The 57,408-nt window shown below is 54.2% G+C and carries 56 protein-coding genes, 1 tRNA gene and 1 other RNA gene (1 of these 58 running past the window's edge); 23 read left to right on the top strand and 35 right to left on the bottom strand.

What is annotated here, in order from left to right; genetic code table 11:
• From paaN to paaA, 6 genes are all read right to left on the bottom strand, one after another.
• Positions 1-1,183: the 5' portion of a phenylacetic acid degradation protein PaaN gene (paaN, locus tag EKL30_RS15095; RefSeq protein WP_126708077.1), read on the bottom strand. Its footprint begins 482 nt before the window's first position; only the first 1,183 of its 1,665 coding nucleotides appear in the window; it begins with the start codon at positions 1,181-1,183; its stop codon lies beyond the left edge, outside the window.
• A gap of 93 nt (positions 1,184-1,276) precedes the next feature.
• On the bottom strand, positions 1,277-2,359 hold the full coding sequence (paaE, locus tag EKL30_RS15090) for a 1,2-phenylacetyl-CoA epoxidase subunit PaaE (protein WP_126708076.1): 1,083 nt from the start codon (positions 2,357-2,359) through the stop codon (positions 1,277-1,279).
• Positions 2,359-2,829, bottom strand: a complete 471-nt coding sequence (gene paaD / locus EKL30_RS15085) for a 1,2-phenylacetyl-CoA epoxidase subunit PaaD (protein WP_126708213.1) — start codon at positions 2,827-2,829, stop codon at positions 2,359-2,361. The genes paaE and paaD overlap by 1 nt, the downstream gene beginning before the upstream one ends.
• 35 nt (positions 2,830-2,864) lie before the next feature.
• The gene (gene paaC, locus EKL30_RS15080; protein WP_126708075.1) at positions 2,865-3,629 is read right to left on the bottom strand and encodes a 1,2-phenylacetyl-CoA epoxidase subunit PaaC; all 765 of its coding nucleotides are present in this window, start codon (positions 3,627-3,629) and stop codon (positions 2,865-2,867) included.
• Positions 3,630-3,637: 8 nt separating this feature from the next.
• Positions 3,638-3,925 (bottom strand): 1,2-phenylacetyl-CoA epoxidase subunit PaaB, encoded by a 288-nt coding sequence (gene paaB, locus EKL30_RS15075; protein ID WP_126708074.1) that lies wholly within the window; start codon positions 3,923-3,925, stop codon positions 3,638-3,640.
• Positions 3,926-3,974: 49 nt separating this feature from the next.
• On the bottom strand, positions 3,975-4,967 hold the full coding sequence (gene paaA / locus EKL30_RS15070) for a 1,2-phenylacetyl-CoA epoxidase subunit PaaA (protein WP_126708073.1): 993 nt from the start codon (positions 4,965-4,967) through the stop codon (positions 3,975-3,977).
• A gap of 137 nt (positions 4,968-5,104) precedes the next feature.
• Between paaA and paaX the strand changes: the two genes are divergently transcribed.
• Positions 5,105-6,061, top strand: a complete 957-nt coding sequence (gene paaX, locus EKL30_RS15065; RefSeq protein WP_126708072.1) for a phenylacetic acid degradation operon negative regulatory protein PaaX — start codon at positions 5,105-5,107, stop codon at positions 6,059-6,061.
• A gap of 46 nt (positions 6,062-6,107) precedes the next feature.
• Here the strand turns inward: paaX and orn are convergent, their stop codons facing one another.
• Positions 6,108-6,653, bottom strand: a complete 546-nt coding sequence (gene orn, locus EKL30_RS15060; RefSeq protein WP_126708071.1) for an oligoribonuclease — start codon at positions 6,651-6,653, stop codon at positions 6,108-6,110.
• 45 nt (positions 6,654-6,698) lie between these two features.
• Here orn and EKL30_RS15055 point away from each other — a divergent pair, with 45 nt between their 5' ends.
• Positions 6,699-7,943, top strand: coding sequence for a M48 family metallopeptidase (locus tag EKL30_RS15055; RefSeq protein ID WP_126708070.1), 1,245 nt, complete (start codon positions 6,699-6,701; stop codon positions 7,941-7,943).
• Positions 7,936-8,841: a ribosome small subunit-dependent GTPase A gene (rsgA, locus tag EKL30_RS15050; protein WP_126708069.1), complete on the top strand. Its 906-nt coding sequence runs from the start codon at positions 7,936-7,938 to the stop codon at positions 8,839-8,841. The genes EKL30_RS15055 and rsgA overlap by 8 nt, the downstream gene beginning before the upstream one ends.
• Before the next feature lie 46 nt (positions 8,842-8,887).
• Here rsgA and EKL30_RS15045 read toward each other — a convergent pair whose 3' ends face one another.
• The 8 genes from EKL30_RS15045 to EKL30_RS15015 all read right to left on the bottom strand — a co-directional run bounded on the left by EKL30_RS15045 (position 8,888) and on the right by EKL30_RS15015 (position 16,090).
• Positions 8,888-9,628 (bottom strand): CoA pyrophosphatase, encoded by a 741-nt coding sequence (locus tag EKL30_RS15045; protein ID WP_126708068.1) that lies wholly within the window; start codon positions 9,626-9,628, stop codon positions 8,888-8,890.
• Positions 9,629-9,691: 63 nt separating this feature from the next.
• A complete protein-coding gene (gene rplS, locus EKL30_RS15040; protein ID WP_126708067.1) occupies positions 9,692-10,078 on the bottom strand; it encodes a 50S ribosomal protein L19 in 387 nt (128 codons plus the stop codon).
• Positions 10,079-10,219: 141 nt separating this feature from the next.
• On the bottom strand, positions 10,220-10,396 hold the full coding sequence (locus tag EKL30_RS18860; protein WP_158618429.1) for a hypothetical protein: 177 nt from the start codon (positions 10,394-10,396) through the stop codon (positions 10,220-10,222).
• 273 nt (positions 10,397-10,669) lie between these two features.
• On the bottom strand, positions 10,670-11,311 hold the full coding sequence (locus EKL30_RS15035; RefSeq protein ID WP_126708066.1) for a peroxiredoxin: 642 nt from the start codon (positions 11,309-11,311) through the stop codon (positions 10,670-10,672).
• A 93-nt stretch (positions 11,312-11,404) separates the two neighbouring features.
• Complete coding sequence (locus tag EKL30_RS15030) at positions 11,405-13,228, bottom strand: acyl-CoA dehydrogenase (RefSeq protein WP_126708065.1); 1,824 nt, start codon at positions 13,226-13,228, stop codon at positions 11,405-11,407.
• A gap of 135 nt (positions 13,229-13,363) precedes the next feature.
• Positions 13,364-14,293: an electron transfer flavoprotein subunit alpha/FixB family protein gene (locus EKL30_RS15025; protein ID WP_126708064.1), complete on the bottom strand. Its 930-nt coding sequence runs from the start codon at positions 14,291-14,293 to the stop codon at positions 13,364-13,366.
• Positions 14,294-15,043, bottom strand: coding sequence for an electron transfer flavoprotein subunit beta/FixA family protein (locus EKL30_RS15020; protein ID WP_126708063.1), 750 nt, complete (start codon positions 15,041-15,043; stop codon positions 14,294-14,296).
• A gap of 123 nt (positions 15,044-15,166) precedes the next feature.
• Positions 15,167-16,090 (bottom strand): histone deacetylase family protein, encoded by a 924-nt coding sequence (locus tag EKL30_RS15015; RefSeq protein WP_126708062.1) that lies wholly within the window; start codon positions 16,088-16,090, stop codon positions 15,167-15,169.
• Positions 16,091-16,100: 10 nt separating this feature from the next.
• Here EKL30_RS15015 and mltB point away from each other — a divergent pair, with 10 nt between their 5' ends.
• On the top strand, positions 16,101-17,339 hold the full coding sequence (gene mltB, locus EKL30_RS15010) for a lytic murein transglycosylase B (RefSeq protein ID WP_126708061.1): 1,239 nt from the start codon (positions 16,101-16,103) through the stop codon (positions 17,337-17,339).
• A gap of 32 nt (positions 17,340-17,371) precedes the next feature.
• Here mltB and cysM read toward each other — a convergent pair whose 3' ends face one another.
• From cysM to gyrA, 14 genes are all read right to left on the bottom strand, one after another.
• Positions 17,372-18,277, bottom strand: a complete 906-nt coding sequence (gene cysM, locus EKL30_RS15005) for a cysteine synthase CysM (protein ID WP_126708060.1) — start codon at positions 18,275-18,277, stop codon at positions 17,372-17,374.
• 94 nt (positions 18,278-18,371) lie between these two features.
• Positions 18,372-18,992: a DUF655 domain-containing protein gene (locus tag EKL30_RS15000; RefSeq protein ID WP_126708059.1), complete on the bottom strand. Its 621-nt coding sequence runs from the start codon at positions 18,990-18,992 to the stop codon at positions 18,372-18,374.
• Positions 18,993-19,184: 192 nt separating this feature from the next.
• On the bottom strand, positions 19,185-20,180 hold the full coding sequence (gene rfaD / locus EKL30_RS14995; protein WP_126708058.1) for an ADP-glyceromanno-heptose 6-epimerase: 996 nt from the start codon (positions 20,178-20,180) through the stop codon (positions 19,185-19,187).
• On the bottom strand, positions 20,177-21,106 hold the full coding sequence (gene rfaE1, locus EKL30_RS14990; RefSeq protein ID WP_126708057.1) for a D-glycero-beta-D-manno-heptose-7-phosphate kinase: 930 nt from the start codon (positions 21,104-21,106) through the stop codon (positions 20,177-20,179). Before rfaE1 ends, rfaD begins: the two co-directional genes overlap by 4 nt.
• Positions 21,103-22,371, bottom strand: a complete 1,269-nt coding sequence (lapB, locus tag EKL30_RS14985; RefSeq protein WP_126708056.1) for a lipopolysaccharide assembly protein LapB — start codon at positions 22,369-22,371, stop codon at positions 21,103-21,105. The genes rfaE1 and lapB overlap by 4 nt, the downstream gene beginning before the upstream one ends.
• 21 nt (positions 22,372-22,392) lie before the next feature.
• Positions 22,393-22,716 (bottom strand): lipopolysaccharide assembly LapA domain-containing protein, encoded by a 324-nt coding sequence (locus EKL30_RS14980; RefSeq protein WP_126708055.1) that lies wholly within the window; start codon positions 22,714-22,716, stop codon positions 22,393-22,395.
• Positions 22,717-22,884: 168 nt separating this feature from the next.
• Positions 22,885-23,244, bottom strand: a complete 360-nt coding sequence (locus EKL30_RS14975; RefSeq protein WP_126708054.1) for an integration host factor subunit beta — start codon at positions 23,242-23,244, stop codon at positions 22,885-22,887.
• A gap of 5 nt (positions 23,245-23,249) precedes the next feature.
• A complete protein-coding gene (gene rpsA, locus EKL30_RS14970) occupies positions 23,250-24,965 on the bottom strand; it encodes a 30S ribosomal protein S1 (protein WP_126708053.1) in 1,716 nt (571 codons plus the stop codon).
• A gap of 106 nt (positions 24,966-25,071) precedes the next feature.
• Positions 25,072-25,758, bottom strand: coding sequence for a (d)CMP kinase (gene cmk, locus EKL30_RS14965; RefSeq protein ID WP_126708052.1), 687 nt, complete (start codon positions 25,756-25,758; stop codon positions 25,072-25,074).
• Positions 25,755-27,077: a 3-phosphoshikimate 1-carboxyvinyltransferase gene (gene aroA / locus EKL30_RS14960; protein WP_126708051.1), complete on the bottom strand. Its 1,323-nt coding sequence runs from the start codon at positions 27,075-27,077 to the stop codon at positions 25,755-25,757. The genes cmk and aroA overlap by 4 nt, the downstream gene beginning before the upstream one ends.
• The gene (locus EKL30_RS14955; RefSeq protein WP_126708050.1) at positions 27,074-27,982 is read right to left on the bottom strand and encodes a prephenate dehydrogenase/arogenate dehydrogenase family protein; all 909 of its coding nucleotides are present in this window, start codon (positions 27,980-27,982) and stop codon (positions 27,074-27,076) included. The genes aroA and EKL30_RS14955 overlap by 4 nt, the downstream gene beginning before the upstream one ends.
• 82 nt (positions 27,983-28,064) lie before the next feature.
• Positions 28,065-29,153, bottom strand: a complete 1,089-nt coding sequence (gene pheA / locus EKL30_RS14950; RefSeq protein WP_126708049.1) for a prephenate dehydratase — start codon at positions 29,151-29,153, stop codon at positions 28,065-28,067.
• Entirely contained in the window at positions 29,146-30,273 is a 1,128-nt protein-coding gene (gene serC, locus EKL30_RS14945) for a 3-phosphoserine/phosphohydroxythreonine transaminase (RefSeq protein WP_126708048.1), read from the bottom strand. The genes pheA and serC overlap by 8 nt, the downstream gene beginning before the upstream one ends.
• On the bottom strand, positions 30,273-33,020 hold the full coding sequence (gene gyrA / locus EKL30_RS14940) for a DNA gyrase subunit A (protein ID WP_233583159.1): 2,748 nt from the start codon (positions 33,018-33,020) through the stop codon (positions 30,273-30,275). The genes serC and gyrA overlap by 1 nt, the downstream gene beginning before the upstream one ends.
• Before the next feature lie 415 nt (positions 33,021-33,435).
• Between gyrA and ompA the strand changes: the two genes are divergently transcribed.
• The 3 genes from ompA (at position 33,436) to gph (ending at position 35,556) form a co-directional block, all read left to right on the top strand.
• Entirely contained in the window at positions 33,436-34,020 is a 585-nt protein-coding gene (gene ompA / locus EKL30_RS14935) for an outer membrane protein OmpA (protein WP_126708047.1), read from the top strand.
• A gap of 124 nt (positions 34,021-34,144) precedes the next feature.
• Entirely contained in the window at positions 34,145-34,879 is a 735-nt protein-coding gene (ubiG, locus tag EKL30_RS14930) for a bifunctional 2-polyprenyl-6-hydroxyphenol methylase/3-demethylubiquinol 3-O-methyltransferase UbiG (RefSeq protein ID WP_126708046.1), read from the top strand.
• Between the two features lie 11 nt (positions 34,880-34,890).
• A complete protein-coding gene (gph, locus tag EKL30_RS14925) occupies positions 34,891-35,556 on the top strand; it encodes a phosphoglycolate phosphatase (RefSeq protein WP_126708045.1) in 666 nt (221 codons plus the stop codon).
• A 48-nt stretch (positions 35,557-35,604) separates the two neighbouring features.
• Here gph and EKL30_RS14920 read toward each other — a convergent pair whose 3' ends face one another.
• Positions 35,605-36,108: a cation:dicarboxylate symporter family transporter gene (locus EKL30_RS14920; protein WP_126708044.1), complete on the bottom strand. Its 504-nt coding sequence runs from the start codon at positions 36,106-36,108 to the stop codon at positions 35,605-35,607.
• Positions 36,109-36,329: 221 nt separating this feature from the next.
• Here EKL30_RS14920 and ssrA point away from each other — a divergent pair.
• The 3 genes from ssrA to EKL30_RS14905 all read left to right on the top strand — a co-directional run bounded on the left by ssrA (position 36,330) and on the right by EKL30_RS14905 (position 37,815).
• Positions 36,330-36,695, top strand: a transfer-messenger RNA (tmRNA) gene (gene ssrA, locus EKL30_RS14915).
• Positions 36,696-36,925: 230 nt separating this feature from the next.
• Positions 36,926-37,324 carry a cupin domain-containing protein gene (locus EKL30_RS14910; protein WP_126708043.1) on the top strand — a complete coding sequence of 133 codons (399 nt, stop codon included), beginning with the start codon at positions 36,926-36,928 and terminating at the stop codon, positions 37,322-37,324.
• A 20-nt stretch (positions 37,325-37,344) separates the two neighbouring features.
• On the top strand, positions 37,345-37,815 hold the full coding sequence (locus EKL30_RS14905) for a cupin domain-containing protein (protein ID WP_126708042.1): 471 nt from the start codon (positions 37,345-37,347) through the stop codon (positions 37,813-37,815).
• A gap of 589 nt (positions 37,816-38,404) precedes the next feature.
• Here the strand turns inward: EKL30_RS14905 and EKL30_RS14900 are convergent.
• On the bottom strand, positions 38,405-38,647 hold the full coding sequence (locus EKL30_RS14900) for a hypothetical protein (protein WP_126708041.1): 243 nt from the start codon (positions 38,645-38,647) through the stop codon (positions 38,405-38,407).
• Between the two features lie 1,109 nt (positions 38,648-39,756).
• Between EKL30_RS14900 and EKL30_RS14890 the strand changes: the two genes are divergently transcribed.
• The 7 genes from EKL30_RS14890 to EKL30_RS14860 all read left to right on the top strand — a co-directional run bounded on the left by EKL30_RS14890 (position 39,757) and on the right by EKL30_RS14860 (position 45,500).
• Positions 39,757-41,133, top strand: a complete 1,377-nt coding sequence (locus tag EKL30_RS14890) for an NAD(P)-binding domain-containing protein (protein ID WP_126708039.1) — start codon at positions 39,757-39,759, stop codon at positions 41,131-41,133.
• Positions 41,134-41,468: 335 nt separating this feature from the next.
• A tRNA-Met gene (locus tag EKL30_RS14885) sits at positions 41,469-41,545 on the top strand.
• Positions 41,546-41,941: 396 nt separating this feature from the next.
• Entirely contained in the window at positions 41,942-42,922 is a 981-nt protein-coding gene (locus tag EKL30_RS14880) for an SMP-30/gluconolactonase/LRE family protein (protein WP_126708038.1), read from the top strand.
• A 257-nt stretch (positions 42,923-43,179) separates the two neighbouring features.
• On the top strand, positions 43,180-43,608 hold the full coding sequence (locus tag EKL30_RS14875) for a DUF2231 domain-containing protein (protein ID WP_126708037.1): 429 nt from the start codon (positions 43,180-43,182) through the stop codon (positions 43,606-43,608).
• Complete coding sequence (locus EKL30_RS14870) at positions 43,605-44,894, top strand: sorbosone dehydrogenase family protein (RefSeq protein ID WP_126708036.1); 1,290 nt, start codon at positions 43,605-43,607, stop codon at positions 44,892-44,894. The genes EKL30_RS14875 and EKL30_RS14870 overlap by 4 nt, the downstream gene beginning before the upstream one ends.
• Before the next feature lie 133 nt (positions 44,895-45,027).
• Positions 45,028-45,261: a hypothetical protein gene (locus EKL30_RS14865; protein WP_126708035.1), complete on the top strand. Its 234-nt coding sequence runs from the start codon at positions 45,028-45,030 to the stop codon at positions 45,259-45,261.
• Between the two features lie 56 nt (positions 45,262-45,317).
• Complete coding sequence (locus EKL30_RS14860) at positions 45,318-45,500, top strand: CsbD family protein (protein ID WP_126708034.1); 183 nt, start codon at positions 45,318-45,320, stop codon at positions 45,498-45,500.
• Positions 45,501-45,712: 212 nt separating this feature from the next.
• On the opposite strand, the gene EKL30_RS14855 is transcribed toward EKL30_RS14860, so the two are convergent.
• The 3 genes from EKL30_RS14855 to nirK form a co-directional block, all read right to left on the bottom strand.
• Positions 45,713-46,165, bottom strand: a complete 453-nt coding sequence (locus EKL30_RS14855; protein WP_126708033.1) for a hypothetical protein — start codon at positions 46,163-46,165, stop codon at positions 45,713-45,715.
• Positions 46,166-46,317: 152 nt separating this feature from the next.
• Positions 46,318-46,848 (bottom strand): hypothetical protein, encoded by a 531-nt coding sequence (locus EKL30_RS14850; RefSeq protein ID WP_126708032.1) that lies wholly within the window; start codon positions 46,846-46,848, stop codon positions 46,318-46,320.
• A gap of 134 nt (positions 46,849-46,982) precedes the next feature.
• Positions 46,983-48,371, bottom strand: coding sequence for a copper-containing nitrite reductase (gene nirK / locus EKL30_RS14845; RefSeq protein ID WP_199748584.1), 1,389 nt, complete (start codon positions 48,369-48,371; stop codon positions 46,983-46,985).
• 203 nt (positions 48,372-48,574) lie between these two features.
• Here nirK and EKL30_RS14840 point away from each other — a divergent pair, with 203 nt between their 5' ends.
• The 5 genes from EKL30_RS14840 to EKL30_RS14820 all read left to right on the top strand — a co-directional run bounded on the left by EKL30_RS14840 (position 48,575) and on the right by EKL30_RS14820 (position 55,645).
• Positions 48,575-50,182 carry a glycosyltransferase family 39 protein gene (locus EKL30_RS14840; protein ID WP_126708031.1) on the top strand — a complete coding sequence of 536 codons (1,608 nt, stop codon included), beginning with the start codon at positions 48,575-48,577 and terminating at the stop codon, positions 50,180-50,182.
• Between the two features lie 280 nt (positions 50,183-50,462).
• Positions 50,463-51,332: a c-type cytochrome gene (locus EKL30_RS14835; protein ID WP_126708030.1), complete on the top strand. Its 870-nt coding sequence runs from the start codon at positions 50,463-50,465 to the stop codon at positions 51,330-51,332.
• 40 nt (positions 51,333-51,372) lie between these two features.
• On the top strand, positions 51,373-52,758 hold the full coding sequence (locus EKL30_RS14830; protein WP_126708029.1) for a cbb3-type cytochrome c oxidase subunit I: 1,386 nt from the start codon (positions 51,373-51,375) through the stop codon (positions 52,756-52,758).
• Positions 52,759-52,765: 7 nt separating this feature from the next.
• Complete coding sequence (locus EKL30_RS14825) at positions 52,766-53,596, top strand: CbbQ/NirQ/NorQ/GpvN family protein (protein ID WP_126708028.1); 831 nt, start codon at positions 52,766-52,768, stop codon at positions 53,594-53,596.
• 15 nt (positions 53,597-53,611) lie between these two features.
• Positions 53,612-55,645 (top strand): nitric oxide reductase activation protein NorD, encoded by a 2,034-nt coding sequence (locus EKL30_RS14820; protein WP_126708027.1) that lies wholly within the window; start codon positions 53,612-53,614, stop codon positions 55,643-55,645.
• On the opposite strand, the gene EKL30_RS14815 is transcribed toward EKL30_RS14820, so the two are convergent.
• Positions 55,642-56,544 (bottom strand): LysR substrate-binding domain-containing protein, encoded by a 903-nt coding sequence (locus tag EKL30_RS14815; protein ID WP_126708026.1) that lies wholly within the window; start codon positions 56,542-56,544, stop codon positions 55,642-55,644. The genes EKL30_RS14820 and EKL30_RS14815 overlap by 4 nt on opposite strands.
• A gap of 118 nt (positions 56,545-56,662) precedes the next feature.
• Here EKL30_RS14815 and EKL30_RS14810 point away from each other — a divergent pair, with 118 nt between their 5' ends.
• On the top strand, positions 56,663-57,313 hold the full coding sequence (locus EKL30_RS14810; protein ID WP_126708025.1) for an FMN-dependent NADH-azoreductase: 651 nt from the start codon (positions 56,663-56,665) through the stop codon (positions 57,311-57,313).
• Positions 57,314-57,408: the final 95 nt, after the last annotated feature.

Below are 57,408 nucleotides of genomic sequence, written 5' to 3'. Positions count from 1 at the left end.
AATTCTGAATGGCGCCGGTAATTTCCACGGCCTTGGCAGGGTCGGAAGTCAGCTTTTCGACCGCCTCAGCCAGTCCGGCTGCCACCTCATCGAAACTCAGATGTCCGTCCGCGGTTTTGATGCCATCGCGAGGCACATAAATATTTTGCGGCGCTGTACACATTTGTCCCGAGTACAACGCAAAAGAGAATGCCAGGTTACGAGCAACGTTTTTAAAATCATCAACGGAATCAATAATGACCTGATTCACGCCGGCTTTCTCGGTATAGACCTGCGCCTGGCGAGCATGCTCTTCGAGCCAGTTACCGTTGGCGCTGCTGCCTGTGAAGTCGATAATCTTGACCGCCGGATTCAGGGCCAGAGTCTGGGCCGTATCGTCGCTGGCACTGTGCGCCGCCAACAATACGACATTAGGATCGAATCCTGCCTCCGCCAAAACGTCACGAGCGATCCTTACCGTAATGGCCAAAGGCAGGATTGCTGCAGGATGCGGTTTGACGATGACCGTATTGCCGGTCGCCAGACTAGCAAATAGCCCAGGATAACCATTCCATGTCGGGAAGGTAGAGCAACCGATAATGAGACTGATCCCTCTGGGTACGACGGTAAACTTTTTCTGCATCTTGATAGGATCGTGCTTGCCCTGGGGTTTCTCCCATGCAACCAGTTCTGGAATGCGCGACATCTCTTGCCAGGCATACGCGACGGCTTCCACGCCACGATCCTGGGCATGAGCACCACCGGCCTGGAACGCCATCATGAATCCCTGTCCCGTCGTGTGCTGCACCGCATATGCCATTTCGAAGCTACGCTGGTTTAGTCGTTTAAGAATTTCCAGCGAAACGCCCGACCAAACGCGGGGACCCGCTTCGCGCCAGGATTCGAGTGCATGTTCAGACTGGGCGATCAAGGTTTCAACCGGCACTTGGGGATAGCGGATGCCTAGTGCAAAGCCAAACGGCGATTGCTCATTTCCGACAGTGCCAGTGGCCCCTTCTTGTTGTAGAGGGAAATCTTTGCCCTGATAAGCCTCGAATACCGCCTTGGCGTCATCGTTCGCCGTTTCGCCGTAAACCCGGGGACTTGGCGATTCGGAAAACGGACTCCAGTACCCGCGGCTTGCCGTTGCGGCAACCGCTTGCTCTAGCAGTTCCTGATGATCATTAAAAAAATCTTTAGACACTTGGCTCACTCCTAAAAAACTGGCCTGACGTACAGGCCAGGCCTATTATTGTTGGTGGGCAAACGCTGCAGCGCTCGTCCAGTGAAATACCAATCAGGTTTCTTGGTCAAAATCAATTACCAGCTTATCGCTGACCGGAAAGCTCTGACAACAAAGCACGAAGCCTCGGGCGACTTCGTAATCTTCCAGGGCAAAATTGGCGTCCATATCGACCTCGCCTTCAATGACCTTGCAGCGACAGGTGGAACAGACCCCCCCTTTGCACGAGTAAGGCAGCTCGATGCCCTGCGCCAAGGCGGAATCCAGTACGCTATCCTTGTTCTTTTCGATGGTCAGGTTTCGCGTAATGCCGTCTTGTATAACGGTCACTTCGCACATATCGTTACCGGGCGCCTTACGCGCCTCGTGGCCGGTACGAAGCGCGCGCGGTCCTTTTGGCGAACCAAATAGTTCGAACTTGATCCGGGACTTATCTACCCCTTTATCGATGAGTGCCTGCGTGACGGACTCGGTCATGTCCTGGGGTCCACACACAAACGCATAATCGATTTGTGAAGGGTCCAACCATAGGCGAAGCAATTGTTCGACCTTCGGACCATCCAGGCGGCCATTGAAAAGCTCTATATCCTGATGTTCGCGGCTCATGATGTAAACCAGAGAGAACCGCGTCATATAGCGATTTTTCAGGTCTTCAATCTCTTCGCGGAACAAAACCGCCGACGAGGCGCGATTGCCAAAGAACAAAGTGAAACTGCTGTTGGGCTCAATATCGAGAGCGCTTTTGATCAGCGACAAGATGGGGGTGATACCGCTACCCACGGCAAAGGCCACGTATCGATTCGCATTTTCAGTTGAAAAATCAATGGTGAAATGCCCATCTGGGGGCATGACCTCTAAAGACTGACCCGCTTCCAGATGCTGGTTAGCCCAGCTGGAAAAAGTGCCATCGTTCATACGCTTGATGGCCACCCTTAATTGCTTATCGCTGGGAGCAGCGCAGATCGAGTAGGAACGGCGTAATTCCTCGCCGTCTACACTGGTGCGCAGGGTCAGGTACTGGCCAGGGCGAAAAAAGAACTTCTCGTGCAAATCCTGGGGTACGTCGAACGTAACCACCACCGCATCGCGCGTGTTTTTGGCAACCGATGCCACCTTCAACGAGTAAAAATTATTCATTAATGTGCCTTGAAGTAGTCAAACGGTTCGCCACAGTCGTTGCAGCGATACAAGGCCTTGCATGAAGTTGACCCGAAGTGGCTGATAAGCCGAGTATGGCTAGAACCGCATAACGGACAGGCCACGAGCACATCGGTGGCACGGCGCGTAATGCCCGAGATATCGATCGCCTTTTCACCAGGAGGTGCAATACCGTAGTCCTTTAACGCTGAGCGCCCCTCGGGAGTCATCCAGTCGGTGGTCCAGGCGGGTGACAGTTGTGTTTCGATGCGAACCTGATCGACACCACGAGCGTGCAATATGTTCTTGATATCAGTCGAAATTTCCTGCATGGCCGGACAGCCGGAATACGTTGGCGTAATCGTCACCACACAGACCGGCCCTTCCCATGAGACTTGCCGAATCAAGCCGAGGTCGACCACCGATAACACAGGAATTTCCGGATCAGGAACGCGTCTGAGGCACTCCATGACCTCGTCGTTTGAGATGGAAGTTGACCGTGTATTCACCACGCGGCTCCTGGGTAAGCGCGCTGCAGGTGCTGCATCTCGGCAAGAATATACCCGAGCGCTTCGGTATGACGGCCTGTGATCCCGCCCCTATGGGCCGGATGATAGGCTTCATCATCTCCAGGAAGTGTCAGTGTCGCCTCGTGGACGGTCTGGCGAACGTGGCCGTGCCAGCCATCCCACAACTGCGAATGAAGGGGTGCGACCTTGCGTTCGGCCATCGTCCGGACGATGTCGTCGTCGATGAATAGCTCGCCAACAAAACGCCATGCATCGTTCATGGCGGCCTGCATCCTGGCGTGGCTTTCAGACGTGCCATCACCCAGCCGCACAAGAATATCGGAGGAACGTCGCACGTGATAGGTAACTTCTTTAAGCGATTTTTCGGCTATGGCGGCAACACGCTGTTCCGATGACACCCGTAACGCGTCAAGAAGAAAGTAATGCCAGACATCAAAAAAATACTGCCTTGCGATGGTGTCGCCGTAATGGCCGTTCGGCCGCTCTACCAACAAATAGTTGCGATACTCAGGTGCATCGCGCAAATAGGCGAGTTGGTCTTCATCGCGAGACGCCCCTTCGACGTCGCCCGCCAATGTCAGCCACATTCGTGACTGACCCAGTAAATCGAGCGACACATTGGTCATGGCAAGGTCTTCTTCCAACGCCGGGCCATGTCCCGTCCATTCGGCGAGCCGATGTGAAAGTATCAGCGTGGTGTCGCCCATGCGAAGCAAATATTGAAACAAGGCTTGATCCATGGAACCCCCTACATGTGCTTGATTTCTTCGGGCATTGGGAAGAATGTGGGATGGCGGTACACCTTGCTATTAGCAGGTTCGAACAACGGTTCTTTATCGCCCGGACTGCTGGCGACCACATCGTTCGCCTTCACGACCCAGATGCTCAGCCCCTCGTTACGGCGCGTATAGACATCGCGGGCATTGTTGATGGCCATTTCCGCGTCGGGCGCATGCAGACTGCCTACATGCTTATGGGCGAGCCCGTGTTGGCTTCGAATAAAGACTTCCCAAAGGGGCCATCCGGTTTGACTCATTTTCATATCCTCCGCGGCGCCACCGCCGCCCTGTCATCCATGTAAATTGTCAGGCGACCGCTAGTCGGCGAGCATGCTTGTCGGCATATGCCGAGAATGCGTCGCGCACCCACGCACCTTCTTCATGTGCGTCAACCCGCGCCTTTAGGCGTTCACGGTTACACGGACCATTGCCCTTGATCACAGCATAAAACTCTGCCCAATCGATTTCACCGAATTCATAGTGACCGAGCTCTTCGTTCCATCGGAGGTCTGGATCTGGCACTTTCAGCCCCAAATAATCAGCCTGGGGCACGGTTTGATCCACCATTTTCTGGCGCAGTTCGTCGTTGCTGAAAAGCTTGATACGCCACTGCATGGATTGTGCGCTATTGGGCGAATCGGCGTCAGAAGGACCAAACATCATCAATGCGGGCCACCACCAGCGGTTGAATGCTTCCTGGCACATATCCTTTTGCGCCTGCGTACCGTGCAAGCACATCTGAATCAAAAGGTCGTATCCCTGGCGTTGATGAAAGGACTCTTCCTTACAGACTCGCACCATGGCTCTTGCGTAGGGCCCATAAGAACATCTGCAGAGCGGAATCTGATTGATGATGGCTGAGCCATCGACCAGCCAGCCTATCATTCCGATATCGGCCCAAGTGAGGGTCGGATAATTGAAAATACTGGAGTACTTCGCCTTGCCAGACAGTAAATCGTCCACCAAGTCGTCACGCGACACGCCTAATGTTTCGGCCGCACTATATAGGTATAGCCCGTGCCCTGCCTCGTCTTGCACTTTGGCAAGCAAGATGGCCTTACGCTTGAGAGACGGCGCCCGTGTTATCCAGTTACCTTCTGGCAGCATGCCTACAATTTCAGAGTGAGCGTGCTGCGAAATTTGACGCACCAGTGTCTTGCGGTAAGCATCGGGCATCCAATCCTTGGCTTCAATCCGAATTCCTTCGTCGATACGCTGCTGGAAGCCAAGTTCCGGCCCCGTCATTTGGTCGACGGTGCGTATAGTTTTCGCCCCAGTTTCCACAAGCTGAGCATACATGGCAGTCTCCTTATATTTTTGTGGGCGCTAATTCTCATTATTTAATACAAAAATATTGATGTCAATCAGATTTTAGTATCAAATAAGACGGCATCCGTATCGTATTCGACGCCAGGTCAGTCCAGGGATTCTCTTTTATGCAAGACTCACAAAGCATGTTGCAGCGTTTGATTCATTCGCTGCTCGAGCACAATCCTCCGCGGGCGAAGTCGCTCTGCGTGACGTTGTTAGGTGACGCGATCGGCCCACATGGCGGCAGCATTTGGCTAAGCGACCTGATCGAACTGGTCACCCCGCTCGGAATCAACGAGCGCTTATTGCGGACCAGCGTTTTCCGTCTGGTGGCACAGAACTGGTTGCAATCCGAGCGCCACGGGCGGCGCAGCTTATACCGCCTGAGCGAACAGGGGGATGAGCTAACCCGCCAGGCGTCTTTCCGGATTTATGATGGCTTGCCAACGCAATGGGACGGGGACTGGACGCTGGTGATTCTGCCCCGCTTTGGCAATAGCAGCCTTAGCCAACGCGGCGCAGTGCGCCGAGAATTGATCTGGGCAGGATTTGGCGCGATCGCCCCGGGAATTTTCGCTTTGCCCCGTAACCAGAAGACCGTCGCGCAAAAGGTATTGAATAAACTCAAGCTATCAAGTCATGCACTGGTATTGTGCGCGCATGAACTGAATGACGGCAACGGACTACTTATCAGTTCGCTTATTTCGCAATGCTGGGATCTCGAAGGAGTCGCGGCCCAATACCGGAAATTTTCGGAAACCTTCGGCCCCATGCTGGAGGCCAGCAATCAGGGCATACGGCCATCGCAGGCATTTGCGGTACGTGCCCTGACCATACATGAATGGCGTCGTATCATCTTGCATGACCCCCAGTTGCCCGTGCAGATGCTGCCAGCGGATTGGCCGGGACACGCGGCGCGCGAACTATGCGGAAGGTTGTACTGGGCAGTGTTCGATTTGGCGGAGGAACACCTGGATCAATTGCTGAGCCAGGATCCGGCGCGGTATCAGGCGGCGAAACCCTACATATATGAACGATTCGGCGGCCGCAACGGCCCGCTGGGAAAGAAAGCGGCGGCCTGACGGCGCCAGGGGGAACTGGCGACGACTAAGCCGCCATGTTCAGCCGCTATAACTTGATAAAATGTTCGCGGTAATGCTTGAGTTCTTCAATGGACTCGTAAATATCAGCCAGCGCTTCGTGACGGCTTTTCTTGACAAAGCTCTTATACACCTCGGGTTTCCAGCGCAAGGAAAGTTCTTTCAAGGTGCTGACATCAAGATTGCGATAGTGAAAGAAAGCCTCGAGTCGGGGCATATACTTGACCATAAACCTGCGGTCCTGGCCGATGGTATTGCCGCACATAGGTGACTTCCCTGCCGGAACATACTCTGCCAGGAAAGCCAGCAGCTGTTCTTCGGCTTGCTCTTCAGTAAGCGTCGACGACTTGACCTTGTCGATCAGACCGCTTTTGCCATGTGTCGACTGGTTCCATTTGTCCATGGCGTCAAGCAGTTCATTGCTCTGGTGTATAACCAATACTGGACCTTCCGCGACAAAGGTAAGATCCGCCTCTGTGACCACGACAGCGACCTCGATAATGCGTTCTTTTTCAGGGTCCAGACCTGTCATTTCCATATCTAGCCATACTAAACGCTGTTCATTTACCGCCATATAATCCATCCTTAAAACACCGATTTTCGCACACTGGCGCCACATATGTTTACCTTCACGTTTATCGTCTTCCTGCTTTCCGAAGTCCTTATGCGGCTATGGCTGGCATCTCGCCAGATTCGTCACGTACAACGACACCGTGCAGCCGTTCCGTCGGAGTTTGCGGATCGCATCGGACTGCATAGCCATCAACGCGCGGCGGACTACACCGTAGCCCGAATGCAGGTATCAATGATCGAGCGGGTGACCGAAGCGGCCGTGCTTGTTGCGTTCACGCTGCTAGGCGGACTTCAATTCCTCGATATACAGCTGGGAAATCTGATTGAAAACGAAATGCTGCGCCAGCTGGCCCTGATTGGTTCGGTACTGGCCCTGCTGGGCGTCGTCGGACTGCCCTTTTCCGTATGGAAAAAATTCAAGGTTGAAGCGCGCTTTGGGTTCAATCGCATGACGCCCAAATTATTTGTGCAAGACGCATTGAAAACTTTGCTCCTGACCTTGGCGCTGGGCACACCCCTGGTGGCAAGTGTCCTATGGATTATGGCGAACGCAGGAGCCAACTGGGTATGGTGGGCGTGGGGTATCTGGGTCGGCTTCAATTTACTCATACTGTGGCTTCTTCCTACTGTTATTGCACCGCTTTTCAATAAGTTCACGCCGCTGAACAACCCCGAAATTGCAGAGCGCATACGCGCGCTCGCGAAACGCTGCGGATTTTCGCTGAAAGGCCTTTTCGTGATGGATGGTTCGCGCAGGTCAGCCCACGGCAATGCCTACTTCACCGGGTTCGGCAAAGCCCGCCGGATTGTTTTCTTCGACACATTGCTGGCTCGCCTGAACGTCGACGAAGTCGAGGCTGTGCTTGCGCATGAGCTCGGACACTTCAAACACCACCATATCCTCAAACGCATGGCGATCAGCTTCAGCCTGGCCCTGGTATTTGTACTGCTATTGGGCTGGTTGTCGTCCCAAGTCTGGTTCTACGTGCAACTTGGTGTAGTGCCCCAATTAGGGCGTCCTAACGATGCCTTGGCGCTAATACTGTTTTTTCTGGCTGTTCCGGTGTTTACCTTTTGGTTTACGCCACTTGCCAGCTGGCTTTCACGGCGGGACGAATTCCAGGCGGACCATTATGCTGCCCACCAGTGCTCCCCACACGCCCTGACGTCGGCTCTCATCAAGCTTTATGACGATAACGCCGCCACCTTGACGCCAGATCCGGTACACTCGGCGTTTTACGACAGCCACCCTCCCGCCGTGCTACGCATACAGAAGTTAAAACATGGCTGACGCCACCGCGCTCCAGGGGCGTATTATTGCCGTCCATGGGCGGCACTACACAGTAGAATTTTCCGACGGCAGCTTGCGAAAATGCTTTCCGCGTGGCAAAAAAGCCGGGGCCGCGGTGGGCGACCATGTGGTAATCAGCCCGCAGGGTGCCGACGAAGGCTCGATTGACCGAATTCTCGAACGCCGCAACCTGCTGTATCGCTCAGACGATATGCGCACCAAGCAGTTCGCGGCTAATGTAGATCAGCTACTTATTGTGGTGGCCCCCGAACCTGTCTCGTCAGACGACCTTATCGGACGGGCCCTTGTAGCCGCTTGGAGCGCCGGCATAGAACCGATTATTGTCTTGAACAAAATCGATCTCGAAAACAGCATAGGGCGCGCGCGTGAGCGGCTATCGACCCTGAAGACACTTGGCGTTCATATTATTGAGCTTAGCGCCCATGCCCGCGAGCAAATGAGCGCCGCCTTACTGCCTCAGTTAAGTGGCCGCTGCACTCTGCTTCTGGGGCAAAGTGGGATGGGCAAATCCACGATATTGAACGCATTGGTGCCTGATGCCCGCGCGCACACCCAGGAACACTCGCAAGCTCTGGGCGCCGGCAAGCACACAACCACCAGCACACGCTTGTATCACCTGCCCGGCAATGCGGGCGATATCATTGACTCTCCGGGATTCCAGGCTTTCGGCCTGTATCACCTGAGCGCTACAGAAATAGAACAGGGGTTTCCCGAATTCGCGGACGCGATTCCGCACTGCCGATTCTACAACTGCACCCATAGGCATGAACCCGGCTGTGGTGTACTGGCCGCGATCAAGCTCGGCACCATCACCAGCGAGCGTCATGAGCTATACAAACGCATCCTCGCCGAAAACGAAGCGCAGGGACACTACTAGCAATCCGGCGCTTGAATTCGCTACGCGGGCCAGCGTAGCCAGCCGCTTATTGGCTTGAGTCGGCGCTTTCCTGCGCCGCGGCAAGGTAATGATAGAAATTTCTGATCAATGCAGCGGTAGCGCCCCAGATAAAGTAGGATTTCCACGTTATCGAAAAATAAAGGCGATGGCCGCCGGAGGGCAATTGCGCCCGATGTAAGCGGTGTCGGCTGGTATCCATCAATACCGCCAAAGGCACTTCAAAAACCTCGGCCACTTCGGTGGGATCGGCGTTTATTGTAAAACCGGGACGAATTACCCCTATGATCGGCGTCATGGTGAATCTCGTAGAGGTAAGGTAAGCAGGCTGCGTACCAATCAATCGAATGAATTCCGGCGGAACACCAATTTCTTCGTTGGTTTCCCGTAAAGCAGCAGCTATGGCGTCGTGGTCAAAGACCTCGATGCGTCCGCCCGGAAAGCTGATTTGTCCGGCATGGTTGTACAAATGGGAGGCGCGACGCGTAAAAAGTACGTGCAAGCCTGCCGGACGCTCTACCAGAGGAAACAAGACTGCAGCCTGGGTCACGCCATCTTGATGGCGATACTCGGCCTGAAAAGAATCGCGAAATACGGGTTCTACCTGCCATTCGACCGGACGAGAAAATGCCGAACAGATAAAGCCAAGTTCTGTGGAAGACGTTAAGAGAGGTGGCAGTGCTTCGGTCGGGACAACAGGCTGTTCCAGGGGATCGAAACCCGGTACTACGGCTTGCCTGTGTCGAGGAGGACGAATGCTTTGCGACATAAAACTCATAAAGCAAAGGCACCACTTGGGTGCCTTTGCTGGTTTAAACCGAAAACATGCTGCTTATTTAGCGGCTGCTTTCTTTGGGTTGCGAACCAGCTTTTCTTTAATGCGAGCAGCTTTACCCGAACGGCTACGCAAGTAATAAAGTTTAGCACGGCGTACATCGCCACGGCGTTTAACTTCGATACTGGCGATTTGCGGGGAATATAGCTGGAACGTACGTTCTACGGCTTCGCCCGAAGAGATCTTGCGAACGATGAAAGAAGAGTTCAAACCACGGTTGCGGCGGCCAATAACGACGCCTTCGTAGGCCTGAACCCGTTTGCGAGCGCCTTCAACCACGTTGACGTTGACGATAACGGTGTCGCCTGGGCCAAACGAAGGCTTCGCTACGCCACCTGTAAGGCGCGCAATTTCTTCTTGTTCGATAGTTTCGATTAAATTCACGGTAAAGCTCCTGATTTCATCATGATACGGGCCGGATGTTCGATGCATGACAATGCATTTTTGTGCGCATTTATAGTTAATGCGCGCCCCGACAGAGGATGAGTTAGCAAAGCCAAGTATTGTACAAGCAAATAAGGACTTTTAAAAGCCTCCTGCTGCGCCCAACCACATTAAACCAGGTATGGTCGCGCCCCACACCGCTACGAGACAGACATCGGTCACCATGGCGCCGCGCGATAGCTTGGGCAGGCGGCCAGGACGGGCTGGCGATGAAGATGGCCTTTTGGACTGCGTTTTTTTGGCTTGATAAGCTGGCATGATAAGTCTCCGTTGTCTGCAGTGTGGACGCGGCGTGCCAAACGTATATGCGAAATGCTGGCATGGGCGCCGAATGAATACTGTTTAAATACACAGCAATTTATTAAGGCTCAACTGTATAAAACAACAGTACTTTGCGCAAGCGCTATTTTCGGCATATGTCCTGTAAAAGCCACACCTCGGCGACTGAAAGGCCGCATCGCTGGCGGCTCCACTGTTCCATCGGAAAATAAAAAACCCATCCGAAGATGGGTTTTTTGATCCAGCAGCTACTTATTTGTTGGGCTGTGGGGTAATACGCAGGTAGGGGCGCACTGCCTTATAGCCCTTCGGGAATTTTTCCTTGAGGACGGCTTCATCTTTCAGCGACGGAACAATAATTACGTCGTCGCCATCCTCCCAGTTCACCGGAGTGGCCACACTATGGCTGTCGGTTAGCTGCAACGAGTCGATGACGCGCAGGATCTCGTTAAAATTTCGGCCGGTGCTGGCAGGATAGGTCAATGTCAGACGGACCTTTTTAGCCGGATCGATAATAAATACCGAGCGAACCGTAGCAGTCGTACTAGCATTGGGGTGAATCATGTCATACAGCGTCGATACCTTACGGTCGTCGTCGGCCAAAATCGGGAAATTAACACGAGTGTTCTGTGTCTCGTTGATATCTTCGATCCACTTCTTGTGTGATTCAGCATCGTCAACCGAAACGGCAAGCACTTTGACATTGCGCTTGGCGAACTCGCCTGACACGATAGCTGTGTAACCAAGTTCAGTCGTGCAGACAGGAGTAAAGTCGGCAGGATGCGAAAACAGCACACCCCAGCTGTCGCCAAGGTAGTCATAGAAGCGGATTTTGCCGATGGAGGAATTTTGTTCGAAATCAGGGGCGGTATCGCCCAAACGTAAAGTCGTCATGGTGTCTCTCTTGGTCATAGAACAAAAGTAAAGGGTACGCTTTATATTTTGGCAGCATTAAAATACCAAAGGAAATAACCGTTAGCTATATGCTTATGACTCCGTTGCAGCGTTCATGTATCGGATCGTCACACTGCCTTCAAGCACGGCATGGGACAGGGATTCTGCCCGCGGTAGGATATGCGCCGCGAAAAAAACACTGGTTGCGAACTTGCGAGTGTAGAAGCTCGAGCCGGTTCCTGCCTTTGAGCGATGGCTGCAGATCAAGGCAGCGCGAGCCAATTGCCATCCAGCATTGACGACACCCGCCAGCATCATGAAAGGCACACTGCCCAGAAAAACCGCGCGCAAGCCCTCCTGCGCATTTTTCAGAATAAAGCTGCATGCATTGTCGTACGCGCCGACCGCGGCCAACAGGCGGCGGGCAATAAGTGCCAAGCCGTCAGTGTCAGGCCCCTCGCCGGCCGCGGCCTCTTCGAGCTCGGCAACCGTTGACCGTATCTCTGCGGACAAAGCCCTGGCCACTGCGCCGCCGTCACGCAAAATCTTACGGCCTATGAAATCGTTAGCCTGAATTGCCGTCGTGCCCTCATAAATAGGCAATATACGGGCATCGCGATAATACTGAGCGGCCCCGGTTTCTTCGATGTAGCCCATTCCGCCATGAATCTGCACACCTAGAGAAGCAATTTCAACTGAGGATTCCGTGGCAAATCCCTTGACGATGGGCACCAGATATTCGTAAATGGCCTTGTTACGGGCACGTACCCCAGAATCGGGATCACGGCGTGACTTATCGCACGCGGCGGCGGCCACATAAGCGACCGCTCGCGCACCCTCGGTAAGCGATCTCATGGTAAGCAGCATACGTTGTACATCGGGGTGATTTGCGATCGCCACGGGACCCTTGGAGCCCTCAAGCGCCTGGCCCTGTAAACGGTCATTGGCGTAGGCGGTGGCATGTTGCAAGGCACGCTCGGATATCGCGATACCCTGGACACCTACCGCGTAGCGCGCGGCGTTCATCATGATGAACATATACTCGAGCCCCCGGTTTTCTTCTCCGACGAGATATCCAATTGCACCTGACCCCACGTCGCCTTTGCCCGATCCATATAGCAACACGGCAGTCGGGCTGCCATGAATGCCTAATTTATGCTCCAAGGATGCACACCAGACATCGTTGCGCGCTCCCAGGCCAGCATCACTATTAACCAGGAATTTGGGGACGATAAACAGTGAAATACCTTTGACGCCTTTGGGTGCGTCTGGCGTACGTGCCAAGACGAGGTGCACGATATTTTCCGCCAGATCGTGCTCACCATAGGTGATAAAAATCTTTTGCCCAGAAAGTCGGTAAGTTCCGTCGTCCTGCTTCACCGCTTTGGTGGCAACCAGGGCGAGATCCGAACCTGCTTGTGGCTCGGTGAGATTCATGGTGCCCGTCCAGCGCCCCTGCAGCATGGGCGGAATGTACAGTGCCTGCTGCTCTTTGGTGCCCACGGCCGTTAACGCTTCGATAACCCCGTCAGTCAGTAAAGGGCACAACGAAAATGCCAAGTTGGCGGCGTTCATGTTTTCACTGACAGGCGCACCGACGAGCTTAGGTAATCCCTGGCCGCCCCATTCCTGTTCATGCAGCAATCCCTGCCAGCCACCCTGCGCAAATTCATTGAACGCCTTTTTGAACCCGGGAGAGGTCGTAACGACGCCGTCCGCCCATTTTGCCGGCGTTATATCACCTGTACGGTTCAATGGGGCAATTTCCTGCTCGACGAATCGCGCATTTTCGTCGAGCACTGCATCGACCAGGTCGCCGGAGACTTCTTCAAACCCGGGCAGCGCCAAGACGCCATCCAGGTCGGCAAGCTCGTTAAGGACGAAACGAATATCTTCGGTTGGTGCGCGGTAGCTCATATACCCTCCTGGTGTCTAAGCAAGACATGAACGCATGTGTACAGGAACAGCCGGTTTGAGTTCTATTTCTTGGCTGCCATATAAAAAAAACCTGTAAACGTCAAGTCTACAGGTTTTTAATGATGCTTCGCTTTACTACAAAGCCTGGACCAGCTCGGGAACGGCTGTGAACAGATCGGCAACAAGGCCATAGTCGGCGACGCCAAAAATCGGCGCCTCGGCATCCTTGTTGATGGCCACGATGACTTTCGAGTCTTTCATGCCCGCCAGGTGCTGAATCGCACCTGAAATACCCACTGCGACGTACAGCTGCGGCGCCACGATCTTACCCGTTTGACCCACCTGCCAATCGTTGGGGGCATAACCGGCATCGACCGCCGCGCGCGAAGCACCTAGCGCCGCGCCAAGCTTATCAGCCAGGGGACCGAGAATCTTGAAATTGTCGGCGCTGCCCAGACCGCGACCCCCGGACACGACAATGGCCGCACCGGCGAGCTCAGGACGATCACTTTTGGCCACTTCGCGGCCCACAAAGGACGATTTGCCTGAATCGGCCACCACCTGGACGGCTTCCACCGTAGCAGTACCGCCATTGGCCGCCACGCCATCGAATGCGGTCGTACGCACCGTGATGACCTTGGTTGCATCGGACGATTGCACGGTAGCAATGGCGTTGCCGGCATAAATGGGGCGCGTAAAGGTATCGGGCGATTCCACCGACAGGATATCGGAGATCTGCGCCACATCAAGCTTGGCGGCGACGCGCGGCGCCACGTTCTTGCCTGCTGCTGTGGCGGCAAACAAGATGTGGCTGTACGCGGGGGCAAGCGCCAATACTTGGGCTGCCACGTTTTCGGCCAGGCCTTCTGCCAGAGCAGGCCCGTCGGCCAGCAGAACCTTGGTCACGCCAGCGGCCTGCGCCGCCTGATCGGCCACGGCCTGTGCGCCATTGCCTGCCACCAGCACATGAATATCGCTGCCCAACTTGGAGGCCGCGGCAATCGCGTTCAGGCTAGCGCCCTTCAGGTGCGCGTTGTCGTGTTCTGCAATTACGAGAATCGTCATTTAAACCACCTTTGCTTCGTTCTTTAATTTTTCGACCAGCGTGGCCACGTCGGGCACGATAATGCCAGCCGAGCGTGCCGGCGGCTCGGAAACCTTCAAGGTCTTCAAGCGCGGCGCCACGTCTACGCCCAGCTCTTCTGGCGTGACGACTTCCAGCGGCTTTTTCTTGGCCTTCATGATATTGGGCAGCGTGACATACCGCGGCTCGTTCAGACGCAAGTCGGTGGTGATAATGGCCGGCAACTTGAGTGACAACGTTTCGAGCCCGCCGTCGACTTCACGGGTGACCGTTACGGAGTCGCCCGAGACCTCGACCTTGCTGGCAAACGTGGCTTGTGGCCAATCCAGCAAGGCGGCCAGCATCTGGCCCGTTTGATTGGCATCGTCGTCGATGGCTTGCTTGCCCAGAATGACCAGTTGAGGTTGTTCTTTGTCGACCAGCGCTTTCAGCAGCTTGGCAACGGCCAAAGGCTGAAGCTCGACATCGGTCTGCACCAAGGCAGCACGATCGGCACCGATTGCCATGGCCGTACGCAAGGTTTCCTGCGACTGGGCCACACCGCAAGAAACGGCGATAACTTCCGTGGCCACACCCTTTTCTTTTAGACGGGTGGCTTCTTCAATAGCTATTTCGTCGAAGGGGTTCATGGACATTTTGACGTTGGCGATGTCCACACCGCTCTGATCGGATTTCACACGCACTTTGACGTTGTAATCTACGACACGCTTGACGGGTACTAATACCTTCATCGAGCATTCTCCAATGGTTAAAAAAAACTGCAGCGACCTGGCGTCGCAAAGCGGACGATCTCGCACACATTGGCGCCTATCGCCCGGGCCACCAGGCAAGAAATTTAACTAAACCTTCTTATTCTACAACGCTGCCAGCGCCTTCACGTGGGCAACTACGCTACGCCCTAAAGCTGACAAGTTGTACCCACCCTCAAGGAAGCTGACCACCCTGCCCTGAGCCGTTCGCTCTGCCAGATCCATAATTCGCTCAGTGATCCAGGCGTAGTCCGATTCGACCATACCCAGCTGAGCCATGTCGTCCTCGCGGTGAGCGTCAAAACCGGCCGATATCAATATAAGCTCGGGCGCGAATGCCTCGAGCCTGGGCATCCAGATATCACTTAGTATCTGCCGAATTGTGTCGCCCTTGGTGTAGGCGTCAACAGGTATATTTACCATGTTTTCAGCAGGCGCGTCCTGGCAAACATTCGGAAACAAGGGGTGTTGAAAAAAACTGCACATTAATATGCGGGCATCGTTCGAAAAAATTTCTTCAGTGCCATTACCGTGATGAACATCAAAATCGATAATCGCAATTTTATTCAAGGCATATTTTTCGAGCGCATAAGCCGCCGCCACCGCAATATTGTTGAAAAAACAAAATCCCATCGCAGCCGCTGGCCGCGCATGGTGGCCCGGGGGCCGCACTGAACAAAAAGCAGTCCGCGCCTTTTTTTTCATTACCGCATCCACCGCAGTAATCCCTGCGCCGGCCGCGGCCCACGCTGCTTCAAGCGTATACGGATTCATTAGCGTATCGGGATCAATGGCAAAATAGCCCGTCTTCGGCAGCTTACTGCGCAAATAAGCCAGGTATTCTGGCGTATGTACCCTGAGGATATCGATTTCGGTAGCGGGAACCGCCTGCTCATGCACAAGGCAAGGCATCAGGCCGCTGGCGAGCAACTGATCATTGATGGCATCAAGCCTCTGTGAACTTTCTGGATGCCAGTTTCCCATTTCATGCAGACGGCATGCGGGATGAGTAATATATAGAGTCTCCATAAGGAAGATTATGTTCAAAGCCGCTCGTATTTTGCAAGCTACTTCTGTTTTTCTATTGATGGCGGGTTGTGGCACCACCCAAACCAGCGCCTTATCAGCCGAACAGTTGGGGGCGAAAGCGGGAGCCGAGGCGAATAGCCAAATAACCACTTCGGCCCCCACACGCGAAGCACTTGCGGAAACGTCCATCAAGGCCGGAACGTCTATTGTCAGCAGTAGCGGATTCCTGCAAGCGAATGGCGAGCTGACGCCTGCTATCCAGGCCTACGCGCTTGAGGTCGCCGGGCGCCGGAACATTCCCTTCGACCATGTAGAGGGGCTACTGAAGGATGCGCAGTTCAATGCAACCGCTGCCAAGCTGATGACTCCCGGCAAGACGCCCATTCCTCGCAGCTGGGTGACCTATCGCAATCGATTCGTTGAGCCAGTGCGTATCAGGGCCGGCGTCGAATTCTGGAATGAACACCAGCGAATCCTCGACAAAACCGCGCGGGACTATGGTGTCCCTCCATCCATAATCGTTGCGATCATTGGAGTCGAGACGCTGTACGGCCGCAATACGGGCAACTTCCGCGTGCTTGATGCCTTGGCGACCTTGGGGTTTCGCTATCCCGATAGCAGCCGGCCTGAACGCAGCCAGTTATTCCGTGACCAATTAGCAGACTTAATTCAGCTGGATTACGAAAAAAAACTTGATGCCCATCAGGTACAGGGATCTTTCGCGGGCGCCATAGGGCTGCCACAGTTCATGCCGGGCAGCCTGATGCGTTATGCCGCCGACGGAGATAACGACGGGCGCATCGACCTTCTTGACAGCGTTGAAGATGCCATCGTTTCCGTAGCCAGCTTTTTAAGGTTGCACGGTTGGGAACCTGGCCTGCCTGTGTTCGCGCCCCTTGTCCTTCCTGCCAATCCGCAGGCATTGGTGGTGGGCGGCCTGTACCCGACCTACGATTGGACTACGTTGCAAAGCCAAGGTGCAAAAGTCCGGCCCGTAGCCGGAAATCAACTTGGCCGGAAACCGCAAACAGCGGCTCTGATGGCCGATAATACCGGTGCAGCGTGGAAGCAATACAAGCTTGGAGTGGTCGATCTGCTCGACGAACCACGTAACCTGGCGGAATACCGCACCGGAACGCCGAACTTCTTTGCGATAACGCATTACAACCGAAGTTACTTTTATGCCACCTCGGTGGCAGATCTGGCACAAGCTCTGGCGGACCAAATGGGATATGGCGGGCCAAACTAGCTTATATCGCCCGCGTATTCCGGTCGAAGGTGTTAATTGAATACGCCGGTCGATAAGTAGCGGTCGCCCCGGTCGCAAACGATGAAAACGATAGTTGAATTTTCAACACGAGCCGCTACCCGCATTGCAGCCACCAGTGCGCCGGCCGACGAAATTCCAGCGAAGATGCCCTCTTCGGCCGCCATGCGGCGGGCCATGCTTTCGGCCTCGGCTTGGCCGATAGGTTCGAACTCATCGACTTCAGCCGGGTGATAGATGGCCGGCTGATAAGCCTCGGGCCATTTGCGTATGCCCGGAATTTGGGCGCCTTCTGCAGGTTGTGCGCCGATTACTCGAACATTGGGATTTTGGGAGCGAAGATACGCACCCACGCCCATAATCGTGCCGGTAGTTCCCATCGCGCTTACGAAGTGGCTTATCCGCCCTTCGGTTTGTTGCCAAAGTTCGGGGCCGGTGGTTTCAATATGCGCCAGCGTATTGTCTGGATTGGCGAACTGATCCAGGACCTTGCCTTTTCCTTCTGCCTGCATCTTGGTGGCCAGGTCGCGGGCATACTCCATACCGCCTTTGCTGGCCGGAGTAAGAATCAGTTGCGCGCCATAAGCCGTCATGGAAGCGCGCCGCTCAACGGAGAGGTTGTCCGGCATGATAAGAATCATCTTGTAGCCGCGGACCGCGGCCATCATGGCCAGGGCGATTCCCGTATTGCCGCTGGTGGCCTCGATGAGCGTATCGCCCGGTTTGATATCGCCACGCGCTTCGGCGTGGCGGATCATGGAGCTTGCGGCACGGTCTTTGACCGAGCCAGCCGGGTTATTTCCTTCAAGTTTGGCCAAAACCACATTGCCACGCTGATCGGCCAGAGCCCCAGGAATGCGTTGCAGACGTACAAGAGGTGTAGCGCCTATGGTGTCTTCAATAGTCAGGTACTTTTTCATGCAGGAAATGATACACCGATCACGCTAATGCGAGCATCAAAAATATCTTGCGCACATGAGATCAAGCCTGCCATGGCACTACCAGACGTTACGCTTAGGGCGATTGCTTGAATGTTCGCGAAGATGAGCCTGTTTTTATCAAACCCTGATTCTTGCCGCCGGCAGCTTTATCGACGCGGGAGTTCTGTCGATTGCCCGGCGGACTGCTTGCCGCTGTGGAGGTTGGAGGCACGGCCAGCGCGTGAGACTGGCCAGCATCCACAGCGGAAGCTCTGGGACCCAATGTGAGCCCAGCCGCCTGCAAGCTCGCGACTTTTTTTGGGCCGATCCCTTTGACACGATCGGAAAGGTCTTCGAAAGATTCATATCGGCCTGCTCGCGTGCGCTCGTCAATAATGATTTGCGCTGTCTTTGGACCAATACCCCGCATACCCTGAAGTTGTTCCTGGCTGGCGCTATTTACATCAATAGCGTGCGCCAGGCCGGGCGCGATGGCACTGAACACCAGACCAGCCCGTGCGAGCAGTGCCGCAGTGCTTGTCATTCCTGTTGCCGCTGGCATTCCCAAGCTGGTGGCCAGCCCCACAGCGCCCAGCGTCACTCCCACCAGAGAACGTCGTTTAGCAGGATATTTGACGGGCGGCCTGAAGGAGACCTGCGCAGCATATTTTTCAATTAATGGGCGCGCAACGGTTGATTCGGTAAAAGGGTTCATTTGCAGCCTCCGAAAAAGAAGTAAATGGAAGTGCGGTCTAATTGCTGAATCGCGCCATGCGAATCAACCAACACTCCCTGCCTGCAATGATGCTGATATGGCGTAACTCGGGCCAGACGGATCACCGACAATAGTCCATGCGTAGACTTACTTCAGTACCCCCGGCACTGGTCAAATCGCTGCAACATGCCTTTATAAGCGCCCTTGTTCAAGTAAGCTTGCGACGTATGCGCCTACGCCCACGTGAACATCACGAAGCGTTTTTTCGTAGCCTGCGGCGCGCAACTGCGACAAGTCGGCTTGAGTATGACTTTGGTAGCGGCCTTTAAGATCGTCGGGAAAAGGAATGTATTGAATTAATCGCTGCTCGACCAGTTCGCGCAACGATAGGCTGGGCAGATTGTGGTGTACCCGCAGTGAGTTCACGACGGTCTGAGCAATATCGTTGAAGGGTTGAGCCCTTCCGGTACCGCAGTTGAAGATGCCGGATTTTTCCGGATGGTCTAGAAAAAACAAATTTACGTCGACCACATCGTCCACATAGATGAAGTCGCGTGACTGCCCACCATCGGCATAGCCATCCCAGCCACCGAACAATCGCACATGCCCTTCTGCCTTGAACTGATTCATGTTGTGAAAAGCAACCGACGCCATGCGACCCTTGTGCTGTTCGTTCGGCCCATAAACATTGAAGTAGCGCAAGCCCACCACCGGAGCCGTCAGCGTATTCAAATGGCGACGCAAAACCTGGTCAAACAAAAATTTTGAGTAACCATAAACATTCAGGGGCGATTCGTATGAAGCGTGCTCTGTGTAAACCGGTCCCGCACCGTACACGGCTGCCGACGATGCGTAAATAAGCGGAATCTTGCTCGCCTGGCAAAACTGGAACAATTCCAGCGTGACCCGGTAATTGTTATCGAGCATATATTGCCCATTGCGCTCAGTGGTATCCGAGCAAGCGCCCTGATGGAAAACGGCCTCGATATTCTCGAACTGACCGCGTGCAACACGTTGGCGAAACTCGTCCTTGTGCAGATAATCGGCAATTTCGCCGTCTACCAGATTAACGAACTTATCGCCTTCGGTAAGGTCGTCAACCACGAGAATATCGGTGTAGCCCCGACGATTCAATCCACGGACAAGATTACTGCCAATGAAGCCCGCGCCTCCGGTTACTACTATCATGATAATTCCTCCGCTGTGACGATCGACGTGCCTAATTTTCCTACTACAACGCCACCGGCTCGATTAGCCCATAGGACGGCATCAAACCATTCCAGGCCCGCTGCCCGCGTAACGGCCAGCGTGGCCAGCACCGTGTCGCCGGCACCCGATACATCAAATACTTCATGGGCGTGTGCATCTGTATGCTGGCGTCCCTGCTCAGTGAATAAGGTCATGCCCTGCTCGGACCGCGTCACCAGCAAAGCATCAAGCCCCAGATCGGAACGCAATTTCTGTGCACGTACTTCAAGCTCTTCCTCGGTCTGCCAGCGACCCACAGCTTCTTGCATTTCAGATCGATTGGGCGTAATCATGGTCGCGCCATGATAACGCTGGTATTGATGGCCCTTTGGATCAACCAATACGGGGACGCCGGCTTCACGAGCCGCCACGATCAATGCCTCGACATGCGAAAGCGCGCCCTTGGCATAATCGGAGAGCACCAGAATATCGTGTTGGGCAATAAGGCCGCGAGCCCGGACTGAGAGTTCAGCAAGACCCTGCGTGCCCGGCACTTCTTCGAAGTCAACGCGCAGAAGTTGCTGCTGACGCCCCAGAACTCGCATTTTCAAGGTAGTGGGAGCCGTATGATCGGCAACCAGACATCCATTGATCCCCGCCTCGTGCACGAGAGTGCTGATTTTGTCGCCAGCTTCGTCCACACCAATGAGCCCAAGTAAAGTTGCCTTAGCACCAAGGGCGACGATGTTGCGCGCTACATTGGCCGCCCCACCCAGACGATCTTCCCGTCGCGCCACACGCACCACCGGCACGGGCGCCTCGGGCGAAATACGCTCGACTTCGCCGAACCAATAGCGATCCAGCATCACATCGCCCGCCACAAGCACTTTTACCTGGCTTACCGCCTGGACCGGAAAAACCATCATTTCATTTCCTCGAGGCGGCGGGGTTCATAGGTTTCCCAGGAGTTGCAACCGGGACACTGCCAGTAATAATTGCGCGCTTCGAAACCGCATACCCGGCAGGAATAACGATCCAATCGTTGTGTATGCTTATGAATCAGGGAACGCAGTAGATTGAGATCGGCCCCCGACCCTGCATCGGTCGTCGAAGCCAAAGGTGCAAGCGGATTCCCGCTTGCCGGAACCTGTGGCGTAACGTTGGATGAGCCTTGCGTTGCGAGTTCGGCCTCTAACAGGCGATCCAGACCCAGTAAAGAAGGATGGGCGCGCAGCGATTCACGTGCGAACGCCCAGGCTGGCGTATAGCCTTCTTGCGCACGGAGCTCGCGGAACACCACATTGAACGTTTCTAGTGAAGGGTAGCGCATGTAGTGATTACGAAGCAGTTGCAGCCCTTCAACCTGTTGCCCTGCCTGTCGATAGCTTTCGAGAATATCGGCCGCGACAAGGCTCGCATATTCTGGAGCAATATTCAGGACCGACACGAGGTAGCTTCGTTGACGCTCAGGCTTGTTATTGAGTCGAGCTAAATGAGCCCGCAGCATGGCTATTCTGGCTTCTGACGCCTGCCCTCGGGTTTGGCCACGCAATGCACTAGCGGCGTTATCAGCAGCATCGAGCGCCTCTTCGGCAGCCAGAATGTCAGGTGGCTTGATTGCCATCGCTGCTACCGCGCGTTCGCACTGATAATGCACCAACTGCGGGACGGGCTCATCGACCAATGCCCGGAGTCGCTTGACCGCTTCAATGGCGCGTGGCCAGTCGTGTTCGGACTCGTAGATTCGTATCAGTGCCCTGACGGCCGGAACCGCAAAGCGTGTATCCAGCACGTGCTCGAACGCTTGCTCGGCGCGATCAAGCATGCCCGCTTTCAGAAAGTCCTGAGCCAATTCGTGTTGGGCATTTTCACGATCGACTTGAGGCAGGTCAGCACGCGCCAGCAAACTTTGATGCACCCGAATCGCCCGCTCCATTTCGCCACGGCGCCGAAAAAGGCTACCCAAAGCAAAGTGCAATTCAGTCGTTTCGGGATCGAGCTTCGCCACTTCGACGAAGGCATCGATGGCGCGATCAGGCTCCTCGTTGAGAAGAAAGTTCAGCCCCTTGAAATACGAGTTGGGCAAAGTGCGTGTTTCGGACAGCATCTGTCGGATATCCACGCGTGCTGCGATCCAGCCCAACGCGAAGAGCAATGGCAAGAAAATTAACCACCAAGGTTCAAAATCCACTCTGTAAAACCTCAGCTTAATTTACAAGGGGGCCAATGGAGCAACCGTTTCAGGCGCCAGCGCCTCGCCCGGAACATTGGGATGCCGCAGTTTTTCTTCCAAACGCGCTAAATCGCGCCTGAGTTTATTGGCTTCGCGACGACGACGCACCACTGAAGGCGCTGCCACGAGCAAACCGAAGACCACGCCAAGAACGAACACCGAAAGCATGACTACGATGAGCGGCACGCCCGTCACGACATGGTCGGCGAAAAAATTGACGTCGACAGGGCCCGTATTTTTCAGGGCGAACATCAAGACAACAATGAACACCAGCAGTCGCAATATCCAGACGAGATAACGCATGATGAATACTCCAGTAAATCAGGATTTGGACAATTGTAAGGGGAATAGCCGACAATACTTTGAGGGTCACAAAAGAAAAACAGGCCCTCACAATGGAGGGCCTGCATACATCGGCAATACCTGCAACGGATAGCCCGGATTAACGTCGTATGACCCGGGCCAAAAGACTTAGCCGTGCATAATACGCGTATCGAAGTGTCCTAACGTGAACGCCGATTCGCTGGCAGCAGCCTTGACTTCATCGTCATACGCTGAGTCAACGCGCTCGCGCAATTCTTTGCCGGCTTTGAAGTGCGGCACCTGTTTACCAGGCACCATCACTTTTTCACCTGACTTGGGATTACGACCGATGCGCGGCGAACGTTCGGACAAGGAAAAGCTCCCGAAGCCGCGAATCTCGATGCGCTGACCACTGACCAGAGCCTGGGTCATGGCATCGAGTACCGTTTTCACGGCATAGTCCGTATCACGCACTGCCAGTTGCGGGTAGCGACTGGCGAGTATCGCTATCAGTTCTGACTTGGTCACACCAATTAACCGTCGTCGCGCTGCTGATCAAGCTTGGCTTTTAGCAAGGCACCCAAATTGGTAGTACCCGACGAAGCGCTGGCTTCCGACATGCGCTGTATGGTATCGGCAGTTTCCGCGGTGTCACGGGCCTTGATCGACAATTGGATCGAACGCGTCTTGCGGTCAATATTGAGAATCATTGCTTCAACGTTTTCACCAGCCTTAAGCGCAGTCGTTGCGTCTTCCACACGCCCGGTCGAAATTTCCGAAGCGCGCAAGTAGCCTTCAACGTCGAGCGACAGCGTTACAACAGCACCCTTGGCTTCCACCGACTTGATGACGCCAGGAACTACAGCACCCTTGTCGTACGTTGCCACAAAGTTGTTGAACGGATCGCCTTCAAGCTGTTTGATACCCAGCGAGATGCGTTCCTTGTCGGTGTCGATACCCAGAACCACTGCATCGATTTCGTCGCCCTTCTTGAAGTTGCGAACCGCTTCTTCACCAGTTTCTGTCCAGGACAAATCAGACAAGTGAACCAGGCCATCGATACCACCAGGCAAACCAACAAACACGCCAAAGTCGGTGATCGACTTGATGGCGCCGCGAACCTTGTCGCCGCGCTTGAAGTTGATGGAGAACTCTTCCCATGGATTGGCACGGCATTGTTTCATGCCCAGCGAAATACGGCGGCGGTCTTCGTCGATTTCAAGGACCATGACTTCGACTTCTTCACCCAAGGTGACAACCTTGCGTGGGTCGACGTTTTTGTTGGTCCAGTCCATTTCGGAGACGTGAACCAGGCCTTCGATACCGGCTTCGACTTCAACGAATGCACCGTAATCGGTAAGGTTCGTGACCTTGCCGAACAGACGTGTGCCTTGGGGATAGCGGCGAGCAAGGCCCACCCATGGGTCTTCGCCCAGCTGCTTGACGCCCAGGGAAACGCGGCTCTTTTCTTGATCGAACTTGAGCACTTTGGCTTCGACTTCTTGACCGACTTGCAAGACTTCCGAAGGGTGACGCACGCGACGCCATGCCATATCGGTAATGTGCAACAAGCCATCGATACCGCCGAGGTCGACGAATGCGCCGTAATCGGTGATATTTTTGACAACGCCCTTAACCACAGCGCCTTCGCTGAGGGTTTCAAGCAGTTTCTGACGCTCTTCGCCCATGCTGGCTTCAAGTACCGAGCGACGCGACAGCACAACGTTGTTGCGCTTGCGATCGAGCTTGATAACCTTGAATTCCATGGTCTTGCCCTCGTAGGGCGTTGTGTCCTTGACAGGACGCAAGTCAACCAGTGAACCAGGAAGGAAGGCGCGAATACCATTGGTCATGACCGTCAGGCCACCCTTTACCTTGCCGGTAATGGTGCCTGTAACCATCTCACCAGACTCAAGAGCCTGTTCCAGCTGCAGCCAGGCCGACAAGCGTTTGGCGCGATCACGCGACAGGATGGTATCGCCGTAACCGTTTTCGAGCGAATCAATGGCAACCGAAACGAAGTCGCCAGGTTGGACTTCTAGCTCGCCCTGATCGTTCAGGAACTCTTCCAGAGGAATCAATGCCTCGGATTTGAGGCCGGCATTAACCACGACAAAATTGTGATCGATGCGTACGACTTCGGCCGAAATAACTTCACCGGACTTCATGTCCTGGTTTTTAATACTTTCGGCAAACAGGTCGGCAAAGCTTTCACCGCCGGTGGCGGCAGAGGTGGAAATGGTGGACATTAAATGAAATCCATAAGCCAGGATGGCTGTTAAAAACACACCAGGGAAAAACGCCCCAGTGGAGTAAAAAATAATTCCAGACTGGCAAATAGCGCAGTAATTGCGCCTATTGTGTCGCCGAGAACCCCAGACTCGACCAAAAATCGAGCACTACCTCGACCGTTTCATCGATACTTAAACATGATGAATCGACCGTCTTGGCGTCTGCCGCCGCAACAAGCGGCGCGGTCGCCCTAGTACGATCACGCTCATCGCGCGCCCGCATGTCTTCCAACAAGCCCGATAGGTTAGCAGAAAATCCCTTTTCCTTCAACTGCTTACAGCGCCTTTCCGCCCTCGCCCGTACATCGGCTACCAAAAATATCTTCAAAGCAGCATCTGGAAAGACCACGGTGCCCATGTCCCGCCCGTCGGCAACGAGCCCTGGAGCCATTCGGAAGGCACGTTGGCGATCGAGCAATGCCTTGCGCAATGCCGGGTAGGTGGCGATTTTGGATGCTAGATTTCCTACACTTTCCTGCCTGATCAGTGCGGCAACATCGTGGCCCGACAGCAACACCCGATCGCCGTGAAAAGCAACATCAAGCTGTTCAGCGACACGGGCCACTGCATTCTCGTCATCAGCGTCGACACCCTGCCGCTGCACGGCCAGTGCGGTAAGCCGGTATAGAGCGCCACTATCGAGCACTGTCCAGCCCAGAGCCTCCGCCACGCGGTGAGCGATCGTACCCTTTCCCGAGGCGGTGGGACCATCGATAGTGATAACGGGAAACGGAGATGACAACGCGTTCATGCGTGTACCAAGCCTTGAAATACCGAAAAATAGTCGGGGAAAGTTTTGCTCACGCAATCGGGGTCCAGAATTGTTATCGGTACAGGACCAAATGCGGCTAGCGAAAAGCACATCGCCATGCGGTGGTCGTCGTAGGTTTCTATACTGGCCGCTCGCCATTGCGATGGCTCTACCGGATACACCCGTATCCAGTCCGGGCCCGACTCCACTTTGGCTCCAAGCTTCGACAGTTCGGTATGCATGGCATGAATACGGTCGGTCTCCTTGACTCGCCAACTGCCGATATTACGCAAGGTGCAAGGCCCATCGGCATACAACGCAAGCGTGGCAGCGGTCATGGCGGCATCGGGAATCAGATTGAAATCGCGATCAAACGATTTCAGCTTCTGACCCTGCGAAACACGCACCCCCCCCACTTCGATGGATTCAGGGTGGCGCACGACCGTCGCTCCCATGGACTCTATTACGTCAGCGAAGGCCATATCACCTTGTATGCTTTGCGAGCCGGCGCCATGAATGTGAATCGGGCCGCCGCCAATGGCGCCCAAGGCCATGAAATATGAAGCGGTTGACGCGTCGCCCTCGATATGGATGCTACCTGGCGATTGGTAATGCGAACCGGCGGGCACGATGAATCGGTGCCAATCTTGCCGCTGCACCTGCACCCCGAACTGCGCCATAAGATTCAGCGTGATCAGAATGTAGGGCTTTGAAATAAGTTCGCCCTCGACATCGATGATCAGGTCTTCTGCAGCGCCTGCCGTTTGTATAGGGGCTGCCAATAATAGAGCGGTAAGGAACTGGCTGGACACCGAACCCTTTACCTTGACTGGAGCGCGCGCACCAATGACACCAGGCTGGATCAACAGCGGCGGATAACCAGTACTACCTTGATATTGGATGTCGGCACCAAGCGCGATGAGCGCGTCGACCAGGTCGCCGATAGGCCGTTCGTGCATCCGCGCCACTCCGGAAAGACGGTAGTCTCCGCCCATAAGCGCCAACGCAGCGGTTAACGGACGAAATGCCGTGCCGGCGTTACCCAGAAAGATATCCGCCTGCTTTACCATAAACGGACTTCCGCCCTGCACCTGAACTTTGGTGGCTCCCGTATCGGTGACTGGCACACCCAATTGTCTTAATGCAGCAAGCATCACACGGGTATCATCGGAATCCAGCAAGCCATCAAGCTGCGTCGTGCCGGTGGCCAACGCTGCCAGAAGCAACACGCGATTCGAGATACTTTTCGAGCCGGGAAGATCGACCTGGCCAGCGGCTACGCTGACAGGCTCCAAACACAAGTCAGAACTGACTGTCATGTCAAACCGCTCCTGCTACCCCAAAAGCGGCGCGCCAGGGCCGCATGTTCCAAGAAATCCTGCAATTCTGTACCGTCGCCTTCCTGTAAGGCCTGCTCTGCCCGAGACAATGCCGCCTTCACCTCTTGGATCTCGGCCAGGACTGCGGTTCTATTGGCCAGGAATATATCGCGCCATACTTCGGGCGAGCCAGCCGCGATCCGTGTGAAGTCGCGGAATCCACTTCCGGCCAATGCCATTCTCAGATCCGAATCCTCGGCCGAGGCGACCTGCCACATAAAAACTGACGAAAGAAAGTGCGGCACATGACTTACCGAGGCGAGTATCGTGTCATGCACGTCGGCATCCATTGCCATCACGCGCGCACCACAACGTTCCCATACCCGAGTCAAATAAGCTTTGTCGGCTGCGGTGTTTTCATCTAAAGGGGTCAGTACGACAGTGCGGCCATGATAAAGATCCGCTTGCGCGGCTTCGGGGCCGGTCGTCTCCGCACCCGCTATTGGATGTGCCGGAATGAATTGTCCGATCCGATCACCCAATACGGCCCGTGCCGCGGCAACCACATTAGCTTTGGTGCTTCCGGCATCAGTGATTAGCGTATTCGGACGTAAAAAGGGTTTGAGGCTGGACAGCGTCGATTCCATTGCCCCTACTGGCATGGCCAGAAAGATCAGGTCAGCCTCTTCGGCGGCCTGCTTCAGGCTTACAATTTCGTCGATCAGGCCCAGTTCGCGCGCTTGAGCCAGCGATGAGGGTTGCCGCCCTACACCCAGGACCCGGCCTACCGCAGTGCGATCGCGCAATGCGGCGGCAAAGGAGCCTCCGATGAGGCCCACGCCTATCACGGCAAGAACGGGCACCAGGGGTGTCGCAGCAGCTGCTTCAGTGGAAATGGCGCTCATGAGCGGACAAGCGGGCTAACGGCCAAGGCCGCCCCCGAGACAACGCGTTGAAAAACGTCGACATTCATGGGTTGAACCATTATTACTGGCTGGGATAGGATCCCAGCACCTTGAAGAAAGCGACCTGCTTTTTAAGTTCAGCTAAGGCCTGTGCCACAGATGGCTCGTTGCGATGGCCCTGCAGATCGACATAAAAGTAGTATTCCCATTGCCCGGTGCGTGCCGGCCTGGATTCCAGGCGAGTCATGGACACCTTGTTGGCAGCCAAGGGCGCCAACATATCGTATACCGCCCCAGCTCGATTAGGGACAGCCAGAATAATGCTGGTTTTATCGCTGCCGCTTGGCAGTGTCTCGATGGCGCCAACGGCCAGGAACCGCGTACGATTCTGTGGATCGTCTTGAATTCCTGAGGCCACCACCTGCAGATCCCACGCCTGTGCAGCGGTGGAACCCGCAATAGCCGCAACGGTAGGATCAAGTGAAGCTATACGGGCGGCTTCGCCATTGCTGGATGCCGCGTCTCGTACCAGTTTGGGGTAATGCTGCGTCAACCATGATTGGCATTGGGCCAGCGCTTGGGGATGTGCCATCACACGCGTCACGCCTTCAAGGGTGCCGGACTGCGTCATCAAATTATGATGTATCTTTATCGACCGTTCGCCCAGGACTTTCAACGGCGAGTTCAGCAGCAAATCCAATGTACGATTTACGGCACCCTCGGTCGAGTTCTCGACCGGCACCATTCCAACATTGGCCTGACCGGCCTCGACCGCACGAAAGACCTCATCGAAAGAATCGCAACGCAAACGCGTCACAGCGTGGCCAAAGTGTTCGAACGCGGCCTGCTCGGAAAAAGACCCTTGCGGACCAAGATAAGCCACCGTCAGTACGCTTTCGAGCCCCCGGCACGTAGAAATAATCTGCGTCCAAACAGCATCGATGGCTTCGTCCGTAAAAGGCCCTTTGTTCAGCTCCTGCAAGCGACGGACAACCATCGCTTCACGCTCGGGCTTCAACACGGCGGCGCCATCGACATCGAAGTCCTGCTTGATCTTGCCCACTTCTTGAGCCGCCTGGGCGCGCTGGTTCAAAAGTGCGAGAATCTGTTCGTCGAGCGAATCGATCAGTTTGCGCACAGGTAACAAGCGGGCTTGCAAAGAATTATCCATATCGACGTTCAAAATCCTGCATATACGAAATGAGGGCCTGCACCCCTTCCATGGGAACTGCGTTGTAAATGGATGCGCGCATTCCACCAACGCTTTTGTGCCCTTTAAGCTGCATCAGGCCCGCAGCGTCGGCCTGAGCAAGAAAGTTACTATTCAAGGATTCGTCACGCAGGAAAAATGGCACGTTCATGCGTGAGCGCGAGCCGACATGAACCCGGCTCAGATAAAAATCAGACGTATCGAGATACGAGTACAAGGCTTCAGCTTTGGCGATATTAGCTGCTTCGATGGCTTCTACGCCACCTTGACGCTGCAACCACTTAAAGACCAGCCCGGCAATATAGATGGCGTAAGTCGGAGGCGTATTGAACATTGAATCGGCCCCCGCTACGTTGGCGTAGTCAAATGCCGATGGGCAAGTGGGCATAGCGTGGCCCACAAGTTCTTTGCGCACAATTACGACCGTGACGCCGGCAGGACCGGCATTCTTCTGGGCTCCGGCGTACACCATCGAGGCCTTTGAAAAATCAATGGTCCGCGACAGGAAGTGCGAAGAAGCATCCGCCACCAACGGGACATCCGGCGCGCCGAGCGCAGCCATATCGGGCCAGGCAGAAAACTCGACGCCGCCTATGGTCTCGTTGCTGCACAAGTGCAAGTACGAAGCATCGGAACGCAACTGCCAACTGTCGACGGCCGGAAACCATGTCCAAGGCGATTGGGTTTGACCATCCAGCATTATCTCGCTCCCGCTGGAAGCCGCTACGGCGATATCGCCATAACGCTCGGCTTCCTTGTGGGACTTGTTCGACCATATGCCCGACAATATGTAGTCGGCCTTACCCGAACTGCGTCGACCTATCAGGTTTAAAGGAACAATGGCGTTTTCGGCCGTTGCACCGCCCTGCATGAACAAGACCTCATAGTCTTCGGGTACCGCCAATAGCTCGCGTAGGTCTGCTTCGGCCTCGTTCCGTATTTGCGTGAACTGCTTGCCGCGATGGCTCATTTCCATTACCGACATGCCGGAGCCATGCCAGTCAGTCATTTCTTCAGCGGCTTGCTGCAGCACTTCGAGCGGCAAGGCCGAAGGGCCTGCCGAAAAATTCCAGGGGCGCATCAAGAGTTATCCTCGGGATCGTCTTGGGCAGAATCGGAGTCCGCGGAGCCATCAGATTCATTCGAATCGGAATCAGCCTGCTCATTGGCATCGTCGACGTCCGTCGCCGTAGCATCCTGCGCCGAATCCACGATTTCACCGTTGTCATCGAGCTCTGTCGAATCGTCATCGGTGTCAGCGTCACTTTCGACCACTCGACGCACGCCCTGCAACATGCTGTTTTCGTCTACGCTGATCAAGGTTACGCCTTGAGTTGCGCGACCCATCTCGCGGATCTCGGAAACCCGGGTACGAACCAGCACGCCACCGGTTGTAATCAGCATGATTTCGTCGGACGGTTCGACCAGCACTGCGCCCACGACTTTGCCGTTACGGGCGGAAGTCTGAATGGCAATCATGCCCTTGGTGCCGCGACCATGACGGGTATATTCCACAATCGATGTGCGCTTGCCGAAGCCGTTCTCAGTGGCCGTAAGCACGCTTTGGGTTTCGTCGCCGGCAACGAGCATCGCGATGACGGACTGCGCTTCTTCCAGCATCATGCCGCGCACTCCGCGAGCAGTACGCCCCATGGGCCGCACGTCGTTTTCGTCGAAACGAACCGCCTTGCCGGAGTCGGAGAACAGCATGACGTCGTGCTTGCCGTCGGTCAGGTCGGCACCGATCAGATAATCGCCCTCGTCCAGCGCAACGGCAATAATGCCGGCTTTGCGGGGATTGGAGAAATCGGACAGCGGCGTCTTCTTAACTGTGCCGCGCGACGTCGCCATGAACACATAGTGATCTTCGCTGAACTCTTTGACCGCCAGAACCACCGTGATCTTTTCGCCGTCGACCAAGGGGAACATATTGACGATAGGACGACCACGTGACCCGCGTGAGCCTTGTGGAACCTCCCAGACTTTGAGCCAGTAGAGTCGTCCGCGATCGGAGAAGCACAGTAAATAATCGTGGGTGTTCGCAATGAACAACTGATCGATCCAGTCGTTCTCTTTCATGGTCGTTGCCTGCTTGCCGCGGCCGCCACGCTTCTGGGCGCGGTATTCAGACAAAGGCTGGCTCTTTATATAGCCCGTTTGGGAAAGGGTCACCACCATGTCCATGGGGGTGATCAAATCTTCGGTATCGAGTTCCGTGGCGTTGTATTCGATTTCGGAGCGACGTTCGTCTTTAGCATTGGTAGAGAATTCAAGCTTTATTGCCAATAACTCATCGCTGATGATCGCGGTGATGCGTTCGGGGCGGGCAAGAATATCAAGCAAATCGGAAATCGTCGACATGATGTCTTTGTACTCGTTGACGATCTTGTCTTGCTCCAGACCTGTCAGGCGTTGCAAACGCATGTTCAGGATTTCCTGCGCCTGCGTATCGCTTAATCGATACATGCCATCGCTTAGAAGACCAAACCCTTCTGGCAATGTCTCTGGTCGATAAGCTGCACGACCGCCTGGTGTGGTCCCTTCATCGGCACGCGACAGCATTTCACGCACCAAGGAGGAATCCCAGGGACGCGCCATCAAGTCCTGGCGGGCCACGGGTGGAGTCGGCGCCGCCTTGATAATGGCAATGAACTCGTCAATATTTGCTAGTGCGACGGCCAGTCCTTCCAGCACGTGGCCGCGTTCACGGGCCTTGCGCAACTGGAATACGGTGCGTCGTGTAACGACCTCGCGACGGTGGAACAGGAAATACTCCACCATTTGCTTAAGGTTCAACAGGCGGGGCTGGCCATCGACCAGTGCCACCATATTCATGCCGAACGTATCTTGCAGCTGAGTATGCTTGTACAGATTGTTAAGTATGACTTCAGGGACTTCGCCACGCTTGAGTTCAATAACAAGACGCATGCCGTCTTTGTCGGACTCGTCGCGGATGTCGGAGATACCTTCGATCTTCTTATCGTTGACGAGCTCCGCGATTCTTTCCTGCAGTGTCTTCTTATTTACCTGATATGGAATGGCATCGACAATAATGGACTGTCGATTGCTCTTTTCGATATCCTCGAAGTGAGTCTTGGCACGCATGATCAAGCGGCCGCGACCGGTGCGATAGCCTTCGCGCACACCGGACATACCGTAAATAATGCCGCCCGTAGGAAAGTCTGGGGCCGGAATCAGTTCAATAAGTTCGTCGATCGTGCATTCGGGATTGCGCAGGCAATACAGGCACCCCTCAATGACTTCCGCCAGATTATGCGGAGGTATGTTGGTCGCCATCCCGACGGCAATTCCCGAGCTTCCGTTAACCAGAAGATTCGGCAACCGCGAAGGCATTAATAAGGGTTCTTGTTCACTGCCATCGTAGTTAGGCCCGAAATCCACCGTTTCCTGGTCGATATCCGCCAGGAGTTCGTGAGCGATCTTGGCCAGCCGAATTTCGGTGTACCGCATGGCAGCCGCACTGTCGCCATCGATAGAGCCGAAGTTACCCTGGCCGTCGACAAGCATGTAGCGCAGCGAGAAGTCCTGCGCCATGCGAACGATGGTGTCGTAAACGGCCGAGTCACCATGAGGGTGATACTTACCGATTACGTCACCCACGATACGCGCCGACTTCTTGTAGGCCCGGTTCCAGTCATTATTCAGCTCGTGCATCGCGAACAAAACGCGCCGATGCACAGGCTTCAGGCCATCCCGAACGTCCGGTAAGGCACGCCCAACAATAACGCTCATGGCGTAATCGAGGTAACTGCGGCGCATTTCCTCTTCCAACGAAATTGGAAGGGTCTCCTTGGCAAAGGAATCCATAGATTGTCTAAAACGTAAAAATCGTGAAACTGGACCGATGACGGGCGAATGGGAAATTCTAACACTTGCACCTTCACCCGCCTCTTCTACAACTCGGCTGCCCTATATAGAGTGAAAAAAGCTTGGCGTCATGGCGAGGATTCCGGTGCCCGCCCACCCCTGTAGCAAGGCCGCGTTGTTGTCAAAACCCAACAATAAACCGGGAGATAGGGTGGAAATCCGCATATCTACGCAATATGCATCGTTCGGGCTTAACTAACCACCCAGAAATGCCGTAAGATTCGCCCTAACACGCATGAAACCCAGCGCAATTCTTTGATTCAATCATAGCGTTGCTATACTGGCTCCGTTTTCTTGATATGCGGCGGGGGTTCGCTGCGGTCACTTACCAGCATTAAGCTCAACGAGGAGAAACATGAACAAACCCTCCAAAATCGCACTAGCACTCGCCATTGCAGCCACTTCGGCTTCTGGTGCAGTATCTGCGCAAACTGTCGATAACTGGCAAAATCCGTTCGGCGACGTTTGGAAAAACGGCACCAACGAATTGTGCTGGCGCGACAACTTCTGGACACCAGCTACCGGTATCCCCGGCTGCGACGGCGTACCAGTTGCTCAGGCGCAAGCTCCAGTGGTTGCTCCTACTTCCACTAAAGTTGTGTTGAATGCTGACACTTTCTTCGATTTCGACAAAGCCACGTTGAAACCCGAAGGCCGTCAAATCCTTGACCAAGTCGCTGCTCAAGCTGACACGATCAATCTGGAAACGCTCATCGCAACCGGCCATACTGACTCGATCGGTACTGAAAAGTACAACCAAGGTCTGTCGGAACGCCGTGCTAACACCGTCAAGAATTACCTGATTTCGAAAGGCATCGCTGCTGACCGTATCTATGCTGAAGGTAAAGGCGAAACGAGCCCAGTTGCTTCCAACTCGACTCGTGAAGGCCGCGCACAGAACCGTCGCGTAGAGATCGAAATCGTCGGCGTTCGCAAGTAATACCCAGTTGTAATACTTGTTGCGTTAGACGCTACAATAAGGGCTCCGCACTGCGGGGCCCTTATTCATTGCTGGCCGGCCTGCTTGCCACGCCGGCGCTTATTAATTCAGCTTCGGACAGCCCATGAACGCAACCGCACAATCCAGCCATCCCAAAGCACCCAATGTAGACCAGGCTGAACTTGATAAGTTCAGTGCTCTGGCGTCGCGTTGGTGGGACCCCGAAAGCGAATTCAAACCTCTGCATGCCATCAACCCCCTTCGGCTAAGCTGGATCCTCGATCAGACAGGCCCTTTCAATGGAAAGAAGATAGTCGACGTCGGTTGCGGCGGCGGAATTCTAGCCGAAAGCATGGCCAAAGCCGGGGCCCAGGTTACCGGCATAGACCTGGCCGAAAAATCGTTGACCGTCGCCAGGCTGCACGGGCTTGAATCAGGTGTTCCTGTAAATTACCGAGCAATCAGTGCTGAGCAAATGGCCAGCGAGCATGCCGGTGAATTCGATATCGTTACTTGCATGGAAATGCTCGAGCATGTGCCCGACCCTGGTTCCATCGTGCAAGCATGCGCAACCTTGGTCAAACCCGGTGGTTGGGTCTTCTTCTCCACGCTTAACCGTAACCCCAAATCATTCCTGTTTGCCATCGTTGGCGCCGAATACTTATTGCGCATTCTGCCTCGGGGCACTCACAACTACGAAAACTTCATCAAGCCCAGCGAACTGGCTGCCTCGGTTCGTAAGGCCGGCCTTGCCACGACGACGCTGGCCGGAATGGAGTACAACCCCATAACTGACCTGTATAAAATCACCCGGGACACCTCGGTCAATTATCTGCTGGCATCCCGCCGCGAGAACTGAATCTGACATCCATGCAAAAACTTGTTTTGTTCGACTTTGACGGCACTCTGGCCGATACCGCCCCCGATCTGGCTGCGGCCGCCAACAAACAACGAGCCCGCAAGGGTTTGCCTCCCCTGCCCTATGAAACATTTCGCCCTTATGCATCGCACGGAGCTCGCGGTTTGTTAAAGGCAGCCTTGAACATGGACCCTGACCATCCCGAATACGAAATATTCCGCCAACAGTTCCTTACCGACTACGAGCAAGATATGACCACGCTCACGACCCTGTTTCCCGGCGTGAAATCACTCTTGGCCACCCTGAAGAGCAACGGCTACACGTGGGGCATCGTCACCAATAAAATGGAGTACCTCGCGGTTCCTCTGGTCGTGCATTTAGGTCTGTACACAGATTGTGCCGTTACTGTCGGCGGCGACACGACTAGCCACGCCAAGCCCCACCCGGCGCCACTGCTGCACGCCGCAAAAGCGGCCGGCTTCGAGCCCGCAGACTGCATCTATGTAGGCGACGACGAACGGGATATTATTGCTGGCAAGGCGGCAGGCATGGCAACCATTGTCGCCGCATACGGTTACTGCGGAAAAGAAACAGCCCTGCAAGCGTGGCAGGCCAACGCCATAGCGCAATCGCCAGCCGACATCTGGCCCGCTGTTCAGGAATGGGCAGTCAATTGAACAACGTGCGGCAACCGCAGCTTCGCGCAGCCGCAGTGCAGTTGTTGCCTATGGGCTCACCGAAATAGGACCCATGTCCCGCGAATGAGATCCCGCTGCTGTAAACAACACGTCGGTTGACGAATTCAAAGCGGTCTCCGCGGAATCTTGTAGTACTCCAATAATGAAGCCCATACTGCCGGGAGGACTTAGCGCTTCATTGCCGGCTTTCAGCTGCAGCGTTAAGGGGAACATGAAGCTCGCAACAACGGCCACCAAAGCTGCCGCGAAGGTACCAAGCAAATACAAGCCAAGAATTGGGCCTATGCTGGTCGGTTGGCCCTTCTTGTGGTTGGCGATGGATGCAGCCACCAGCACAAAGACGAGAATCGGCGCAACTGACTTTAAAGCGCTTATAAATAGGTCACCCAGCAGATCTACATACTGGGCTGCTGAAGGAAAAAAGAAGGCGAGTAAGATGCCCGCTACCAAACCGATCAGAATTTGTACTACCAGACTACCATTGCTGACGAACTGCAAAAGTGGATTCTGCCTAACTACGCCGAGACTCATTCCGGACTCCAAAGCCAACCTTTATCGGCTGGTGTAATAAACCTCGCTTCCACTCCTCGCACCTATCGTCGCAAGCGCCGCACACTGTTCTAGAACATAACGTGCACGCTGGCCCCGTTTGTTGGATTATGGAGACTCAACGTCTCCAATACAGGCCAAGGAATTTTAGCACCCTCGTTACACTGTCCAAAAGGAGCCTTGTACGGTATACTCAGTGCACTGGGGTCGATCCGGCTTCGACGTGGGTCGCGAAACAGAGTAGGGCATGCCGAGCACCAGTAAGCTCGTAAATCCACTGGAACATTACAAACGCCAACGACGAGCGTTTCGCTTTAGCCGCCTAGTGCGGTAAGCCGCTGCACTAATTTGTCTTTGGGTTAGGTAGGGTAAAACCTACAGCAGCGTCATTTACAAAGAATCGGATCTTGTTGGGTCACTCAGCCTGATCTTAAATTGATGTGAATCGCCAAGGAAGGGCCTGTCGGTTGGCATGATCCAAGGTTAAAACTTAAAATGAACCGAATAAGCATGTAGAACTGCCTGCAGAGGGCTTGCGGACGCGGGTTCAATTCCCGCCGACTCCACCAGTATTCAAATCCCAACCTTAATCGGTTGGGATTTTTTTTGGCCGGAGCGCCAGCGCTGGCGGGCGTTGGGGTTTGAGGTCGCATTATGTCGCAAAACAAGACGATAGGCCTTTGTGTAGCATATTGGTTTTTTTTAGCATATTCGAAGCGTCCATCCGTATTTGTGAAAATTCTTGTACTTCAAAAGATTTGGTAGTTTGATATAGGAGTGCCAGTTCAAGGAGTTATTCATGACAGCCGCCACTTCGCCAAACCAGCAGTTCACGGTAAGCCATCTCAATGAAGATGACTTCAAAACAGGAGGGCTTCGCAGCTACTCATCCTATCGTGACCTGGGGGTTGCCATGGCGACCAACGGAGTTGCCACGGCGCACGTCATTCGAATGATTGCACCATTTTCAGAAAGCTTCAGCCAGCGGCACCATCACGATGTGCAACTCCAGCTCGTATATGTCCTCAAGGGCTGGTTCAAAAGCGAGTTCGAGGGGCACGGAGTCCAGACCATGAAAGAAGGCTCCTGCTGGCTACAGCCACCCAATATTCGACATACCGTCGTTGGATGGTCGGATGACTGTGAGTTGCTTGAAGTCATCCTTCCAGCGGAGCATGACACTATCATCGACGGGTAACTCTTGTAACGGAGAAGGCGATGAACAATCCAGCCCAACCACGACATTTTCCGCCTGGCGAAGGCGTGGTCTACAAGATCGGTCAAATGACCATGACCTTCACGACCACCGCCGAACATAACCTGAGCTGCTACACGCTTTGCGAAGCAATCGAGCCTCCACAGTCCGGCGCATCACTTCACCGACACCCAACATACGACGAAACATTCATCATTTGCGAAGGACATTACCACTTTCAACTAGATAAAGGGATGCTCAATTTGGGTCCAGGGGATACCGTATTTGTTCCAAGAGGCACTCCGCACAGCTTTATTTGTACCGGGCCGGAAATCGGACGCCAACTAATCATCAGCTCTCCGGGCGGTATATTCGATGCGTTCATTGCTGATGTGGCCAAGTCACAGATCGATAGCGGGAGCCCCTCGAAGCCGGATGCAGCAACGGACTTCCGCGCCATTGCGGCGAAGTATGGAATGCAGTTTCTGAGCTAACGCACAATGTGAAACTAACACTGTGATGCCCGTATCACAGAAGATAGTAACTGGACGCAGGTGGCAGGATGGCCGGAGGGTCGTTACAAATTGGCCAAAAGCCTCAATCCACTCCCTTCAACGTCTTTACTGCCCATCCTGTTCTGAGAACCATTTCAGCGCCGGTCCCCTCTTCCACCACCAGTACAACCAACGCTACACTATGCGGTACTAGACGGGGCACATAGAAATATGTGCCCTTTTTGGGGTCCGCAGGTGTACCGATTCGCACGGCAATCGCACGCGTTTCGCACCGATGAATTTGAGCCCGCCCTAGCCGGTGGGCTTTTTTGCGTTATAACGTGCCGCCTGCAACTCGTCCGCTGACGCCACACGGGCTGGGCGATGGATGGGAACAGGCGCAATGAATGTTCTAGGGTTATAAAACCATTGTGGAGCAAGCGCTGGAACGGCTGTCGACGCCCCGCCCCGAGTCAGCATTCGTTTGGTATCAGGGGACGCCGGCTATGGGGAATAGTTGGTACCACCCGGCAGATTCGAGCGAGCCAACAACTTCATAGCAAGGCAACAATCCTAAGCCTTGATCTCACTATCCCTCATATAAGCGCGCATAACCAGCGCCGGTCAGATAATAATCACCTTGGCGCTTTTCAAAATATCCGTCTTTAACAAAGCTGTCAGCGGCGGCTTCTAGAGTGTCTAGCTCTAGTCGAGACAGGTGATTCATATTGCGCAAATAGAACGCATTGACGTCCAAGGCCTGCCCCTCGCGACACCAGGCTTTAAGCATAAAATCCAAAATTGCATTTCTGGTTTTCTCGACGGCTGACATCCCAGCTTCCCTTTTTCGATTGATATGCTCCTTCATTTTAGTGGGCGTCGACACTAGCCAACGTACATAAAATTCAGTAGGCACAACGGTTGACACAGAGCAACGCGCCGCCTTCATTCCTAGACCGAACGTGGAATGGTTCTACTGCACAGTCAGCGATATCGTGAAACTATGCGACCCCCATTTCCCGTATCGCTTTGTATGTCGTGCAAGGTGCTTCTATCGGCTGTGCTACCCCAAAAGCCTCATGCGTTTATGACGCTGACAGAGATGCAGGCGCCTAAAAGCTACGCCGGGGTTTTGGAGAGACGCTATACCTGCCAGGCATGTAAAACTGTATGGCTGCGAATTACGCGTGGGGACGGGATTGACGTGCACTTCGATGTCCTTAATCGGACGAGCACGAAGCGCTGATGGGCTATCAATTGGCGGATGCGAGCGAGCCGATTCAGAGGCCGGGCCGTTCTGCCCTCGTCCAACATATCCATAGAAGAGCCCGATTTTCCTGCCCCTATTCGTATGAGTGAGCGCTTCAATAAAGACCACAATCCTTCAATACAGGCGACGTACGGTTGCCGATAACAGTACCATAAAAAAAAGTGGTGCATATAGAGGGCGAGAGACGTGGGATATCTTTACCACTTACCCCTGATCTTCTTCGGCGTGGGAAGCTGCGTAGTCGGGTTGCTGGCCTGGCTTGTATGGGTCAACGGGGACGATGAATGACCGCGCGATGGTTCTGCATCGTTCTAACCTCCGCGCTACTGGTCTTATCTATGCCGACTGCATGGGCTAATAAGCCGTGCTCTGGCAGCAAAGGCGGGATAGCTCATCGCGCCGGCGACAGGATTGTTTGCCATGATGGTTCGATCAGCGGCGGCCCGAAGAAGGTGTGTTCCATTCAGGGAGGTATTCCAAAGAATCTGCAAGCAGTGGCTCCTCTTTAATAAGTAAAACACGCTACGGTAAACGAACGAAAATACCGGCCGATGCAGTAAATATATGGTTGCAATCTCGAATGAATCCGATGCCCTTCATGGCGTCTAAAATTGACATATTGCACTAACTTCTGCTATTTTGTTCGATTCTAGTGAGTTTTGGAGCAAGTGTTGAGTAAGAAAAGAATAGCGATTTTAGGTGCTGGTCCCAGTGGTTTAGCCCAATTGAGGGCATTCTTGGCAGCTGGATCGGCAGGCGAACAAAATCTGCCTGAAATTGTCTGTTACGAAAAACAGAATGATATTGGCGGCATGTGGAATTACACATGGCGAACAGGTTTAGATAAAAATGGTGAGCCGGTACATGGCAGTATGTATCGTTACCTATGGTCCAACGGACCGAAAGAATGCCTGGAATTCGCAGACTATTCCTTTGACGATCACTTCAATCGATCAATTCCTTCTTATCCCCCGCGCGAAGTTCTAAAAGATTACATTATGGGCCGCATCGATAAGCGTGCCATTTTCAAATATATTCAGTTTGAGAGTCCTGCGCGCTGGATCACTTATGACGACGCGACCGAGAAATTCACCGTTACGGTAATGAATCACAAGAGCGACGAACAGGAAACCGAGGAGTTCGACTACGTCGTGGTTGCGACAGGCCATTTCTCGACGCCCAATATGCCTTATTTTGAAGGCTTGGAGCAGTTTCCCGGACGAGTACTGCATGCGCACGATTTTCGCGACGCACTCGAATTCAATGGCGCAGAGGTCTTATTGATCGGCAGCAGTTATTCTGCCGAAGATATCGGCACACAATGCTATAAATACGGCGCCAAATCCGTTTCGATAAGCTACCGAAGCGCCCCTCTGGGGTTTGAATGGCCGGAAGGCATTGAAGAAAGACCGCTCTTGACACACCTGGAAGACAGTGTGGCTCATTTCGCAGACGGCACCAGCAAGAAATTTGATGCCATCATCATGTGTACGGGATATTTGTTCCATTTCCCATTCCTCCCTGATGAACTTCGCTTACAAACCCATAACTGTCTTTATCCAGACAATTTGTACAAAGGGATTTTCTTCCAGAACAATCCTAAATTGATCTATTTGGGCATGCAAGATCAGTACTTCACCTTCAATATGTTTGATGCGCAGGCTTGGTATGTGCGTGATGTCATATTGGGTAAGATCCAGCTCCCCGATGCCGACCAACGCCTGCAAGACATGCAGCAGTGGTTGAAACGCAAAGATACGCTTGAAACGGCCAACGAATCGATTGACTTTCAAGGTCAATATGTGCGCGACTTAATTGACGCCACCGATTACCCTGACTTCCCTATCGAAAAGCAGACTGAACTACTCAAGTCATGGCTGCTGGATAAAGAAGAAGATATTTTGGGTTTCCGGAATAAATCCTATCGATCAACGATAACGGGTACGTTGGCAGCCAAATTGCCCAAGCCCTGGCTTGATATTAAAGACGACTCGCTGGAAGGGTTCATGGCGCTGAAGTTCGAGGTACCCGAAGAAAAAGTGGCGTAATCGTTCACTTATTCAACGATACCGACTAAGGAGTCTAACGGCTCAATACAGGGACGGCGTTCGAGCAGCGCACCTCTTGTTCTAAGATCTTTGTATAAATCAGTCCTTTACTACACCACCGGTATTCAAATCCCAACCTTAATCGGTTGGGATTTTTTTGGCCAAAGCGCGTGTGTTGGCGTGGTTCGGTGGTAGGGAGTCGCATTCGTTCTCGACAGGGCTGCACTCCTACCCCACAGTTTCCAAAGAATAAACTCTTAAACTGTTGACCCAATAACGGCGATCCAAACAGCGATTCACTATATAGGGTAAACTCGTATCCTTCAGACTTCAGACGCGGGGTGGAGCAGTCTGGCAGCTCGTCGGGCTCATAACCCGAAGGTCACAGGTTCAAATCCTGTCCCCGCAACCATACATACAAAATTAGCTCTTGATCGAAAAAATCAATAAGAAACGGGGCTAATTTTTTTATCGTACCGAACTCCATAAGTGAACGATTGGGGTGGGACTAGCGCAATGCTATCCTGTTCTAAGAACAGATTCAGTCTCAGCACCCTACTCCTCCATCCGCACAAACCTTGCTTCACGATGTAGCACTGGACAGAGCACATAGAAACGCGCCGTCGGCCAGTTACCGAGTTTTTTGCTTACACAATCAAACATTGACCGGCGGAGCAACCCTTGCCTTGCGACATGGCAGGGCTCTAGACTAACCGTGCGCCTAAATGAAGAGTTGATACCCTGACGCGTGCTAATCTCATTCTATTTTGTGGGTAATCTGCACGTTCATTCTTGATGGGGAACTGCCATGCTGAACACAACATCTCGGTTCATCTGTACGGTTTTCGTTGCTACCTCTCTATTAATTGGCATCGCTGAGGCGGCTGAAGGCTCACGCCGTGCTCCGGCGGACAATCCCACCCCCACAGGCGGAATTCAGACTCAAGATTACCCTGTAACGCTAGCCATGCCACAAGGCTCTGTTCCTGAAGGTATCGCGATCAAAGGATCCATTGCGTTTGTCACCTCCCTTTCTCACGGTGCCGTGTATAAGCTCGACCTTGCGACTGGCGCCCATGAGGTTCTAAACCCGGGAGAAAGCGATAGTGCCGCAGGAATTTTGCTCGATGAGCAAGGACGTCTGTATGTTGCCGGGGCGCGGGGTGGATCAGTCCAGGTGATTGACTCAAACCACGGCAAAACGCTCGCCAACTACCGGCTTGCGGCTGATGAAAAGAGCTTCGTCAACGATGTCGCAAGGCTCAACGATGCAATCTATGCCACCGACTCGTTTGCACCCGTCATTTACAAGTTGCCGCTGGGAAAGGGAGGAGCGTTACCCGAACAAACCGATATAAAGACCATTCCCCTATCCGGCATAAGCTACGTTGAAGGCTTTAACGCTAACGGCATCTCAACGACCCCTGATGGTAAAGCGCTACTTGTCGTGCAGATGAATACCGGCGTCTTGTACCGCGTTGATCCGGCCAGCGGCGTCGCCGCGCCCGTCGATATAGGCGGAACGGATTTGAAGGGAGGTGATGGCCTGTTGCGGGAGGGCAAGACCCTTTATGTCGTGCGCAATATTCCTAATACTATCGCTGTTCTGGAACTCGATGAAGCGGGAACCACTGCGCGCTTAAAGACCGAACTCAAAGACCCTCGCTTTGACACGCCTACCACAATTGCTCGTCTGGGAGATCGACTGTACCTTCCGAACGCTCGCTTGACGTTGAAGGATCCCGAAAATGCAGATTTCACGGTAACGGCTATCTCGTATAAGCCGTAATCCGAGTTGTTGAAGTGCATCCTCGAGCTTCACAATGCAAGTCCCTACCACTGCTATTGACCGATGTCTGACGGGATCCAACACGGCAGCAGAAAAATTTGCAAACGGAAACTCTGTATGCAATAACGCGAAATAGGGGGATGCTTTATGTGCTGCTTGCATGTAAACTTGTAAAACCGCTGACATCGGCACCTCGCCTACGCATTCTCTGGTCCAACCGTGATTGCCTGGTGTAACCCCCCGAGGAGGAAGTCGCCGTGGCCATTACCATTGAACGCAGGTATTCTCGAGTAATTCATCCGGTCCATGCCGTATTGCTGGCGGGAAGCATTCCTCTCTTCTTGGGCGCGGCACTGAGCGATGCCGCCTACGCTTCGACTTACGAGATCCAGTGGAATAATTTTGCCTCGTGGCTCCTCGTTGGCGCACTGTTTTTCTCCGGTTTCGCCCTCATCTTCTTGATCGTCGATTTATTTCGCGCCGACCGCCGTGCCCGCGGCATAGGCGTTTATGGGGTAGTACTGCTCGTCACGTGGCTGGTAGGCTTCTTCGACGCGTTGATGCATGCACGGGACGCTTGGGCGAGCATGCCCGCCGGGCTGGTGCTCTCGATTATTGCCACCGTGCTCGCGTGCGTAGCGACATGGTTCGGCTTCTATATCCCACGCATCGGGAGAACGAAATGAGCCGTTCTACTCTATTTGCGGTGGTCACAGTCTCGGCACTGCTGACTGCATGTGGGGGCGATACGGAACCGTTGCAGTATGGCTCAAGCCCCGAACTACCACAGCCTTACCGCGGCGTGCTGCCCGACATGGTAATCGCCAAGCCCGCCGAATGGGGCGACCAGCGGCCAACGGTGCCGCAAGGCTACACAATCAGCGCCATCGCCACCAACCTTCAAATCCCACGCCAGACGCTAATTCTGCCTAATGGCGACATCCTGGTGGCCGAAGGCAGGGGCGGCAACGCCCCCAACCTCAAACCCAAGGACATCATCGCCGGCCCCATCAAGGCCATGGGTACCAGTCCAGTCGAAGGCGGCAACCGCCTGACCCTACTGCGCGACGCCGACGGCGATGGGGTCTACGAGATGCAGAAGGTCTTTGCCGACAAGCTCAATGCACCGTACGGACTTGCCTTAGTCGGAAATAGCCTCTACGTCGCCAACCAAGATGCCATAGTGCGATTCAATTACCACGAAGGTCAGACCGAGGCCAGCGGTCCCCCCGTAAAACTGACCGACCTGCCGTCGGCGATCAACCATCACTGGACTAAGGCACTAGCCGCCAGTGCCGATGGGCAGTTCCTTTATGTCGCTATCGGTTCGAACAGTAACATCACGGAACGGGGGATGACGGCAGAGGTCGACCGGGCCATGGTGTGGCAAGTTGATGCCCGCAGCGGGGCTCATAAACCCTACGCTACCGGCCTGCGCAATCCCACGGCGCTCGCCATTCAGCCCGGCACAGGGCAGCTATGGGTGGTCGTCAACGAGCGCGACGAAATTGGGCCGAACTTGGTCCCTGACTATCTTACCGCGGTTCGTGAAGGCGGCTTTTACGGCTGGCCATACAGCTACTGGGGTCAGAACGTGGACACACGAGCCCAGCCACAGGATCCAGATAAAGTCGCCTCGGCGATCACGCCTGATTACAGCCTCGGCGCACACGTAGCGGCGCTGGGCGTCGCTTTTTCCACCCCGACTATGGGTAAAGATTTTGCCGATGGTGTCTTTGTCGGCGAACATGGCAGCTGGAACCGTTCAGACCCGGTCGGCTACAAAGTAAGCTTTGCCCCTTTCCGCGACGGTCGCCCGGCCGGACCTCCGATGGAATTCGTCTCTGGGTTCCGCGGCAGCGACGGCAAAACGCGAGGCCGTCCTGTCGGCGTCACGGTCGATCCGCGAGGCGCCCTTATCGTCGCCGACGACCTGTCCAACACCGTCTGGCGAGTCACACCAAACAAGTAGCACTGAACTAGCCCCGGCAAATCGCTACCATTATTGCGCATCGCCAGTAGGCATTCAGCGTCTGACGCTGTCGTCGCGCCAGGCACTGCACATGCTGGCCATTAATGCGTGCCAACCTAAGGAGGGCACCGTCATGCCAAAATCCAGCATCAAATATGACCGCAACGAAAGGAATGGCGAGCCGATGGGACAGCGACGTCCATTAAAGCAATCGGTTGGCATGTCCGCTCAGCCAACGCAAAGCCATGCCCTTCCACCCCGCGATCTGGAGCCACTCACCGATCGACAAAGTAATGCAAATCGTTCAATGACGTCGGTGAAAACAGGTGAGCACAATGAAACCGGCACAATTATTGCTGGCGAATAACGCCGCACAATTGGACGGCTAGCTGCCAAATCGTTATTGGCCTCAGGAGTATTGATATGGATAAGGATCGCATTAAAGGCGCCGGTAAAGAAGTGAAGGGCACTGTGAAAGAAGCTGCAGGGAAAGTTACGGGAAGCCGTACAACTGAAGCCGAGGGCAAGGCCGAAAAGGCCGGTGGGACCATACAACGTAAAACGGGCGAGGCAAAAGACGCAATTCGCGAATCAGTAAAAAAATAATTTCCTTGCCGAAAAAGTCAGTGAGCGACGCTTAATCTGACTGGCCTCCATACATCAGAGAGCAAGTTGCGACGGTCTTAAGAGCCGCATCTTGTATTGCACAAGATTCGGCTCTTCTTTCACGTGTCCCAGATAGGCTGACGCTTATAGTAATGAAGGAATCGCGCAAACCGTCATGAAGTCCGGCGATCTTTTCAAATCCGATGTCTGGGTCACAACGCAGCGTTCCCCATGTACTTACCTTCTTTCTTGAAGTTGGCATCTTGCATTTCAACGCTGCAACGTGAATTCCCGTAAAAGGCGACTCTGCTGTCCTTCGCCACGATGACAGCCGCTTCGGTATCGGAGTAGACCGCCGAATACTGGTAGCACGTAAACCCGTATGTATTACCGGACTTTTCTTTAGGTGGTTCGCCTATTTCCTCAAGAATCGGTGCAATGTCTTGTCCTACGTCGACAGAGTTCAAAATCGACTGCAACTTTTTCTGGCGTTCGTCAGCCCCTGCAGCGGACACGTCAGGACCACTCAGTGTGGTTTTCGCCACCTTATAGCCGGCTTCGGCCATCTGGCCCGCAAGCATGGGCGTGCATCCAGATAACGCCCCCGCCAACAATCCGCATATCGTGAGCGCGACTGCGCCCCCCCTTCTATTTCGTTTTTCCATAACACTCTCATCGTTCCAGCAGCGCTACTGCCGCTATCTTGTACCCTCGACTACCGCATCAGCTGAAACATGTGGCAGCCGATTCGCCGATGAACAGATTACAGCATTCTGGAAGACGATGAGTAAATCTGCGATGCTTGCATAAAGTCGGCTCACACACTGCGCACGATTTCAGCGCCTGACTCCGCCAGTGAGACCATCACCGCATCGCACTCGCGCTCATTACGCGGATGGATTATCAAGGACCAATGACCATCATCAATGGCGGTTTGTACACGCTGTATGACCAATTGGTGATCCGGGCGGGAGGTCAGCAAGCCGCCCAGCAACAAGCCGGCTACGGCCCCAAAGAAAAGAAAAGCTAACGCGCTTAGGGCCCGCGAACTTTGAATTGCGGGAATGTCTGCAGAATAAAACGCCATCCACAGCAGCCCACCGGCTACCAGCCCGGCCAAACCGAGCAATAGATGCGAACGGATCGCCGTTCTTATGATTCCTTGCGGTTCAGGCTCAAGTTTTTTTGCATATTCTTTTTCGTCTGGTCCGACGAGTAATACTTGTGTTGATTGGAGCCCCGCCTTGTCTTTCAATGAATCGGCAGTGGCGCAGGCCGCCCCTTCAGTATCAAACACTGCTGCGATTTTGGTAGTGGCTCGCTCGCCAAATAACGCCTGCCAAGTCATGCGGATCTCCTTCAGCCGTGAGCCGATTGCAACGAACTGATCCTAGCAAGCGCTGTTCCTACTGTCCCTTCCCTCTATTACCAAGCACCACGAAAATCCGCCCGCTAAACGGGCGGATTCGGCTGCCTACCTAATTAATGGCCGGAAGAGTGATCTATTTTCTCGCTTGAATGGAAGATCGCGGGATCCTGTTTGCCCGTGACGGTAAGTATCCCCGACAGCCCTTTTTCAAGCCGTGAAAGTGCATGATCGACAAGAATATAATTTCCGGGAACGTCCACCTTGAATTCCACCATGGCGGCCCCGCCGGGAGGTACCAGCGTAGTCTGCACGTCGGTCAGCGGAGGACTCGTGAGCGAGGCCTGGTTGTAAACCTTGTCAAATACTTCCCCAATCACATGGAAGCTTGACGTTAGGTTCGGTCCGCCCACGCCGAAAAAGATACGCACCGATTCACCCACGTTAGCCTGCAGCTTGTACTTTTCGGTCAGAGCACTTGGAGATCCGTTAAACATCAGGTGCTCAGGATTCTCGTCCAAAAGCTTTTGCAGCGAGAATTCCTGTAGCCCTAGCGAACCATGCTTTTGGGCCGTGTAAAGTTCGCCCTGCATCACGTAGAATTCTCGGTCAACTTTGGATAGTCCACCCTCTGGCTCGACAAGTATCATCCCGTACATGCCGTTCGTAATATGTTGAGCAACCATGGGAGTCGCGCAGTGATAAACGAACAGCCCGGGATGCAATGCCTTGAATGTGAAGCTTTTGGTTTGACCGGGAGGAACCTGCGTTACCGCAGCACCGCCTCCAGGCCCGGTCACGGCATGGAAATCCACCGAGTGAATATGAGTGGCTTCTTTGGCGTTCGAAAGGTTGACGGTAACGGTGTCGCCGACTCGGACACGAATAAATGGGCCCGGGACTTTGTCGTTAAAGGTCCAGTACTTGTAGGTACTGCCGCTGGCAAGTTGTCCTACGACCTCGGTAGTTTCCAGATCTACCGTAAGGCTTCGGGGTTCACGCTTGCCAACAGGTTCGCCGACCGCGGTGGGATCCTGGGCAATATCGAGCGCATCGCTTTTAATCTGCGCTTGAGGTTCACCAACAATAAGCTTGCCAAACATGCCGGCCGCCTTGTGACCCGGCAACGTACAAAGATATTCGAATGTACCGTTTTTATTGGCTCGAAAAACAATGGCTGTAGCGGCCTCTTTACCGGCAATCTCGTCTGACTTCGCGCCAAATTCCGGCACGCTGATATCGTGAATGGCGCCATCGCCGTTCACCAGATTGATTTGAACGACAGCGTTCTCAGGAACTTGCAGATCGGGGTTGATTTTACCCGCAATAGCGCCGGCGTCGCCCATAAACACCAGCTTGCCGTCGGCAATATTAGTGCGCAAGGTAAAGGTAATAGTGGGCTGATATGTGACGCCGCCCCGAACCAGCGGGGCATCGGCTGCAAACGCCGGCACGGCGGCACCGAATGAGCAGACAAAAGCGAAAAACAATGAAAATAGTTTCATGTAAGGCTCCTGCAGGGGTTCGGTAAGGGCGGTATGAGATGACTGCCTGTAAGCGGTAGTCATTGCTTTGGACAAGCGAGGCACCCGCCGAGGCATCATGCTGACACCTCGACGTTAGCAAATAGTATATGAAACATGAAAAGTTTCAAACGATATTTTCGGGCTCCGCTTACAATTCGACATTTTCCTCGGAACACTCGGATATGCGGCCTATTTACCAAACCAAAAGCGCCAGTGCCGGCGAGCCTAACGACGTTGCACTGAGCAAAAACGAAACCGCCTTATCCTTATTGAATCTGCAAGTACTGCTATTTTTGGCAGGTATGGTGGCATTGTGGACACTACTGTGCGCTATTAGTCACCTTGCGCCCGACTTGGACGGGATGGAAGAACTGGTATGGGCCTCCAGTCTCGAGTTGGGATATTACAAGCACCCTCCGTTCCCGTCATGGGTCATGTATGGTCTGACGCAGTTGTTCGGCCGGTCAGTTTGGCTCACGTTTTTTGCCGGGCAATTATGCTCGACCCTTGCTTTATGGTTCGTGTGGTTGCTGGGGCGCGAATTCACGACGCCGCGCAAGGCCTTCATCGTAATGCTGCTTCTGTCGACAACGATCTATTTTTCCTTGCGCGGCACTATTTTTAACCACAACACGGCGCAGTTATGGTCAATAGCCGCCGCTACGTGGCTGTTTTACCGCGCACTGCGCTACCAACGGCTTGGCACATGGTTGTGGTTAGGCGCTGTCAGTGCTATCGCCATCATGACCAAATACAGCGCCGTCATTCAGTTCGCAGCGTTTTTCTGCTTTATGCTTCGACAAGGCAGCTTCAACGATTCTCGCAACCTTAAGGGTATTGCGGGCGCCCTCGGCACTTTCTTACTGGTGAGCTCACCACATGCTTACTGGCTTGTGCTTAACGCTTTCCAACCCTTCCGCTACGCCGACACGGCGCTGGAAGCACAAAGCCATCTAGACGCCTTGGTACACCTTTTTAAGTTCGCGTTAGATCAATGCGCGCGCCTGAGCCCGATGCTTGTTGTCATGCTTATCTTGTGGCAAACGACCCGGAAGTCAGCTAGCGCGGCGGTGCCATCTATTGGAGGGCAAGACACAGCTTCATATTGGACCAGTTTGTCGGGGTGGGATCGTTCCTTCCTGCTATGGGTCGGGCTTGCCCCGATGGTCCTGACTGTGTTGATTTCCGCTATCCTGGGAACCAGATTGCAGGCATCGTGGGCGACCACGTTTTTTATTCTATATGCCTTCTATGCGCTGCGATGGATGTATGGGAACGAGCAGGTTAATTTGCGACGCATTGCCATGCTGGTCATAGCTTTACATATTTTAATGGCGGTGGTTTATGCCGCCGCACGAGGCCCCCTGGCCTGGCATTCGGGGCGAGACGCGCGCTCTACGTTTCCTGGGCCTGCCATCGCCACCGAAATGAATGCTATCTGGCGAAAGCACATTCCTGAATCCCCCTTGGCGCTCGTTGTCTCCGATACCTGGCTAGGCGGGAATGTCGCTGTCAATAGCGGCCCAGGCGTTGAAGTATTCATTAATGCTGACTATGCAGAATCGCCCTGGCTTGATCCTGCCACCTCGCTTGATTGCGGAGCATTAGTCGTGCATAGCCGACTGACAAAGGGAGAGCCGGGGCGGGCCCTCAAAAATCTTTTCAATTTGGCCGACTGGCATGGTGTGGCAGCCATTCAGTGGTCATCGAAAAAAAGCCCTGTCATCGATTTGCATTGGGCAATTATCCCGCCAAAAAGAAAATGCGCAGACCGATACCGTACCGGTTGATCGACCAAATAGCGACAACGTTAACAAACGTTACAACTAACCTATCAATAAGCAGTTAGTGTGTCTACAGCAATGCTTTCGTCATGCTGAATCTCCAGTTCGTTTCACCATAGGTTTTTGGTCAATTACGGGGGGTGTACTCATGCAAGGTTCGACGCTATATCAAACACTAAAAATCGTCAGCAATGCAGTGCTTTTGCTTGGGGCCGCGGCTATTTTTTATGCTGCCTATATTTCAGTCAAATATTGGTCTGGTATAGGCGTATAGGCGGAGGCTCCCATGAATAAAAAGCAAACACGCTTATTCGCCGTGGCATCAACCGGTATTGCTGTCGTGGTTTTTCTGGGCCTTACCATCGATACACACCGTCAATTTCCCAAGCTGACAAACTCCCATAACATTACGGACAGCGTAATACGCGGCCAGAACGTCTGGCATAAGAATAACTGTATTAATTGTCACACCATGCTCGGAGAAGGCGCCTACTATGCACCCGACCTGACAAAAATTACCCAGCTGCGCGGCACTCCCTACTTAACCGCGTTTATGAAAGATCCTTCCCAGTTTTACGACGAAACCAGGCATCGCCGCCTGATGCCCAAACAAAACATCAACGATCAAGACATCACCGACCTCATCGCCTTCATGGATTGGGTCAGCAAGGTAGATAACCAAGGCTGGCCGCCTCGCCCGATCTTGGTTTCCGGGGGCTCGATCCCAGGTACTGATCTTTCAGTGGCTCAGCAATCTGACCGCTCGAAGCCATCGCCAGCAGGCGATACCCCACCGGGCGCCGCGCCAGTCGCCAGCACCAACGACCCCATCGCACTAGGCGAGGCATTATTCCGCTCGGTTACTCCGGCCTGTACGGCGTGTCACTCCACTGCGCCTGGCGTAAACCTTGCAGGACCTACCCTGGCAGGTATAGCCACCCGCGCCCAGCAAACAATGGCCGCACCCAACTACAAAGGCAAGGCCAAAACAGTGGAAGAGTTCATCCACGAGTCCATCGTGGAACCCAGCGCGTATCTGCACCCCGGAGCAATGTATTCAGCCAACGGCACTTCGTTCATGCCCACGACTTATACAAAAGACCTCCAGCCAGAACAGATCGATCAATTGGTCGCCTATCTGGCAAGTTTTAAATAACGGGCCAAAACTAGACTCGACATATAAATGGGGAGTTGCCATGCGTTATAAATCTCAATCAGTCGCTTACTGGTATTTTGCACTGGCTTTAATACTGTTTGGATTGCAAATCGTTTTCGGCTTGCTATCGGCAACCAAGTATCTGGGGCCCGATCCTTTCCTGAACATTATGCCCTTCGATGTCACCAAAACAGTCCATACCAATCTGCTAATCGTATGGCTACTGACAGGTTTCATGGGCGCGACATACTGGATGGTGGTCGACGAATCGCGGACTGAGCTTTATAGCGTGAAGTTGGCGTATATCCAGCTGGGCTTATGGGCAATTATGGGCGTCACCGCCATTATTGGCTATTTTTTCCGCTATGGAACGGGCAATAAATTCCTTGAGCAGCCTCTCCCGCACAAGCTGGTCATCGTTATCGTAATGCTTATGTTCCTGTACAACGTTGGCATGACCATCAAGCGCTCGGGGCGGTTCACCACCACCGAAGGCGTGCTTCTCTTGGGCCTAGGCAGTTCCGCAGTCCTGTACATACCTGCCCTTTTCCATTACGAGAACTACATCGTTTCGATTTATTATCGCTGGTGGACCATCCATTTGTGGGTGGAGGGTGTTTGGGAAATGATCCAGGCGTCCTTCCTGGCGTATCTGTTAATTCGCCTTTCCGGCGCCGACCGCGAGGTCATGGAAAAGTGGCTTTATGTCATCGTCGGGCTGGTGTTCATAGCAGGAATTCTTGGAACGGCACATCACTATTACTGGATAGGCGTACCCGGCTATTGGCTGCCGATAGGCGGCTTCTTCAGCGCGCTGGAACCGCTCGCCCTGATGGGGATGGCGATGTATGCCTACTCGGCCATGCGCCGTTCAGGACTCAACCATCCCAATACCCTGGCCTTGCATTGGACTCTCGGAAGCGCGGTTTTTGGCCTTTTCGGGGCCGGATTGCTGGGACTCGCCCACACCTTCCCCGATATCAATAAATGGACACACGGAACCCTTATTACGGCCATGCACGGCCATGCGGCGTTTTTTGGCGCCTATGCCATGATCGTCATGGCCATGATCTCGTACGCCATGCCCTCTATGACTCGCGACAGTCCGGAAAAGGGCAGCACGGTCGGCTACTGGGCATTCTGGCTTCAAATCAGCGGTATGTTCGGCATGACGCTGTCTTTCGCCACGGCAGGAATTGGCCAGGTTTATCTGGAACGCGTAATGGGCATAGGCTACCTCGACGTACAACTGAAAATCCAGGTGCATTTCCTTATGTTGATTGCGTGTGCGTCCTTATTTTCCATAGGGGTCGGATTGTTTATTTATGACTTCTTCCGGCATGCGCCCCGGGTGGGCATTGTCGCCAACGATACTGGATCGCGTGCCCTGGGTGCCACTGCAGTAAGCAGCGGTCGTGCAAGCTGAGCAGACAATGGCGAACGGCAAGAGCAATATTGCAGAACTTGGCATCGCTTCGCCGCCGGGCGACTCCGAGCCCTACTACGTTCCATTCAGCGATGAAGTGACCCTCTTCGAACAATGTCACAGACATCAATTAGCGGTCATGCTCAAAGGGCCCACCGGTTGCGGCAAGACGCGATTTGTTGAACACATGGCATGGCGACTAGGTCGACCCCTAATCACCGTGTCATGCCACGACGACCTTACTGCCAGCGATCTGGTGGGAAGATTCCTTATCCATCATAACGATACCGTATGGAAAGATGGTCCCCTGGCAAACGCTGCACGACACGGAGCCATTTGCTATTTGGATGAAGTGGTCGAAGCGCGGCAGGACACTATCGTGGTTCTGCACTCGCTTACTGATTACCGGCGAACCTTGTCGCTAGATAAGACGGGGGAGCTTATTACAGCTTCTCCCGAATTTCAGCTGGTAGTGTCATACAACCCTGGATATCAGCGCATGCTGAAGGACATGAAACCCAGCACGCGCCAGCGGTTTGTTGCGCTGGAATTCGACTTCCCGCCGGCCGAGCGCGAGTCAACCATACTGATGCATGAGGCTTGTGTCGATGACGGTACCGCTCGCTCGCTCGTTACTCTGGCACATAAATTACGCAACCTGCACGATCGAGGGCTGGCCGAAGTACCGAGCACAAGACTCTTGGTGGCAACCGCAAAGCTTATCGCCAGCGGCATACCGCTACGGCGCGCCTGTTATGCGGGCCTGGTCGCCCCCTTATCGGATGATGCCGCATTAATAGGCGCCATGCGGGATCTTGTCGACCTCAGTTTCCCCTGAAGCGATTCCCTATTTATGGCCGAAGCAGAAGATGTCATTACCGATGCGGCACGCCACGCAACGATTTTTGCACGGGCCCTCTGGCAGCGTCACAGGCAAAACCCGAACGCACCCAAAATCATCCAACTTAGCGACGTTGCGGACCGGCTCGATTTGTTGATAGGCGCCGTTTTCGCTACGCACTACCCCTTGCGGATTGCACAGCGTCCTGCACCGCGAACATTACTTGCCACCCTATTCCGGCGAAGCGATTTGCCCATGCCGCCTACGGCGGTCCCAGCGACTGATGGACGCTCGCTATGGCTTCCGAGCGATTTCCAAAGCCCGGACGTTGATCGTTCGCTAGAACAGTTTCGTACGATGGCGTTGCAACAGGCAATGCGCGCATACCGAGGCAGCGCTCAGCGGGTCGATTCCTTGCTCACAACCATAGAGCGAGATACCTATTTGGTGGTAGAGGCGTGTGCTTGTGACGAGGCGCTATCGCAGCTACTTCCCGGCATGGCTGAGCCGATTCATTCAGCGCGCCGCAATGCCTTGAATGCACGACCAAGGCTGGACGCCATCTCGCCATGGTACCGACCGCTCGAAAATTTGCTGCGTGCGATATTGCAGAGTCGCTGTGGCGCGGCGCCTGCCAATGTAGGTGAATGCACGACCCCTTACCACTCGATGGCTTTAGCAAAGGAGCTGGCATCGAAGCTAGCTCTGATCGATCCGGCTTCGCCCAAGTGGGGACCTAACGCCGTATGCAAGGACTATTGGACCGGCGACTTGTTATTACCCGCCGTGACAGCATCGGACTTTCACACCGCAGACGGTATCAGTAGCGCCGACAAAAATATGCCGCTCCGTAGTGCCAGACTGACGCGCCGCCCCAAGACAAGAGAAGTTGCTAAAGACGAAGATGACGAACAGCAAGGGCTCTGGATGATCCAGCCGTCCGCACCCATAGAACATGCGGAAGACCCGATGGGCATGCAGCGCCCCACCGACCGGGATGACCAGACACCGGCTGAAGAATTTGCTGACTCGCTATCGGAACTCGCCGAAGCCAGGCTGGTATCCACGCCCGACAGACCGAAAGACGTGCTACTGTCGGACGATCCGCCTGAGGGTCATGCCACGACCCGACCTGAACCAACCCAGCCAACGGCAGACAGCGTGCACTACCCGGAATGGGACTACAGAATGGGTGCATACCGGAATCCCGGGACAACCGTGCACCTGCTGGCCCCCGCTGCAGGACCTAAAGAATGGGTAGAAGAAACGCTCGAAAAGCACCGCAGCATGCTGAACATGATTCGCCGCCGTTTCGAGATGCTGCGCCCCGAGCGCAGCAGAATACGCAAGCAGCTCGAAGGGGATAGCATTGACTTGGCCGCTTATATCGACGCCCTGTCAGATACAAAAGCGGGCCATTCGATGTCGCAGGCGCTTTACGAAAACCAGCGTCCCGGAAAACGAGATATGTCGATCCTGTTGCTGATCGACATAAGTAGCTCGACCGATTCCTGGCTATCCGCGAATCAGCGTGTTATCGACATTGAACGAGAGGCGTTACTGTTGGTATGCAGCGCTCTGGAAGGGCTGGGCGAGCCGTATTCCGTCCAGGCATTCTCTGGTGAAGGCCCACACGGTGTCACCATAAGTGCAGTCAAACAGTTCGCTGAACCTTATGACACGACAATTGCTCAGCGCATTGCTGCTTTAGAGCCAGAACATTACACGCGTACAGGAGCTGCCATACGCCATGCCAGCATGCTGCTGATGAAACAATCGTCGCAACATCGCCTGCTGTTACTGTTGTCGGATGGCAAGCCTAACGATGCGGACGATTACGAGGGACGTTATGGCGTTGAAGATATGCGACAAGCGGTCAGCGAAGCGAAACTTCAGGGCATCTTTCCCTTTTGTCTGACCATAGACCGGCAGGCTGCGAACTACCTGCCAGCTGTGTTTGGTCCGCGCCAGTATGCCTTGCTACCCAAACCCGAATTGCTTCCCACCGTGCTGCTGGACTGGATGCGGCGTCTGCTGTCCCGTTAAGGCACGGCTGGTGCTATTCGGTCGCCCAGAAAATCCAGAAACGATCTTACTGCTGGCACCAATCCGCGGCGCGATGCAAACAGCGCGTGAACAATTCCAGGCTGTGGAGCCCACATGGGCAACACCTGTACAAGCCGTCCGTCAGCGATTTCGTCCCTGCACATATAATCGGGCAAAACCCCCACCCCTATACCGCGAAGTATGGCGAACTTCAAGGTAAGAAGGTCATCTGCAACGAATCCCGGCCTATGCGTAACGGTGTACTGCGAGCCGTGGGGACCGAATAAGTGCCAGAGGGCGCGCCCGTCGTTGACTGACATTGCCACCGAATCAAGCAAGGTTAAATCGCTGGGATCAGTTGGCCTACCCTGTCGTTCAATCTGCTGCGGATTCGCCACGAGGAAACCATATGTCAGGCCCAGGTGTTTGACCACTGCACTACCGCTATCCGCGACAGACGAACGAACCCGCAACGCGACATCGACTCCTTCCTCGATGAGATCTACCACGCGATTACTTACCTGCATGTGAACCTGGACTAAAGGGTATTGCGCCAGATAGTCCGTCAGGATAGGCCCGAGCACATTTTGAGCGAGGGTCACCGGACAAACCACCCGCACGATGCCGCGTGGTTCAGCTTGCACTTGCGCGACCGCAGCAGCCGCCGCTTCAGCCTCATCGCACATCGCGGCACAGTGACGGTAGTAAAGCTCGCCTGCTGTCGTAAGAGAAAGTTTGCGAGTTGTGCGCTGCAGGAGCCGCACACCGAGTTCTGCTTCGAGTTTCGCGACTCGGCGGGACAATCGGGACTTTGGTATGCCTAATGCCCGCCCCGCAGCCGCAAAGCCACCCTCGTTGACCACCTCTGCAAAATACAACATGTCGTTCAGGTCTTGCATTGACTTTCCATTCGCATCAAATACAGGACAATCTATCGCATTGGCGCCCACTTATCAATCGATACACCACAATCGATAATGCTCATGTACCAATTATTGTTAAGCAACTGGAGAACACATGAAACTTCTACACATCGACTCAAGTATCAACGGCGCTAATTCCGTATCGCGCAAGCTCACCAAAGATATCGTGTCCCAATGGATGGCCGATCACCCCGGCACCGACATTCAGTATCTGGACCTTGCCGCCGACACGCCCAGCCACTTCTCACGCGACGCCATGGGATTCAGACTGCCTCCTTCGAGCGAAGCCTTGACCGAGGCGCAACGCAACGAGAATGCATTATCCGAAGCGTTGGTCACGCAATTTCTGGCTGCCGACGTCGTTGTATTGGGCGCTCCCCTGTACAACTTTTCGATTCCGTCGCAATTGAAGGCCTGGATCGACCGCCTCGCTCAGGCTGGCCGCACATTCACCTACACAGAAAACGGCCCGGTTGGATTGGCAAAAGGAAAGATAGTCATCGCAGCATTAAGTCGCGGCGGTATCTATTCGACCAGCGAAGCCGGTCGCGCCATGGAACATCAGGAAACGTATCTTAAAACCGTCTTCGGATTCTTTGGCATCACCGATGTTCGCGTCGTGCGCGCCGAAGGTACCGATATGGGTGCAGAAAGCCGTGCTCAAGCCTTGCAAACCGCTGATCAATGCATCAAGGTCGTAGCCACCAAATCGTTCGTTGCTGAAGAAGCGCCAGCCGCTGCCTGATCGTTTTTCGAACTGACGTCCAAGGCCATCTTGGCAAGGGCGGCCGGCAGATCCATTCGCAAGCTACAATTGAGCTTGACATCTCGACCCAGAAC

Source organism: Candidimonas sp. SYP-B2681, assembly GCF_003971065.1.
Classification (GTDB): domain Bacteria; phylum Pseudomonadota; class Gammaproteobacteria; order Burkholderiales; family Burkholderiaceae_B; genus Pollutimonas.
The sequence above is the reverse complement of the archived record's forward strand: the minus strand, read 5'-3'. Positions and strand labels throughout refer to the sequence as shown.

Excerpts from the sequence above, each read along its gene's own strand:
- EKL30_RS14980 (WP_126708055.1), bottom strand. The coding sequence starts at position 22,716 with ATGCGTTATCTCGTCTGGATATTGCGACTGCTGGTGTTCATTGTTGTC.
- EKL30_RS15015 (WP_126708062.1), bottom strand. The coding sequence starts at position 16,090 with ATGGAGACTCTATATATTACTCATCCCGCATGCCGTCTGCATGAAATG.
- ompA (WP_126708047.1), top strand. The coding sequence starts at position 33,436 with ATGAACAAACCCTCCAAAATCGCACTAGCACTCGCCATTGCAGCCACT.
- gyrA (WP_233583159.1), bottom strand. The coding sequence starts at position 33,020 with ATGGATTCCTTTGCCAAGGAGACCCTTCCAATTTCGTTGGAAGAGGAA.
- paaB (WP_126708074.1), bottom strand. The coding sequence starts at position 3,925 with ATGAGTCAAACCGGATGGCCCCTTTGGGAAGTCTTTATTCGAAGCCAA.
- EKL30_RS14830 (WP_126708029.1), top strand. The coding sequence starts at position 51,373 with ATGCGTTATAAATCTCAATCAGTCGCTTACTGGTATTTTGCACTGGCT.
- EKL30_RS14910 (WP_126708043.1), top strand. The coding sequence starts at position 36,926 with ATGACAGCCGCCACTTCGCCAAACCAGCAGTTCACGGTAAGCCATCTC.
- EKL30_RS14955 (WP_126708050.1), bottom strand. The coding sequence starts at position 27,982 with ATGAGCGCCATTTCCACTGAAGCAGCTGCTGCGACACCCCTGGTGCCC.
- rfaD (WP_126708058.1), bottom strand. The coding sequence starts at position 20,180 with ATGATAGTAGTAACCGGAGGCGCGGGCTTCATTGGCAGTAATCTTGTC.
- ubiG (WP_126708046.1), top strand. The coding sequence starts at position 34,145 with ATGAACGCAACCGCACAATCCAGCCATCCCAAAGCACCCAATGTAGAC.
- rfaE1 (WP_126708057.1), bottom strand. The coding sequence starts at position 21,106 with ATGATGGTTTTTCCGGTCCAGGCGGTAAGCCAGGTAAAAGTGCTTGTG.
- EKL30_RS14900 (WP_126708041.1), bottom strand. The coding sequence starts at position 38,647 with ATGTCAGCCGTCGAGAAAACCAGAAATGCAATTTTGGATTTTATGCTT.
- serC (WP_126708048.1), bottom strand. The coding sequence starts at position 30,273 with ATGCGCCCCTGGAATTTTTCGGCAGGCCCTTCGGCCTTGCCGCTCGAA.
- EKL30_RS15000 (WP_126708059.1), bottom strand. The coding sequence starts at position 18,992 with ATGAACCCTTTTACCGAATCAACCGTTGCGCGCCCATTAATTGAAAAA.
- cysM (WP_126708060.1), bottom strand. The coding sequence starts at position 18,277 with ATGAAAAAGTACCTGACTATTGAAGACACCATAGGCGCTACACCTCTT.
- EKL30_RS15045 (WP_126708068.1), bottom strand. The coding sequence starts at position 9,628 with ATGTCGCAAAGCATTCGTCCTCCTCGACACAGGCAAGCCGTAGTACCG.
- gph (WP_126708045.1), top strand. The coding sequence starts at position 34,891 with ATGCAAAAACTTGTTTTGTTCGACTTTGACGGCACTCTGGCCGATACC.
- EKL30_RS14865 (WP_126708035.1), top strand. The coding sequence starts at position 45,028 with ATGCCAAAATCCAGCATCAAATATGACCGCAACGAAAGGAATGGCGAG.
- EKL30_RS15055 (WP_126708070.1), top strand. The coding sequence starts at position 6,699 with ATGTTTACCTTCACGTTTATCGTCTTCCTGCTTTCCGAAGTCCTTATG.
- EKL30_RS14835 (WP_126708030.1), top strand. The coding sequence starts at position 50,463 with ATGAATAAAAAGCAAACACGCTTATTCGCCGTGGCATCAACCGGTATT.
- EKL30_RS14850 (WP_126708032.1), bottom strand. The coding sequence starts at position 46,848 with ATGACTTGGCAGGCGTTATTTGGCGAGCGAGCCACTACCAAAATCGCA.
- paaX (WP_126708072.1), top strand. The coding sequence starts at position 5,105 with ATGCAAGACTCACAAAGCATGTTGCAGCGTTTGATTCATTCGCTGCTC.
- EKL30_RS14870 (WP_126708036.1), top strand. The coding sequence starts at position 43,605 with ATGAGCCGTTCTACTCTATTTGCGGTGGTCACAGTCTCGGCACTGCTG.
- EKL30_RS14855 (WP_126708033.1), bottom strand. The coding sequence starts at position 46,165 with ATGGAAAAACGAAATAGAAGGGGGGGCGCAGTCGCGCTCACGATATGC.
- EKL30_RS14815 (WP_126708026.1), bottom strand. The coding sequence starts at position 56,544 with ATGCAAGACCTGAACGACATGTTGTATTTTGCAGAGGTGGTCAACGAG.
- EKL30_RS15025 (WP_126708064.1), bottom strand. The coding sequence starts at position 14,293 with ATGACGATTCTCGTAATTGCAGAACACGACAACGCGCACCTGAAGGGC.
- EKL30_RS15020 (WP_126708063.1), bottom strand. The coding sequence starts at position 15,043 with ATGAAGGTATTAGTACCCGTCAAGCGTGTCGTAGATTACAACGTCAAA.
- paaD (WP_126708213.1), bottom strand. The coding sequence starts at position 2,829 with ATGGAGTGCCTCAGACGCGTTCCTGATCCGGAAATTCCTGTGTTATCG.
- cmk (WP_126708052.1), bottom strand. The coding sequence starts at position 25,758 with ATGAACGCGTTGTCATCTCCGTTTCCCGTTATCACTATCGATGGTCCC.
- EKL30_RS14880 (WP_126708038.1), top strand. The coding sequence starts at position 41,942 with ATGCTGAACACAACATCTCGGTTCATCTGTACGGTTTTCGTTGCTACC.
- pheA (WP_126708049.1), bottom strand. The coding sequence starts at position 29,153 with ATGGATAATTCTTTGCAAGCCCGCTTGTTACCTGTGCGCAAACTGATC.
- nirK (WP_199748584.1), bottom strand. The coding sequence starts at position 48,371 with ATGAAACTATTTTCATTGTTTTTCGCTTTTGTCTGCTCATTCGGTGCC.
- orn (WP_126708071.1), bottom strand. The coding sequence starts at position 6,653 with ATGGCGGTAAATGAACAGCGTTTAGTATGGCTAGATATGGAAATGACA.
- paaC (WP_126708075.1), bottom strand. The coding sequence starts at position 3,629 with ATGGATCAAGCCTTGTTTCAATATTTGCTTCGCATGGGCGACACCACG.
- EKL30_RS14820 (WP_126708027.1), top strand. The coding sequence starts at position 53,612 with ATGGCCGAAGCAGAAGATGTCATTACCGATGCGGCACGCCACGCAACG.
- EKL30_RS14905 (WP_126708042.1), top strand. The coding sequence starts at position 37,345 with ATGAACAATCCAGCCCAACCACGACATTTTCCGCCTGGCGAAGGCGTG.
- EKL30_RS15030 (WP_126708065.1), bottom strand. The coding sequence starts at position 13,228 with ATGAGCTACCGCGCACCAACCGAAGATATTCGTTTCGTCCTTAACGAG.
- rsgA (WP_126708069.1), top strand. The coding sequence starts at position 7,936 with ATGGCTGACGCCACCGCGCTCCAGGGGCGTATTATTGCCGTCCATGGG.
- EKL30_RS14860 (WP_126708034.1), top strand. The coding sequence starts at position 45,318 with ATGGATAAGGATCGCATTAAAGGCGCCGGTAAAGAAGTGAAGGGCACT.
- EKL30_RS14840 (WP_126708031.1), top strand. The coding sequence starts at position 48,575 with ATGCGGCCTATTTACCAAACCAAAAGCGCCAGTGCCGGCGAGCCTAAC.
- aroA (WP_126708051.1), bottom strand. The coding sequence starts at position 27,077 with ATGACAGTCAGTTCTGACTTGTGTTTGGAGCCTGTCAGCGTAGCCGCT.
- mltB (WP_126708061.1), top strand. The coding sequence starts at position 16,101 with ATGTTCAAAGCCGCTCGTATTTTGCAAGCTACTTCTGTTTTTCTATTG.
- paaE (WP_126708076.1), bottom strand. The coding sequence starts at position 2,359 with ATGAATAATTTTTACTCGTTGAAGGTGGCATCGGTTGCCAAAAACACG.
- EKL30_RS15035 (WP_126708066.1), bottom strand. The coding sequence starts at position 11,311 with ATGACGACTTTACGTTTGGGCGATACCGCCCCTGATTTCGAACAAAAT.
- EKL30_RS14920 (WP_126708044.1), bottom strand. The coding sequence starts at position 36,108 with ATGAGTCTCGGCGTAGTTAGGCAGAATCCACTTTTGCAGTTCGTCAGC.
- EKL30_RS14810 (WP_126708025.1), top strand. The coding sequence starts at position 56,663 with ATGAAACTTCTACACATCGACTCAAGTATCAACGGCGCTAATTCCGTA.
- rpsA (WP_126708053.1), bottom strand. The coding sequence starts at position 24,965 with ATGTCCACCATTTCCACCTCTGCCGCCACCGGCGGTGAAAGCTTTGCC.
- EKL30_RS18860 (WP_158618429.1), bottom strand. The coding sequence starts at position 10,396 with ATGCCAGCTTATCAAGCCAAAAAAACGCAGTCCAAAAGGCCATCTTCA.
- paaA (WP_126708073.1), bottom strand. The coding sequence starts at position 4,967 with ATGTATGCTCAGCTTGTGGAAACTGGGGCGAAAACTATACGCACCGTC.
- EKL30_RS14825 (WP_126708028.1), top strand. The coding sequence starts at position 52,766 with ATGGCGAACGGCAAGAGCAATATTGCAGAACTTGGCATCGCTTCGCCG.